The 57,671-nt window shown below is 71.6% G+C and carries 42 protein-coding genes, 1 tRNA gene and 2 pseudogenes (2 of these 45 only partly in view); 21 read left to right on the plus strand and 24 right to left on the minus strand.

Annotated features, from left to right (window positions below; genetic code table 11):
* A pseudogene (locus ACZ4S3_RS18445) lies at positions 1–220 on the plus strand (chitinase); its annotated part reaches 674 nt to the left of the window's first position; the annotation flags it as partial.
* 57 nt (positions 221–277) lie between these two features.
* Here the strand turns inward: ACZ4S3_RS18445 and ACZ4S3_RS18450 are convergent.
* Positions 278–1,207, minus strand: coding sequence for a helix-turn-helix domain-containing protein (locus ACZ4S3_RS18450; protein ID WP_467934906.1), 930 nt, complete (start codon positions 1,205–1,207; stop codon positions 278–280).
* Between the two features lie 123 nt (positions 1,208–1,330).
* Between ACZ4S3_RS18450 and ACZ4S3_RS18455 the strand changes: the two genes are divergently transcribed.
* A complete protein-coding gene (locus ACZ4S3_RS18455; RefSeq protein WP_467934911.1) occupies positions 1,331–1,984 on the plus strand; it encodes an NAD(P)-dependent oxidoreductase in 654 nt (217 codons plus the stop codon).
* Positions 1,985–2,071: 87 nt separating this feature from the next.
* On the opposite strand, the gene ACZ4S3_RS18460 is transcribed toward ACZ4S3_RS18455, so the two are convergent.
* From ACZ4S3_RS18460 to ACZ4S3_RS18475, 4 genes are all read right to left on the minus strand, one after another.
* Positions 2,072–2,147: transfer RNA gene (locus tag ACZ4S3_RS18460), tRNA-His, on the minus strand.
* Positions 2,148–2,253: 106 nt separating this feature from the next.
* Positions 2,254–2,874 (minus strand): oligoribonuclease, encoded by a 621-nt coding sequence (gene orn / locus ACZ4S3_RS18465; RefSeq protein WP_467934915.1) that lies wholly within the window; start codon positions 2,872–2,874, stop codon positions 2,254–2,256.
* Between the two features lie 5 nt (positions 2,875–2,879).
* Complete coding sequence (locus ACZ4S3_RS18470; protein ID WP_467934919.1) at positions 2,880–4,166, minus strand: helix-turn-helix domain-containing protein; 1,287 nt, start codon at positions 4,164–4,166, stop codon at positions 2,880–2,882.
* A 349-nt stretch (positions 4,167–4,515) separates the two neighbouring features.
* Positions 4,516–4,788, minus strand: a complete 273-nt coding sequence (locus ACZ4S3_RS18475) for a hypothetical protein (RefSeq protein ID WP_467934923.1) — start codon at positions 4,786–4,788, stop codon at positions 4,516–4,518.
* A gap of 397 nt (positions 4,789–5,185) precedes the next feature.
* On the opposite strand from ACZ4S3_RS18475, the gene ACZ4S3_RS18480 reads away from it, so the two are divergent.
* Positions 5,186–5,707 (plus strand): universal stress protein, encoded by a 522-nt coding sequence (locus tag ACZ4S3_RS18480; RefSeq protein WP_467934927.1) that lies wholly within the window; start codon positions 5,186–5,188, stop codon positions 5,705–5,707.
* A gap of 349 nt (positions 5,708–6,056) precedes the next feature.
* Here the strand turns inward: ACZ4S3_RS18480 and glmS are convergent, their stop codons facing one another.
* Together glmS and ACZ4S3_RS18490 are read right to left on the minus strand one after the other, a co-directional pair.
* Positions 6,057–7,883, minus strand: a complete 1,827-nt coding sequence (glmS, locus tag ACZ4S3_RS18485) for a glutamine--fructose-6-phosphate transaminase (isomerizing) (RefSeq protein ID WP_467934932.1) — start codon at positions 7,881–7,883, stop codon at positions 6,057–6,059.
* 103 nt (positions 7,884–7,986) lie between these two features.
* Positions 7,987–8,262, minus strand: coding sequence for a hypothetical protein (locus ACZ4S3_RS18490; RefSeq protein ID WP_467934935.1), 276 nt, complete (start codon positions 8,260–8,262; stop codon positions 7,987–7,989).
* A gap of 218 nt (positions 8,263–8,480) precedes the next feature.
* Between ACZ4S3_RS18490 and ACZ4S3_RS18495 the strand changes: the two genes are divergently transcribed.
* Positions 8,481–10,073 carry a beta-N-acetylhexosaminidase gene (locus tag ACZ4S3_RS18495; protein WP_467934940.1) on the plus strand — a complete coding sequence of 531 codons (1,593 nt, stop codon included), beginning with the start codon at positions 8,481–8,483 and terminating at the stop codon, positions 10,071–10,073.
* Between the two features lie 123 nt (positions 10,074–10,196).
* A complete protein-coding gene (locus tag ACZ4S3_RS18500) occupies positions 10,197–10,388 on the plus strand; it encodes a hypothetical protein (RefSeq protein ID WP_467934943.1) in 192 nt (63 codons plus the stop codon).
* On the opposite strand, the gene ACZ4S3_RS18505 is transcribed toward ACZ4S3_RS18500, so the two are convergent.
* The 4 genes from ACZ4S3_RS18505 to ACZ4S3_RS18520 are packed head-to-tail and all read right to left on the minus strand — an operon-like array spanning position 10,385 to position 16,192.
* Complete coding sequence (locus ACZ4S3_RS18505) at positions 10,385–11,551, minus strand: acyl-CoA dehydrogenase family protein (RefSeq protein WP_467934947.1); 1,167 nt, start codon at positions 11,549–11,551, stop codon at positions 10,385–10,387. The two genes, ACZ4S3_RS18500 and ACZ4S3_RS18505, sit on opposite strands and share 4 nt — an antisense overlap.
* 2 nt (positions 11,552–11,553) lie before the next feature.
* Positions 11,554–12,504 (minus strand): hydroxymethylglutaryl-CoA lyase, encoded by a 951-nt coding sequence (locus tag ACZ4S3_RS18510; protein WP_467934951.1) that lies wholly within the window; start codon positions 12,502–12,504, stop codon positions 11,554–11,556.
* Positions 12,501–14,468, minus strand: a complete 1,968-nt coding sequence (locus ACZ4S3_RS18515; protein WP_467934954.1) for an acetyl/propionyl/methylcrotonyl-CoA carboxylase subunit alpha — start codon at positions 14,466–14,468, stop codon at positions 12,501–12,503. The genes ACZ4S3_RS18510 and ACZ4S3_RS18515 overlap by 4 nt, the downstream gene beginning before the upstream one ends.
* Before the next feature lie 56 nt (positions 14,469–14,524).
* On the minus strand, positions 14,525–16,192 hold the full coding sequence (locus tag ACZ4S3_RS18520; RefSeq protein WP_467934956.1) for a carboxyl transferase domain-containing protein: 1,668 nt from the start codon (positions 16,190–16,192) through the stop codon (positions 14,525–14,527).
* A gap of 132 nt (positions 16,193–16,324) precedes the next feature.
* On the opposite strand from ACZ4S3_RS18520, the gene ACZ4S3_RS18525 reads away from it, so the two are divergent.
* The 3 genes from ACZ4S3_RS18525 (at position 16,325) to ACZ4S3_RS18535 (ending at position 19,155) form a co-directional block, all read left to right on the plus strand.
* Positions 16,325–16,966: an SACE_7040 family transcriptional regulator gene (locus tag ACZ4S3_RS18525; protein ID WP_467934959.1), complete on the plus strand. Its 642-nt coding sequence runs from the start codon at positions 16,325–16,327 to the stop codon at positions 16,964–16,966.
* Positions 16,967–17,080: 114 nt separating this feature from the next.
* Positions 17,081–18,238 (plus strand): acyl-CoA dehydrogenase family protein, encoded by a 1,158-nt coding sequence (locus ACZ4S3_RS18530; RefSeq protein ID WP_467934961.1) that lies wholly within the window; start codon positions 17,081–17,083, stop codon positions 18,236–18,238.
* 20 nt (positions 18,239–18,258) lie between these two features.
* Positions 18,259–19,155, plus strand: a complete 897-nt coding sequence (locus ACZ4S3_RS18535) for an acyl-CoA thioesterase (protein ID WP_467934965.1) — start codon at positions 18,259–18,261, stop codon at positions 19,153–19,155.
* Between the two features lie 40 nt (positions 19,156–19,195).
* Here ACZ4S3_RS18535 and ACZ4S3_RS18540 read toward each other — a convergent pair whose 3' ends face one another.
* Complete coding sequence (locus tag ACZ4S3_RS18540) at positions 19,196–19,993, minus strand: phosphatase (RefSeq protein ID WP_467934968.1); 798 nt, start codon at positions 19,991–19,993, stop codon at positions 19,196–19,198.
* A 161-nt stretch (positions 19,994–20,154) separates the two neighbouring features.
* Here ACZ4S3_RS18540 and speB point away from each other — a divergent pair, with 161 nt between their 5' ends.
* Positions 20,155–21,141, plus strand: coding sequence for an agmatinase (gene speB / locus ACZ4S3_RS18545; protein WP_467934971.1), 987 nt, complete (start codon positions 20,155–20,157; stop codon positions 21,139–21,141).
* Positions 21,142–21,284: 143 nt separating this feature from the next.
* Here the strand turns inward: speB and ACZ4S3_RS18550 are convergent, their stop codons facing one another.
* The gene (locus ACZ4S3_RS18550) at positions 21,285–22,862 is read right to left on the minus strand and encodes a PucR family transcriptional regulator (RefSeq protein WP_467934975.1); all 1,578 of its coding nucleotides are present in this window, start codon (positions 22,860–22,862) and stop codon (positions 21,285–21,287) included.
* Between the two features lie 148 nt (positions 22,863–23,010).
* Here ACZ4S3_RS18550 and ACZ4S3_RS18555 point away from each other — a divergent pair, with 148 nt between their 5' ends.
* On the plus strand, positions 23,011–24,522 hold the full coding sequence (locus ACZ4S3_RS18555) for a sodium:solute symporter family protein (protein ID WP_467934979.1): 1,512 nt from the start codon (positions 23,011–23,013) through the stop codon (positions 24,520–24,522).
* Between the two features lie 107 nt (positions 24,523–24,629).
* Positions 24,630–26,297: a thiamine pyrophosphate-binding protein gene (locus ACZ4S3_RS18560; RefSeq protein ID WP_467934981.1), complete on the plus strand. Its 1,668-nt coding sequence runs from the start codon at positions 24,630–24,632 to the stop codon at positions 26,295–26,297.
* A gap of 65 nt (positions 26,298–26,362) precedes the next feature.
* Here the strand turns inward: ACZ4S3_RS18560 and ACZ4S3_RS18565 are convergent, their stop codons facing one another.
* Positions 26,363–28,606, minus strand: coding sequence for a YhgE/Pip family protein (locus ACZ4S3_RS18565; RefSeq protein ID WP_467934986.1), 2,244 nt, complete (start codon positions 28,604–28,606; stop codon positions 26,363–26,365).
* Positions 28,578–29,390, minus strand: a complete 813-nt coding sequence (locus tag ACZ4S3_RS18570; protein WP_467934991.1) for an ATP-binding cassette domain-containing protein — start codon at positions 29,388–29,390, stop codon at positions 28,578–28,580. Before ACZ4S3_RS18570 ends, ACZ4S3_RS18565 begins: the two co-directional genes overlap by 29 nt.
* 315 nt (positions 29,391–29,705) lie before the next feature.
* On the opposite strand from ACZ4S3_RS18570, the gene ACZ4S3_RS18575 reads away from it, so the two are divergent.
* Positions 29,706–32,558 carry a discoidin domain-containing protein gene (locus ACZ4S3_RS18575; protein ID WP_467934995.1) on the plus strand — a complete coding sequence of 951 codons (2,853 nt, stop codon included), beginning with the start codon at positions 29,706–29,708 and terminating at the stop codon, positions 32,556–32,558.
* Positions 32,559–32,560: 2 nt separating this feature from the next.
* Here the strand turns inward: ACZ4S3_RS18575 and ACZ4S3_RS18580 are convergent, their stop codons facing one another.
* Positions 32,561–33,088 (minus strand): hypothetical protein, encoded by a 528-nt coding sequence (locus ACZ4S3_RS18580; protein ID WP_467934999.1) that lies wholly within the window; start codon positions 33,086–33,088, stop codon positions 32,561–32,563.
* Between the two features lie 510 nt (positions 33,089–33,598).
* On the opposite strand from ACZ4S3_RS18580, the gene ACZ4S3_RS18585 reads away from it, so the two are divergent.
* Both ACZ4S3_RS18585 and ACZ4S3_RS18590 read left to right on the plus strand, forming a co-directional pair.
* On the plus strand, positions 33,599–37,591 hold the full coding sequence (locus tag ACZ4S3_RS18585) for an ABC transporter ATP-binding protein (RefSeq protein ID WP_467935571.1): 3,993 nt from the start codon (positions 33,599–33,601) through the stop codon (positions 37,589–37,591).
* Positions 37,592–37,698: 107 nt separating this feature from the next.
* Complete coding sequence (locus tag ACZ4S3_RS18590) at positions 37,699–39,135, plus strand: S28 family serine protease (RefSeq protein ID WP_467935003.1); 1,437 nt, start codon at positions 37,699–37,701, stop codon at positions 39,133–39,135.
* A gap of 123 nt (positions 39,136–39,258) precedes the next feature.
* Here ACZ4S3_RS18590 and ACZ4S3_RS18595 read toward each other — a convergent pair whose 3' ends face one another.
* The 4 genes from ACZ4S3_RS18595 to ACZ4S3_RS18610 all read right to left on the minus strand — a co-directional run bounded on the left by ACZ4S3_RS18595 (position 39,259) and on the right by ACZ4S3_RS18610 (position 44,378).
* Entirely contained in the window at positions 39,259–41,109 is a 1,851-nt protein-coding gene (locus ACZ4S3_RS18595) for a glycoside hydrolase family 3 protein (protein WP_467935008.1), read from the minus strand.
* A 196-nt stretch (positions 41,110–41,305) separates the two neighbouring features.
* Entirely contained in the window at positions 41,306–42,151 is an 846-nt protein-coding gene (locus tag ACZ4S3_RS18600) for a sugar phosphate isomerase/epimerase family protein (protein ID WP_467935012.1), read from the minus strand.
* 37 nt (positions 42,152–42,188) lie between these two features.
* Positions 42,189–43,184: a bifunctional helix-turn-helix transcriptional regulator/GNAT family N-acetyltransferase gene (locus ACZ4S3_RS18605; RefSeq protein WP_467935576.1), complete on the minus strand. Its 996-nt coding sequence runs from the start codon at positions 43,182–43,184 to the stop codon at positions 42,189–42,191.
* Between the two features lie 132 nt (positions 43,185–43,316).
* The gene (locus ACZ4S3_RS18610) at positions 43,317–44,378 is read right to left on the minus strand and encodes a LacI family DNA-binding transcriptional regulator (RefSeq protein WP_467935017.1); all 1,062 of its coding nucleotides are present in this window, start codon (positions 44,376–44,378) and stop codon (positions 43,317–43,319) included.
* Between the two features lie 176 nt (positions 44,379–44,554).
* Between ACZ4S3_RS18610 and ACZ4S3_RS18615 the strand changes: the two genes are divergently transcribed.
* The 5 genes from ACZ4S3_RS18615 (at position 44,555) to ACZ4S3_RS18635 (ending at position 51,560) form a co-directional block, all read left to right on the plus strand.
* Positions 44,555–45,706 carry a Gfo/Idh/MocA family protein gene (locus ACZ4S3_RS18615; protein WP_467935021.1) on the plus strand — a complete coding sequence of 384 codons (1,152 nt, stop codon included), beginning with the start codon at positions 44,555–44,557 and terminating at the stop codon, positions 45,704–45,706.
* On the plus strand, positions 45,703–46,791 hold the full coding sequence (locus ACZ4S3_RS18620) for a dihydrodipicolinate synthase family protein (RefSeq protein WP_467935025.1): 1,089 nt from the start codon (positions 45,703–45,705) through the stop codon (positions 46,789–46,791). The genes ACZ4S3_RS18615 and ACZ4S3_RS18620 overlap by 4 nt, the downstream gene beginning before the upstream one ends.
* Positions 46,788–47,639, plus strand: coding sequence for a sugar phosphate isomerase/epimerase family protein (locus ACZ4S3_RS18625; RefSeq protein WP_467935029.1), 852 nt, complete (start codon positions 46,788–46,790; stop codon positions 47,637–47,639). The genes ACZ4S3_RS18620 and ACZ4S3_RS18625 overlap by 4 nt, the downstream gene beginning before the upstream one ends.
* A gap of 247 nt (positions 47,640–47,886) precedes the next feature.
* Positions 47,887–50,094 (plus strand): SF1B family DNA helicase RecD2, encoded by a 2,208-nt coding sequence (gene recD2, locus ACZ4S3_RS18630; RefSeq protein WP_467935033.1) that lies wholly within the window; start codon positions 47,887–47,889, stop codon positions 50,092–50,094.
* 176 nt (positions 50,095–50,270) lie between these two features.
* On the plus strand, positions 50,271–51,560 hold the full coding sequence (locus ACZ4S3_RS18635) for a citrate synthase (protein WP_467935037.1): 1,290 nt from the start codon (positions 50,271–50,273) through the stop codon (positions 51,558–51,560).
* A 430-nt stretch (positions 51,561–51,990) separates the two neighbouring features.
* Here ACZ4S3_RS18635 and ACZ4S3_RS18640 read toward each other — a convergent pair whose 3' ends face one another.
* Both ACZ4S3_RS18640 and ACZ4S3_RS18645 read right to left on the minus strand, forming a co-directional pair.
* Positions 51,991–54,249, minus strand: a complete 2,259-nt coding sequence (locus ACZ4S3_RS18640) for a heavy metal translocating P-type ATPase (RefSeq protein WP_467935042.1) — start codon at positions 54,247–54,249, stop codon at positions 51,991–51,993.
* Positions 54,250–54,255: 6 nt separating this feature from the next.
* On the minus strand, positions 54,256–54,594 hold the full coding sequence (locus ACZ4S3_RS18645; RefSeq protein WP_467935045.1) for a heavy-metal-associated domain-containing protein: 339 nt from the start codon (positions 54,592–54,594) through the stop codon (positions 54,256–54,258).
* A 266-nt stretch (positions 54,595–54,860) separates the two neighbouring features.
* On the opposite strand from ACZ4S3_RS18645, the gene ACZ4S3_RS18650 reads away from it, so the two are divergent.
* Together ACZ4S3_RS18650 and ACZ4S3_RS18655 are read left to right on the plus strand one after the other, a co-directional pair.
* Positions 54,861–55,556: a DedA family protein gene (locus tag ACZ4S3_RS18650; RefSeq protein WP_467935049.1), complete on the plus strand. Its 696-nt coding sequence runs from the start codon at positions 54,861–54,863 to the stop codon at positions 55,554–55,556.
* Positions 55,557–55,769: 213 nt separating this feature from the next.
* Positions 55,770–56,339 carry a GNAT family N-acetyltransferase gene (locus tag ACZ4S3_RS18655; RefSeq protein WP_467935053.1) on the plus strand — a complete coding sequence of 190 codons (570 nt, stop codon included), beginning with the start codon at positions 55,770–55,772 and terminating at the stop codon, positions 56,337–56,339.
* 76 nt (positions 56,340–56,415) lie between these two features.
* On the opposite strand, the pseudogene ACZ4S3_RS18660 reads toward ACZ4S3_RS18655, so the two are convergent.
* Both ACZ4S3_RS18660 and ACZ4S3_RS18665 read right to left on the minus strand, forming a co-directional pair.
* Positions 56,416–56,957, minus strand: a pseudogene (locus ACZ4S3_RS18660) (TSUP family transporter).
* On the minus strand, positions 56,954–57,671 hold the 3' portion of the coding sequence (locus tag ACZ4S3_RS18665; RefSeq protein ID WP_467935057.1) for a Gfo/Idh/MocA family protein. Its footprint extends 311 nt past the window's final position; only the last 718 of its 1,029 coding nucleotides appear in the window; its start codon lies beyond the right edge, outside the window — the gene reads right to left on this strand; the stop codon is at positions 56,954–56,956. Before ACZ4S3_RS18665 ends, ACZ4S3_RS18660 begins: the two are co-directional and overlap by 4 nt.

Genomic DNA, 57,671 nt, shown 5'->3' on the forward strand with positions numbered 1-57,671 from the left:
GATCGGCGTCAACGACGTCCAGAACGAGGTCTTCAAGACCGATGACGCCACCGAGCTGGTGAAGTTCGCGCAGGACAAGCACCTGGGCTCGCTGTCGATGTGGTCCTCGACCCGCGACAAGGCCTGCACCGGCGGCGGCAACTCCGCGCAGCCCACCTGCAGTTCCATCGACCAGGCCCCGCTGGCCTTCACCAAGGCCTTCGGCGCCTACACAGGCTGACCTCCCCCCGAGGCGGGGCGCAGCGGACTTCCCCCCACCCGCTGCGCCCCGCCGCCTTTATGACTCCGCGGCGCCCGCTGCGCCCCGTACGGCCGCCCGGAACGCGATCGGCGTCGTCCCGGCCCGCCGCTGGAAGAACTTGGTGAAGTTGGTGGCGTCGGCGAAGCCCAGCCGGTCCGCGATCCTGGCGGCCGACTGATCGCCGTGCGCCAGCAGCCGTTTGGCCTCCAGCACCACCCGCCGGTCGATGAACTCCTTCGCCCCGACCCCGGCCCCGGCCTCGGTGGCCCGGGAGAGGGTACGGGGCGCATAGCCGAGCGACCGGGCGTAGTCGGCGACCCGGCGGCTGCGGGTGAAGTCCCGCTCCACCGCGTCCCGGAAGCGCAGATACGTCGCACTCGCCTCGCAGGTCCCGTCCTCGCCGCCCGCCTGCCCGCCCGGGTGCGCGGCCCGCAGCACCAGTACGGCCAGCAGATGCCGCAGCACCTCGAGATGCACCTCCAGCGGCAGCCCGCCCAGCTCGCCGAATTCGTGGTGCAGGGCGCGCATCGCCGCGTCCAGGCCCCGCGCCGCCGCGCCTTCCGGATGGCGTACGGCGGGCCCGTACCAGTCCTCCACCCGGGCGGCCGCCGCGGTGCCCGGGTCCACAAATCCCGCCTCGAAGAGCACCAGCCGCCCCTCGGCGCCGGTCAGGTCACCGAAGTGCTGCACCTGCCCGGGGCGTGACCACAGCAGGTCGCCCGGGGCCAGGACGTGCGCGCGGAAGTCGACGCTGTGCACCAGCCGGCCGCTGTCCAGGAGCAGCAGGTGATGGAAGCCGGGGCGGTGCGGCGTGGACAGCTGACAGGCGTCCGCGCGGTCGCGCAGCTCGTCCAGCGTCAGGACCTCCACCCCGGCGGGCCGCCCGGCCGGCGCGGAGAACGCCACCTCCCGGATCTCCGGTACGGCCTCCTCGCCCTCCTGCCACTCCTGTCGTCTTTTGACCATAGCTGGTCCCCTCGCTACCCCTAAATGCCCCGCTACACCCCCTAGCGTAGAAGACATCAGCCCAACCGCTGACCGAAAACGGAAGTCCGTAGCGCCGGACGCAACCACAGCTGGGAGACCCCCATGTCCACCACGATCGCTCTCTTCGGGGCCAACGGCACCATCGGCAGCCGCATCCTGAACGAGGCCCTGAACCGCGGTCACCAGGTCACCGCGGTCGTCCGCGACCCCGCGAAGATCACCACGACCCACCCGAACCTGACCGTCACCACCGGTGATGTCCTCGACCCGGAGTCGGTGGCCGCCGTGGCCGAGGGACAGGACGTGGTGATCAGCGCGGTCGGCGGCGGGGACGGTCCGGGCCACCTCGCCACGATCAAGCCCGCCGCCGAGTCGCTCGTCGCCGGTCTGCGGACCCTCGGCGCGGCGGCACCCCGCCTGATCTCGGTCGGCGGCGCCGGCTCGCTGCGCACCCCCGACGGCAAGCAGGTCTGGGACAAGGACGGGCTCCCGGAGTTCCTGCTGCAGATCATGCACGCGCACGGCGATGCGCTGGACCACTACCGCACCGTCTCCGACGTCCGCTGGACCAACCTCAGCCCGGCCGCCACCATCGAGCCCGGCGAGCGCACCGGCAGCTACCGGACCGCCACCGAGGACCTGATCACCGACGACGAGGGCAACAGCCGGATCTCCGCCGAGGACTACGCCGTCGCCGTCCTCGACGAGATCGAGCGGCCGCGCCACATCGGCGAGCGCTTCACCGTCGGGTACTGAGCACCGTCGGGTACTGAGCACCGTCGGGTACTGAGCGCGGGCAGGAAACACTCAAGGCCCCCGACCTGAGGTCGGGGGCCTTGACAGTGGGGTGAGTAACGGGACTTGAACCCGCGACATCCTGGACCACAACCAGGTGCTCTACCGGCTGAGCTATACCCACCATGACCGGTGCTGTGTGGTTCTTTTTCCCCACCGGCTGAGGAAAAGTGTACAGGGTCTTGAGGGGTGCTCGCTCCCGGGTTTCGTGGGCCCGGGAGCGAGCTGCGTCACTGCGGCGTGGCCTGCGGATCGGCGGGCAGCACGTGCTTCGCCGCGATCGCCTTGGCGGTGTCGGAATCCGGGCCCGGCTGCGGCACGAAGACCGCCTCCCGGTAGTACCGCAGTTCCGCGATGGATTCGCGGATGTCGGCCAGCGCCCGGTGATTGCCGCTCTTGTCCGGACTGTTGAAGTAGGCCCGCGGATACCAGCGCCGGGCCAGCTCCTTCACGGACGACACATCGACGATCCGGTAGTGCAGATACGTCTCCAGCGTCGGCATGTCGCGCAGCAGAAATCCCCGGTCGGTGCCGACGGAGTTCCCGCACAGCGGGGCCTTCCCCGGCTCCGGCACATGCTGCTTGATGTACGCCAGCACCTGCGCCTCGGCGTCCTCCAGCGTCGTACCGCGGTCCAGCTCCTCCAGCAGCCCGGAGGTGGTGTGCATGGTGCGCACCACCTCCGGCATGGTGGTCAGTGCCTCGGCCGGGGGGCGGATCACCACATCCACCCCGTCGCCCAGCACATTCAGCTCCGAGTCGGTGACCAGCGCGGCCACCTCGATGAGCGCGTCATTCGCCAGCGAGAGACCGGTCATCTCGCAGTCGATCCACACCATGCGATCGTTCATACGTCTCACCCTACGGGGCGTTCCCGCTGGCTGGGCAGCACGGGGCGGCCCGCGCCGCGCGGGACGGGTGCCTCCGGCAGCCGGGCGGCGAACGCGTCCGACTGCGGTTTCCCGCTCTCGCCCGCGTCCGCGGCGGCCAGCGCGGCCGCCGGACCGTGCCCGGCCACCGCGGCGGCGGAGAACCGCTCCGCGCCGCCGGGTCCCATCGGGGAACGCTCGGTCCGCTCGGTCCGCTCCGGCCGCAGCGCGGGCTCGGGCGAGCCGTTCTGCGGCCGGCGCGCGCGGTACGCCGCGCGGTAGGCCGCGGGCGAGGCGCCCAGCTGCCGCCGGAAGTGCCCGCGCAGGGCGACGGGCGAGCGGAATCCGCAGCGCCCGGCGACCTCGTCCACCGAATAGTCGGAGGTCTCCAGCAGCCGCTGGGCCTGGAGGACCCGCTGGGTGATCAGCCACTGGAGCGGAGCGCTCCCGGTAAGGGAACGGAAACGCCGGTCGAAGGTGCGACGGCTCATATACGCGCGGGCGGCCAGGGTCTCCACGTCGAACTGCTCGTGGAGGTGCTCCAGCGCCCAGGCGACGACCTCGGCCAGCGGGTCGGCGCCGATCTCTTCAGGTAACGACCTGTCGAGGTAGCGCTGGTGCCCCATGTCCGAGGCGGTGCGGCGCGGCGGTACGACCAGCCGGCGGGCCAGTGCGTTGGCGGCGTCCGCGCCATGGTCGGTCCGCACGATGTGCAGACACAGGTCGATGCCGGCCGCCGTCCCCGCGGAGGTGAGCACATCGCCGTCGTCGACGAAGAGCTCGCGGGGGTCCACATGGACGGACGGATAACGCTTGGCGAGCGTCGGCGCGTACATCCAGTGGGTGGTGGCCGGACGGCCGTCGAGCAGTCCGGCCGCGGCGAGGACGAACGCCCCCGTGCACAGCCCGACGATTCTGGCCCCTTCTTCATGCGCGCGGCGCAGCGCTTCGAGCGCGGCGGGCGGCGGGGCCTGGGTGATGGAACGCCAGGCCGGTACGACGACCGTCCCGGCACGGGAGATCGCCTCCAGCCCGTAGGGGGCGGATAGTTCGAGCCCCCCGGTCGTGCGCAAAGGCGCATCTTCGCCCGCGCACACAAGTAGCCGGTACCTCGGAACGCCTGCGTCTTGGCGGTCGATGCCGAAGACCGAGAGCGGAATGGAGCTCTCGAAAATGGGGCCGCCACTGAAGAGGAGCACCGCGACTATTTCGCGGCGTCGTCGGGCGGCGAGCTTGCGTGCGGCATCTGGTACGGCAGCGGAGTCCTGGCTCATGGCACTTAAGCCCCCCTCGGTCGTCTCGCCCTCTCGGTCCTGCACAGTTCCCCCGCCATCACTACCAAGATCGAATCTACTGTGTCCCGTGAGGATGGAGTGCCAAGTTCACCACCCGCTGGTATGTCGATATGGGAACTTGGCGCGAAGCATTCGATCACGAAGCGTTCCACTCGTCGGCCCTGCATGGGAAGTACGCGTCTCGGCTCTGCCCGTTTGCAGTAGGGCACAACCATGCCGAGCGGTCCTTTCCGCCCTGGTCACACCCAGGTTGAGGGGTGGTGGAGGCAAGGGTCGGATCCCGGCTAGAAGTTGGCTGAAAACGTTCGCGCGCGGACTTGCGGCGGCCTCAATCGACCGGCGTACGCCGGTCATAGAGCCGGCTGCCGCCGTGCGCCACTACCCCGGTATATCCCGTTCTGTCCCGGTGTCGCCCCGCCTCGCGAACCCGGACCCTGGCCGCGGTCCGTTCGGATTGCCGCAGCAGTGTGCGGCAGGTGCAGGTCACCGCCGCGAGGCCGGCGGCGGTGCCGGCCGCACCGCCGGCCGACGTGCCGCTCGCGATCATCACGAAGGGCACCAGGACGCAGTTGAACGCGCCCCAGCGCACCACATCGCTCACTGAGTCGGGTGATCTCTTGGACGGCGCGGGCATCGCGGGCTCCCTTCCGGCGGGCAGCTACTACAACGCCGTCGGCGATCATGGGTCACCGCGATGGGTACGTACGGGGGCAGGCCGGGGCATTGCCATCCGCGCCACGCTCCGGCATGCTCCGGGGAACGTTCGAGGCCCTGGCCCCCTCGGCGGGCGCCCCGCGTCCACGGCGGGATCTGGGCAGCGCAGGAGTGGCGCCGTACTCTTGGGGTATCTGGTTGGGAAGATGATTCCCAGTCGTATCGTTTCTCTTTGAACTATGGCTCCCGCTCCGCGATCGAGCCAGCTCAGTCAACTGCCGGATCAAGTCAATCGCCGTTCCCCGTTCGCCCCTCCGCAAGAGGACGTCCTCGCCGAGACACCAATGGCCGGTCACGAATATCCCGAACCCGCGGACCGCAAGCAGGTCGCCGATCCGATGGCGGACCTGGAAGCGGCGGAAGACACATGCCGCTCCTGCGACCCCGCCTTCCAGCACGGCGTGGTGGTCGGCTTCGACGGCTCCATGTCGAGCGAACGCGCGTTGGCGTATGCAATCGGTATGGCCCGGCGCTTCGGCTCCGGGCTGATCATCGTCCATGTGGCCAACCGGCTGCCGACGACCGTCTGGGCGGGCTGTGAACCCCCGGTCTTCGTGGACGTCCCGGATCACCGCACCGAGGTGCTGGGCCTGGAGCTCGCCTGCGCCGACCATCTCACCGAGGTCCCCTGGATCCTCGTCGAGCGCGGCGGGGACATCTGCCACGAGCTGGAGGAGGTCGGCCGGGAGTACGAGGCCGACGCGATCGTGGTCGGGTCCACCCATGGCCTCGTCGGCCGGATCTTCGGGTCGGTCGCCGGACGGCTGGCGCGGCGCGCACAGCGCCCGGTGATCGTCATCCCCTGAGCCCCCGTACGGGACCGGGCTCCCGACGCACCGCCAGTTCTCCTTGGTTTGTGCACAGTTGAGGGGGCGTCATGGGGATTGTGGGCAGTTGACGCGTCCGGCCATGCGGAGAAGTGGATTGTGCCCTTGTGACGGGTAAGGGACCGTCACGTGTTCGCGGCACCGCCGTACGGGCCCGGGAGGCCGCGCACGCGCCAGTGACGTGCTGCCCACCGGGAGGTGACGGTCTCCGGGGTGGCGGCATCCTGCCGGCGTATGGGCGACGCCGGCACAGGGGAGGCGGTGGCTTTGTGCGCATGGTGGCGCGCACGAAGCCGCCGCCCGCCCCGGGACCGGGCGCTGCGGGTGACTACTCCACCGTGACCGACTTGGCGAGGTTGCGCGGCTTGTCGATGTCCCGGCCGAGGGCCAGCGCCGTGTGATAGGCGAGGAGTTGGAGCGGGATGCCCATCAGGATCGGGTCCAGCTCCGGCTCGTTCTTCGGGACGATGATGGTGTGGTCGGCCTTCTCCTGCTCCTGGTGCGCGACGGCCAGGATGCGGCCGTGACGGGCCTTGATCTCCTCCAGCGCGGCGCGGTTCTTCTCCAGCAGGTCGTCGTCCGGGACGATCGCGACGGTCGGCATCGCGGGCTCGATGAGCGCCAGCGGGCCGTGCTTGAGCTCGGAGGCCGGGTAGGCCTCGGCGTGGATGTAGGAGACCTCCTTGAGCTTCAAAGAGGCCTCACGCGCCACTGGGTAGCCGCGCACCCGGCCGATGAACATCATCGACTTGGCGTCGGCGTACTGGGCCGCCAGCTTCTTGATCTCCGCCTCGCCCTTGAGGATCTCGTCGATCTGTCCGGGCAGCTGCCGCAGGCCCTCGATGATCCGCTTGCCGTCCGCGACGGACAGGTCGCGGGTGCGGCCCAGGTGCAGGGCGAGCAGCGCGAAGGAGACCACCATGTTGGTGAAGCACTTGGTGGAGACCACGCAGACCTCGGGTCCCGCGTGCACGTAGATGCCGCCGTCGGTCTCCCGGGCGATCGCCGAGCCGACCACGTTCACCAGGCCCAGCACGCGCGCACCCTTGCGCTTGAGCTCCTGGACGGCTGCCAGTACGTCGTAGGTCTCGCCGGACTGGGAGACCGCCACGTACAGGGTGTCGGGGTCCACGACCGGGTTGCGGTAGCGGAACTCGGAGGCCGGCTCGGCGTCCGAGGGGATACGGGCCAGCTCCTCGATCATCTGCGCGCCGATCTGGCCCGCGTGGTACGAGGTGCCGCAGCCCAGGATCTTCACCCGGCGCACGCCGCGCGCCTCGCGGGCGTCGAGGTTCAGGCCGCCCAGGTGCACGGTGGAGAACCGGTCGTCGATCCGCCCGCGCAGCGCGCGGTCCACCGCTTCCGCCTGCTCGGAGATCTCCTTGTGCATGTACGTGTCGTGGGCGCCCATGTCGTACGACTCGGCCGCGTACTCGACGGTCTCCGGAGCGGACGTGGTCCGCGAGCCCTCGGTGGTGTAGGTGCGGTAGTCGTCGGCCTTCAGGGTGGCCATCTCGCCGTCGTCGAGGGTGACGACCTGGCGGGTGTGCGAGACCAGCGCGGCGACGTCCGAGGAGACGAACATCTCGTGCTCGCCGATGCCCAGGACGACCGGGGAGCCGTTGCGGGCGACGACGATGCGGTCGGCGAAGTCGGCGTGCAGGACGGCGATGCCGTACGTGCCCTCGATGTGCCGCAGCGCCTCGCGGACCTTCTCCTCCAGCGTCTCGGCCTTCGAGCGGCCGATCAGGTGGGCCAGCACCTCGGTGTCGGTCTCGGAGGCGAAGTCGACGCCGTCCGCGGTCAGCCGGGCGCGCAGGTCGGAGGCGTTGTCGATGATGCCGTTGTGGACGACCGAGACCTTGCCCTCGGTGTCGAGGTGCGGGTGCGCGTTCTCGTCGGTGGGCGCGCCGTGGGTGGCCCAGCGGGTGTGGGCGATGCCGGTGGTGCCGGCGAACCGCTTCGGCAGCCGGGCCTCCAGCTCGCGTACCCGGCCCTTGGCCTTGGCGGTCTTCAGGCCCGCGGCCTTGCCGGTGCCGCTCGCGTGGATGGCGATGCCCGCCGAGTCATAGCCGCGGTACTCCAGGCGCTGCAGGCCCTCGAGGAGCAGCGGAGCAACATCGCGCTTGCCGATATAGCCGACAATCCCGCACATACAGTGACCTCCGAGTGCATCGTGATGACGAGTGGATCGTGGTGACGGACGTACTTTGCGTTCTTGGTCTGTTCCGGTGTGCCCGGCCGCCCCGCCGGGCGGCTCAGCCGTAGACGAGCCGGCGCAGCTGGCGTATCGAGAGGTCCGGCGGGGACACGGCGCGGTGCGGCAGCTCGTGCGAGATCCGCTCGAAGATCGCCTCGTTCCGCAGCCCCTGGGACTGCAGCTCGCGGTGTCTGCGGCGGACGAACCCCTCGATGGTCTCGTCGAAGTACGCGAGCACGTCCAGGACCACCCGGGCTGCCTCGCCGCGCTGTAGCGGCGTGCTGCGCACCAGGTGGTCGAGAAGGTCCTCGTGGGACGGACGGCGATCGAGCACCCGTTGATACTGCGGGGCGGCGCCGGGATTCGCAAGAAATCTGCCCGATATCGGGCAAGTCCCTGAGATGGCGCTCGGAAAGTGGTCTAAACCTTGACCGCGTACGAGGCTCACGGTACGCATGGTCACCGTTCGGTCGCTCCATGCCATGCAGGACATGCCAGGCAAGGCGTGCCGGAATTCACCTGCCGTGCACGATGCTCGCGAAGGGACCGTCGATGAGACGACGCAGACTCCTCTTTTCGCTGCTGCTGGTCGCGGCGGCGGGGCTGGGAACCGCCGCCGCACCGTCCCAGCCGTCCGCCGCCGCCCCCGCACCCCTCGACCGGGTCATTCCCGCGCCCGCCTCCGTACGGCCCGGCGGGGATCCGTACACGATCGGCGCCGGCACCCGCATCCGGGTGCCCGGCGGATCGGGCGAGGCCGAGCGGATCGCCGGCTATCTGGCGGGCGTGCTGCGCCCGGCCACCGGGTACGGCCTGCCGGTCACCACCAAGGACGGCCGGGACGGCATCGTCCTGCGGCTCGGCGGCGCCGGGACCGAGGGGCTGGGCGCGGAGGGCTACCGCCTCGCCGCCACCGGCCGCGCGGTGACCATCAGCGCCGGACGGCCCGCCGGCCTCTTCCACGGCGTCCAGACGCTGCGCCAGCTGCTTCCCGGGGACCTCGGCAAGCACGCCGGGCAGACGGGCCCCCTGCGGATCGCGGGCGGCACCATCGCCGACTCCCCGCGCTACGCCTACCGCGGCGCGATGCTCGATGTCTCGCGGCACTTCTTCACCGTCGGCCAGGTCAAGCGCTATATCGACCAGCTGGCGATGTACAAGATCAACAAGCTGCATCTGCATCTCTCGGACGACCAGGGCTGGCGCATCGCCCTCGACTCCTGGCCGAGGCTGGCCACCTACGGCGGCTCCACCCAGGTCGGCGGCGGCAAGGGCGGCTACTACACCAAGGACGACTACCGCGAGATCCTGCGGTACGCCGCGAGCCGCTATCTGACCGTGGTCCCCGAGATCGACATGCCGGGCCACACCAACGCCGCGCTGGCCTCGTACGCCGAGCTCAACTGCAACGGCCAGGCGCCGCCGCTCTACACCGGCACCAACGTCGGCTTCAGCTCGCTGTGCGTGCAGAAGAAGGTGACGTACGACTTCATCGACGACGTCATCCGCGAGATCGCGGCGCTCACCCCCGGCCGCTACCTCCACATCGGCGGCGACGAGGCCCACTCCACCAGCCATGAGGACTACGTGGCCTTCATGGACAAGGTGCAGCCGGTGGTCGCCAAGTACGGCAAGACGGCGATCGGCTGGCACCAGCTGACCGGAGCGCACCCGGCCAAGGGCGCCGTCGCCCAGTACTGGGGCTACGACAAGACCAGCGACGCCGAGCGGCAGCAGGTCGCCGATGCCGCCAGGAACGGCACCCCCCTGATCCTCTCGCCCGCCGACCGCGCCTACCTCGACATGCAGTACGACAAGGACACCCCGCTGGGGCTCCACTGGGCCGGTTACGTGGGCGTGCAGCGCTCCTACGACTGGGACCCGGGCACATATCTCAAGGGCGCACCCGGGAACGCGATCCTCGGCGTCGAGGCGCCGCTGTGGTCGGAGACCCTGTCGACGTCCGCGCACATCGAGTACATGGCGTTCCCCCGGCTGCCGGGGATCGCGGAGCTGGGCTGGTCACCCGCGGACACCCACGACTGGTCCTCGTACCGCGAGCGGCTGGCGGCACAGGGGCCCCGCTGGGATGCCATGGGGATGGACTACTACCGTTCTCCGGAGGTGCCCTGGCCCGCGCGGTGAGTCCGCCGGCGCACGCAGGCGGGGCGGTCAGACCGTCCCGCCCCGCGGCCGGGATGAGCGATCGAGCCCGGCAGCTGCCGTTCGCTCCAGACGCCCAGGCCGCCGAAGGCGTGGGAGCCGCCGGTGTTCGGCACGGTCCCCGCGTGGGAGGAGTCGACGGGAGAGAAGGTCGCCGAGGGGATCTGGACGGTACTGGGCGTCAACGACGCCCCGCGCGGGGAACACGACGACCCGGAGCAACTGGCGGGCGCCGCTCCCCGACGTCCTGGCCGGCCCCGGAATGCCGCAGGGCCGGCCGTAGGGGCGTCGGGCTAGGACAGTCCCTGGACCCCCAGCTCCCGCGCGATCAGCATCCGCTGCACCTCGCTCGTGCCCTCGCCGATCTCCAGGATCTTCGCGTCCCGCCACATCCGGGCGACCGGGTACTCGTTCATGAACCCGTAGCCGCCATGGATCTGGGTGGCCTCGCGGGCGTTGTCCACCGCGATCTCGGAGGAGTAGAGCTTGGCGAGCGCGGCCTCCTTCTTGAAGGGCTCGCCGTGGACGAGGCGGGAGGCGGCGTCGCGCCAGGCCAGCCGGGAGGTGTGGGCGCGCATCTCCATGTCGGCGAGCTTGAACTGGATGGCCTGGTTGGCGCCGATCGGGCGGCCGAAGGCCCGGCGCTCCTTGGCGTACGCCACCGATTCATCCACACAGCCCTGGGCCAGGCCGGTGGCCAGCGCCGCGATGGCGATCCGGCCCTCGTCGAGGATGCGCAGGAACTGGGCGTAGCCGCGGCCCTCCTCGCCGAGGAGGTTGGCGGCGGGGACGCGGACGTCGGAGAAGGACAGTTCGCGGGTGTCGGAGGCGTTCCAGCCGACCTTGGAGTACGGGGCGCCGACCGTGAAGCCGGGGGTGCCGGAGGGCACGATGATGGAGGAGATCAGCGGACTGCCGTCGTCCTTGCGGCCGGTGACGGCGGTGACCGTGACCAGGCCGGTGATGTCCGTACCGGAGTTGGTGATGAAGCACTTGCTGCCGTTGATCACCCAGGTTTCGCCGTCCCGCACCGCCGTCGTGCGGGTCGCTCCCGCGTCCGAGCCGCCGTCCGGCTCGGTGAGGCCGAAGGCGCCGAGCATCTCGCCGCCGCACAGCTTGGGCAGCCACTCCCGCTTCTGCTCCTCGGTGCCGAAGCGGTAGACGGGCATGGCGCCGAGGGAGACGCCCGCCTCCAGGGTGATGGCCACCGAGGAGTCGACCCGGGCCAGCTCCTCCAGGGCGATGCCGAGCGCAAGATAGTCGCCGCCCATCCCGCCGTACTCCTCGGGGAACGGCAGGCCGAACAGGCCCATCTCGCCCATCTGGCGGACGATTTCGTACGGGAACTCGTGCCGCTCGTAGTAGTCGCCGATCTTCGGGGCGACGACGTCGTGTGCGAACGCCTCGACCGTGCGCCGGAGTTCTTCCAGCTCGGGGGTCAGACGGTGGTCCAGGGACATGGTCACTCCTGGTGGGAGTCGTGGGAGAGGGCGCGAACGGTGCGGGACGGGCTGGGCCGGCCCAGCACCCCGGCCAGCCACACGCTGGTGGCGGTCAGCCGGCCGAGATCTACGCCGGTATCGATGCCGAGGCCGTGCAGCATCCACACGAGGTCTTCGGTGGCGAGGTTTCCGGTGGCGCTCTTGGCGTACGGGCAGCCGCCGAGGCCGCCCGCCGAGGCGTCGACGGTGGTGACGCCGTGCTGGAGCGCGGCGAGGGTGTTGGCGAGCGCCTGCCCGTAGGTGTCGTGGAAGTGGACGCCCAGGCGGGAGGTGGGCACGCCCGCCTCGTTCAGGGCGGCCAGGAGGTGCTGGACATGGCCGGGGGTGGCGACGCCGATGGTGTCGCCCAGGCTCAGTTCGTCGCAGCCCATGTCGAGCAGCGCCCGGCAGACCCGGACGGTCCGGGCCACGGGCACCGGGCCCTCCCAGGGGTCGCCGAAGCACATCGACAGATAGCCGCGGACGTGCACCTTGTCCTCGCGGGCTCGCGCGACGACCGGCGCGAACATCGCCAGCGCCTCGTCGACCGTGCGGTTGAGGTTGGCCTTGGCGAACGATTCGGTGGCGCTGGCGAACACCGCGATCCGGCGGGCCCCCAGGGCGAGCGCCCGGTCCAGGCCGCGCTCGTTGGGCACCAGGACCGGCAGGCGGTGCGGGTCGAGGTCGCCCAGGAGCGGGAAGAGGGCCTCGGCGTCGGCGAGTTGGGGGACCCACTTGGGGTGGACGAAACTGGTGGCCTCGACCAGCGGCAGGCCCGCCTCGGCCAGGCGGTGGATGAACTCCGCCTTGACGTCGGTGGGCACCACCGCCTTCTCGTTCTGCAGGCCGTCGCGGGCGCCGACCTCGTGGATCGTCACCCGGGCGGGCAGACCCTGGGCGGGTACGGCCATGGGGAGTCCGGCTGCGGTCACGTCGCGTCCTCCGTCTGCTCGTGCGGGGCGACGACGGCCAGGATCTGGTCCATGGCGACCGTGGAGCCCGCGGTGACGTCCAGTTCGGTGACGGTCCCGGCGTGCGGTGCGGCGATGACGTGTTCCATCTTCATCGCCTCCACCACCAACAGGCCCTGGCCGGCGGTCACTTCCTCGCCGACGGCCACCTTGACGACGGTGACCGTGCCGGGCATCGGGGCGGCGAGGGTGTCCACGCCGTGCGCCCCGGCGGCACCGCTCAGCGTCGCCGCCACCGGGTCGTGGTCCTGGACGTGCCAGGAATCGCCGTCGCGGCCGAGCCAGTCGCCGCTGCGGTGGAAGGTGTGCAGGACGCCGTCGACGGTGATCCGTACGAGGTCCGGTTCGACCTGCCGGGAAGCGCCGGGTTGGATGTCGCGGGGGACCGGGTCGTGGCCCGGCACGCGCAGCCAGTGCCGGACCGGTGCGGGCTCGCCGCCCAGCCGGAAGCCGCTCGGAACGGCGAACGGGTCGCGCCAGCCGCCCGTCGGCACCTCCGGCTCCAGGGCCGCCTGCCGCACCGCCGCGGCCGCCGCGTACACCTCCTCCGGCACCGCGCCGTCCACCAGGCCGGCCGCCTCCCGCTCCACCAGCCCGGTGTCCAGCTCGCCGGACACCACATCGGGGTGGGCGAGCAGCCGCCGCAGGAAACCGGCGTTGGTCGTCACGCCGAGGATGACCGTCTGCGCCAGCGCGGCCCGCAGGGTGCGCAGCGCGGCCGCGCGGTCCGGCCCGTACGCGATGACCTTGGACAGCATCGGGTCGTAGAGGCTGCCGACCTCCGTGCCCCGGGACAGGCCGGAGTCCGTACGCATCCCGCCGCCCTGCACCTCGTGCAGCGCCAGGACCGTGCCGCCGGTCGGCAGGAAGTCGCGGCCGGGGTCTTCGGCGCAGATGCGTGCCTCGACGGCGTGCCCGGTGAGGCTGATGTCCTCCTGGCCGAAGGAGAGCCGCTGACCGGCCGCGATCCGCAGCTGCCACTCCACCAGGTCGTATCCGGTGATCAGTTCGGTCACCGGGTGCTCGACCTGGAGACGGGTGTTCATCTCCATGAAGAAGTACGAGGCCGGGTCCTTGCCGGGGACGATGAACTCGACGGTGCCCGCGCCCCGGTAGCCGCAGGAGCGGGCCGCCTGGACGGCCGCCTCGCCCATGGCGGCGCGGGTGGGCTCGTCCAGCAGGACCGAGGGCGCCTCCTCGATGACCTTCTGGTGGCGCCGCTGGAGGGAGCATTCGCGCTCGCCCAGGTGGACGACGTTGCCGTGGCCGTCCGCCAGCACCTGGATCTCGATATGCCGCGGCCGGTCGATCCAGCGCTCGACCAGAAGCGTGTCATCGCCGAAGGAGCCGCGGGCCTCGCGCCGCGCGGCGGCGATCTCGTCGGCGAGCAGCGCCTCGTCCCGGACCAGCCGCATGCCCTTGCCGCCGCCGCCCGCGGACGGCTTGAGCAGCACCGGCATGCCGATCTCCCGTGCGGCGGCGGCCAGTTGGGCATCGTCCAGCCCGCTGCCCAGGGAGCCGGGCACGACCGGGACACCGGCCGTCCGGACCGTCTCCTTGGCCCGGATCTTGTCGCCCATCAGGTCGATGGCCTCGGCCGACGGCCCGATGAAGACCAGCCCGGCTTCCGTGCAGGCGCGGGCGAAGCGGGCGTTCTCGGCGAGGAAGCCGTAGCCGGGGTGCACGGCCTGCGCGCCGGTCCGGGCGGCCGCTTCCAGGAGGCGGTCGATGGCCAGATAGCTCTCGGTGGCCGGCGCGGGGCCGATCCGTACCGCCGTATCGGCCTCGCGGACATGCCGCGCGTCGGCGTCCGCGTCGCTGAAGACGGCGACCGACCGGATGCCGAGGGCGCGCAGTGTGCGGATGACGCGGACGGCGATCTCGCCGCGGTTGGCGACCAGGACCGTGTCGAACATCGACGACATTGACGTAGCCATCCCTCTGGTAGTCATCCCTCTCGTGGACATCCCTTTCATGGAGATCACATCCGGAAGACGCCGTAGCCGGGCGCGGCGCTGTCCCTGGCGGGCAGCGGCGCATTGGCGCAGGCGGTCAGGGCCAGACCGAGCACCTGGCGGGTCTCCAGGGGGTCGATGACGCCGTCGTCCCACAGCCGCGCGGTCGCGTAGTAGGCGTTGCCCTGGGTCTCGTACTGCTCGCGGATGGGCGCCTTGAAGGCGTCCTCTTCCTCGGCGGGCCATTCCTGGCCGTGCGCCTCCAGCTGGTCGCGCTTGACGGTCGCGAGGACGGACGCGGCCTGTTCGCCGCCCATCACCGAGATCTTGGCGTTCGGCCACATCCACAGGAAGCGGGGGGAGTAGGCCCGGCCGCACATGGAGTAGTTGCCCGCGCCGTAGGAACCGCCGATGACGACGGTGAGTTTGGGGACCCTCGTGCACGCCACCGCCGTCACCATCTTCGCGCCGTGCTTGGCGATGCCGCCCGCCTCGTAGTCGCGGCCGACCATGAAGCCGGAGATGTTCTGCAGGAACAGCAGCGGAATGCCGCGCTGGTCGCACAGCTCGATGAAGTGGGCGCCCTTCTGGGCGGATTCGGAGAACAGGATGCCGTTGTTGGCGACGATGCCGACCGGGTGGCCGTGCAGATGCGCGAAGCCGGTGACCAGCGTCGTGCCGTACTCGGCCTTGAACTCCGCGAAGCGGGAGCCGTCGACGAGCCGCGCGATCACCTCCCGTACGTCATAGGGCGTACGGGAATCCGCGGGCACCACGCCGTAGAGACCGGCCGGATCGACCTTGGGCTCCTCGACGGTCCGCACCGACCAGGGGAGCGGGGCGCGCTCGCCGAGGGTGGAGACGATGGTGCGCACGATGCGCAGCGCATGCGCGTCGTCCTCGGCGAGATGGTCGGTGACCCCGGAGGTCCTGGTGTGCACCTCGCCGCCGCCCAGCTCCTCGGCGGTGACGACCTCGCCGGTGGCGGCCTTCACCAGGGGCGGCCCGCCCAGGAAGATCGTGCCCTGATTGCGGACGATCACGGCCTCGTCGCTCATGGCGGGGACATAGGCGCCGCCCGCCGTGCAGGAGCCCAGCACGGCGGCGATCTGCGGGATGCCCGCCCCCGACATCCGCGCCTGGTTGTAGAAGATCCGCCCGAAGTGCTCGCGGTCGGGGAACACCTCGTCCTGCATGGGGAGGAAGGCGCCGCCGGAGTCCACGAGATACAGGCACGGCAGGCGGTTCTCCAGGGCGATCTCCTGCGCCCGCAGATGCTTCTTGACCGTCATCGGGTAGTACGTGCCGCCCTTGACCGTGGCGTCATTGGCGACGATCACCGTCTCGCGGCCGGACACCCGCCCGATGCCGGCGATCACCCCGGCGGCCGGCGCCGCCCCGCCGTACATCCCGTCCGCGGCCAGCGGCGCCAGCTCCAGGAACGGCGAGCCGGGGTCCAGCAGGGCGTCCACCCGGTCGCGGGGCAGCAGCTTGCCGCGCGCGGTGTGCCGCGCCCTGGCCTTCTCGCCGCCGCCCAGCCGGGCCGCCGCGAGTTTGCCGCGCAGCCGGTCGGTCAGCTCGCGGTGGGCGGCCTCGTTGGCCCGCCAGGAGTCGGACGCCGGATCGTCCCCCACGCCCGAATGCGCTCGCGCGGGGGGACCTCCAGCACTCCCCAGCACCGGTGCCTGCTCCATCTTTACGAGCCCCCTTGCTCGGTCACCTGCCCGTCGCCGCGGTCGGCGGCCTGCGGGCATGCGCGTTAATGGGCGTTAACCACACTTCCTTCAGGTTAACGAGCACTAACCCGGCTGTCTACAATTGGCCGCATGAGTAATGCGCATGCACCCGCCGCGACCAGCCGCCGCGAGCAGATCCTCAAGGAGGCGGCCCGGCTCTTCGCCGAGCGCGGCTTCCACGGCGTCGGGGTGGACGAGATAGGGGCCGCCGTGGGCATCTCGGGCCCCGGCCTCTACCGCCACTTCGCGGGCAAGGACGCGATGCTCGCCGAGCTGCTGGTCGGGATCAGCGAGCGGCTGCTGGAGGGCGGCCGGATGCGGGTCGCGGAGGGCGGCGAGAGCCCCGAGGCGGTGCTGGATGCGCTGATCGACGGCCATATCGACTTCGCGCTGGACGACCGGCCGCTGATCACCGTGCACGACCGCGAGCTGGACCGGCTGCGCGAGGCAGACCGCAAGCGGGTCCGTCAGCTCCAGCGGCAGTACGTCGAGCTGTGGGTGGAGGTTGTCCGCCAGGTCCACCCCGGCCCTTCCGAGTCCCAGGCCCGCGCCGCGGTGCACGCCGTCTTCGGCCTGCTCAATTCCACCCCGCACCTGGGCCGGCCCGGCGCGCTGCCCGGCCGCACGGAGATGGCGGAGCTGCTGCACCGGCTGGCGCTGGGGGCGTTCGGGGCGGTGGCGGCCGGGCCGGTGGCGGGGGAGTCCATGGCGGCGGGGGTGCCGGGGGCGTAGCGCGCACCGGGTTTCGTTCACCTCTGGACAGTTCCGGTGACCGGCCGGTAGCTTTCGCCGGGTACAGAAGCTGAGCAAGCGCTTAGCCACACGGGCGGTCAAGGAGGCCAGGGCATGCGCCGTACGGTGTTCAACGAGGACCACGAGGCGTTCCGCGAGACCATACGCGCCTTCATCGAGGCCGAGGTCGTCCCCGTATACGACGAGTGGTACGCCGCCGGCCAGACGCCCCGCGACTTCTACTACAAGCTCGGTGAGCTGGGCGTCTTCGGTATCCGCGTCCCCGAGGAGTACGGCGGCGCCGGCATCGAGTCGCACAAGTTCGAGGCCGTGATGTACGAGGAGACCGCCCGCGCCGGCGTCACCTTCGGCGGCTCCGGCGTGCATGTGCTGCTGGGCCTGCCGTACATCCAGCTGCTCGCCACCGACGAGCAGAAGAAGCGCTACCTGCCGAAGTTCGTCTCCGGCGAGGAGATGTGGGCCCTGGCGATGACCGAGCCGGGTACCGGCTCCGACGTCGCGGGCATGAAGACCACCGCGAAGCTCTCGGACGACGGCACCCACTACGTCCTCAACGGCGCGAAGACCTTCATCACCGGCGGCGTGCACGCCGACCGAGTGATCGTGTGCGCCCGCACCGCCGCGCCGCGCGAGGACGACCGCCGCTTCGGCATCTCCCTGTTCGCCGTGGACACCAAGTCCGCGGGCTACTCCGTCGGCCGCAAGCTGGACAAGCTCGGCCTGAAGGTCTCCGACACCGCCGAGCTGGCATTCGTCGACGTCGAGGTGCCCGCCGAGGACCTGCTCGGCGAGGAGAACAAGGGCTTCTCCTACCTGGGCCGGAACCTGCCCTCCGAGCGCTGGGGCATCGCCTTCGGCGCGTACGCCCAGGCCAAGGCCGCCGTCCGGTTCGCCCAGCAGTACGTGCAGGAGCGCACCGTCTTCGGCAAGCCCGTCGCCGCCTTCCAGAACACCAAGTTCGAGCTGGCCGGCTGCCAGGCCGAGGTGGATGCCGCCGAGGCCGTCGCCGACCGCACCCTGGAGGCCCTCGACGCGGGCGAGCTGACCCCGGCCGAGGCCGCGAGCGCCAAGCTCTTCTGCACCGAAGTCGCGCACCGCGTCATCGACAAGTGCCTCCAGCTGCACGGCGGTTACGGATACATGAACGAGTACCCGATCGCCCGCCTGTACGCCGACAACCGCGTCAACCGCATCTACGGCGGCACCAGCGAAGTCATGAAGTCCATCATCGCCAAGGCCATGGGCCTCTAGGCCGTAAGGGCCAACAGCACGTGAACGACGCCCTGCGGTCCCTCCTCGATCTGCTCGACCTCGAACGGATCGAGGAGGACATCTTCCGCGGCCTGAGCCGCGCCTCGGTCGTGCCCCGCGTCTTCGGCGGCCAGGTCGCCGCCCAGGCGCTGGTCGCGGCCGGGCGCACGGTCCCCGCCGACCGCCCGCCGCACTCCCTGCACGCGTACTTCCTGCGTCCCGGCGACCCCGGCGCGCCCATCGTCTACACCGTCGACCGGATCCGCGACGGCCGGTCCTTCACCACCCGCCGCGTCGTCGCCGTCCAGCACGGCCAGCCGGTCTTCCACCTCTCGGCCTCCTTCCAGGTCCACGAGGACGGCATGGAACACCAGGAGCCGATGCCGAAGGCGCCCGACCCGCTGACGCTGCCCACGGCGGCCGAGATGCTGCCGCGCTACGCGGACCGGTTCGTCGAGCCGGGCGTCACCAAGCGGCTGCTGGAGGCGCGGGCGGCGGTCGATCTGCGGTACGTGGACGAGCCGCCGTTCGGCAGCGTCGGCGAGCCGCGCGAGCCGCGCTCCCAGGTCTGGTTCCGCACGAACGGCTCTTTGGAGGGCCCGGCCCCCATCGCCCGCCCGCTCCTGGACATCTGCCTGGTCACCTACGTATCCGACATGACCCTGCTGGACTCGGTGCTGCTCGCACACGGCCGGGGCGGATGGGCGGTCGGCGATGTGGTCGGCGCGAGCCTGGACCATGCGATGTGGTTCCACCGGCCGCTGCGTGCCGACGACTGGCTGCTCTACGACCAGGAGTCCCCCACCGCCCAGGGCGGCCGGGGTCTGGGCAAGGGCCGCATCTTCACGGCGGACGGGCAGCTGGCGGTGTCGGTGATCCAGGAAGGCGTGATCCGGGTGCCGCGGGAGCGGGAGTAGCCCCGCGGGCGGGTCACACCGGCCCGGCGGCGGCCGGCGGTCACACCAGCCCGGCGGCATCCAGCAGGTAGGCGGTCAGCGGGTCGTAGTAGCGCGGGCTGATGACGTGGTCGTCCAGCGGGACCGTCACCTGGAGCGTGCCCTCGGACTCGCCCAGGAACAGCGCCGGGTCGTTGCAGTCCGCGAAGCCGATGGTGTCGATACCGCGCTGGCCCGCGCAGCCCGCCCAGCCGTGGTCCGCCATGACCAGATCCGGCCGCGCGATACCGTCCCGCTCCAGCCAGTCGAGGATCGCCGCCATCGGCGCGGGGGAGTGGGTGTGCCACAGCGTCGCGCCGCGCTCCAGCATCGCGACATCCGCGAACTGGACGACCAGACCGTCGTCCACCGCCAGCACGCCCGGCACGGACACGATCTCGCACCCCTTGGCGCGCAGCGCATCGGCGGTGGCCCGGTGCACGTCCAGCAGCCCGCCGGGGTGGCCGGTCGCGAACAGCACCCGGTGCCGGCCGGCCGCCGCCTTGCGCAGCACCGCCGCCGCCCGCTCCAGCGCGTCCACCGTCAGCTCGGGGTCGATGGTGTCCTGGCCCTGCCGGTGGTGCGGATCGTCGTTCACCCCGCAGCGCTCCGCCATCACGGCGAGCACATCCTGCTCGTCCGTCCAGCGGTCGCCGAGCTCCAGCCCGAGCCAGTAGTGGCGGTCACCGTTGGCGAGGCTCCGGTAGTGGGAGAGGTTGTTCTCGCGGGGGGTGGCGACATCACCGGCGATCCGGGTGCGCACGAGATGGTCGACAAGCTCGGCGCGCGAGGGGGCAAGGGCTTCAGCGGCTATCGGCATAGCGCCATTGTGCCCGTACCAAGGGCCCGGGGCGGGGGAGTTCCGCACCGCGGACACCGGCCCCGCGCCCGGCCACCCCTGGCCAAAACGTCCAATGCCCCCGGAGTCATCCCCATAAATGTCCATGGGCCCCTTCGGCGGCCGTCCCTAACCTCACCCTCATGACCACCGCAGCCAGCGCACCGAACGAGCCCGTGGGCCCCGTCGACTCCTCCCGCATCCCGCGTTACGCCGGTCCGGCGACCTTCGCCCGCCTGCCCCGCCTCGACGAGGTCGGCGGCCGGGCCGATGTGGCCGTCGTCGGCGTCCCCTTCGACACCGGAGTCTCCTACCGCCCCGGCGCCCGTTTCGGCGGCAACGCCATCCGCGAGGCCTCCCGTCTGCTGCGCCCCTACAACCCGGCCCAGGACGCGTCCCCGTTCGCCCTCGCCCAGGTCGCGGACGCCGGCGACATCGCCGCCAACCCCTTCAACATCAACGAGGCCGTCGAGACGGTCGAGGCCGCGGCCGACGACCTGCTCGGCACCGGCGCCCGGATGATGACCCTCGGCGGCGACCACACCATCGCGCTGCCCCTCCTGCGCTCGGTCGCCAAGAAGCACGGCCCGGTGGCACTGCTCCACTTCGACGCCCACCTGGACACCTGGGACACCTACTTCGGCGCCGAGTACACCCACGGCACGCCCTTCCGCCGCGCCGTCGAGGAGGGCATCCTCGACACCTCCGCCCTCTCCCACGTCGGCACCCGCGGCCCGCTGTACGGCAAGCAGGACCTCACCGACGACGAGAAGATGGGCTTCGGCATCGTCACGTCGGCGGACGTGATGCGCCGCGGCGTCGACGAGATCGCCGACCAGCTCCGCCAGCGCATCGGCGCCCGCCCCCTCTACATCTCCATCGACATCGACGTCCTGGACCCGGCCCACGCCCCCGGCACCGGCACCCCCGAGGCCGGCGGCCTGACCTCCCGCGAACTCCTCGAGATCCTGCGGGGCCTGGCCTCCTGCAACCTGGTCTCCGCCGACGTCGTCGAGGTCGCCCCGGCGTACGACCACGCGGAGATCACCGCCGTCGCCGCCTCCCACACGGCGTACGAGCTGACGACGATCATGTCGCGGCAGATCGCCGCCGCCAGGCAGGGCCGGTAGGCACCGGGCGGCTTCGCGGGGCTGACGGACGGATCGCGGCCTACGGCTGAGGACCGGCTCGCTGCGTTCGGCGCGGCGGGCCGGTCGTCGCGTTTCCCGGTGCGGAGCCACCGCCGACACGGCGTGCCGGGGCGGTCGGGGTGTCAGTCCTGCCCGGCGTCGGTATGCCCGGCGTCGCGATGCCCGGCGTCACGGTCGAGTGTCCGCAGCGCGAACCACAGCTCCATCCGCGCATCCGGGTCCTCCAGGTCGGTGTCCAGGAGGCGGGCGATCCGGGTGATGCGCTGGCGGACGGTGTTGCGGTGGAGGTTGAGGGCGGTCGCCGTGCGGTCCCAATTGCCGTGCAGGGAGAGCCAGTTGTGGAGGGTGGTGAGAAGGGGTGGGGAGTCGGCCAGTGGCGCGAGAAGGGCCTGGGCGTGTTTCCGGGCGTCGGCGGGGGCGACGAGGGCGGTGACGCTGTGGGGGTCGGGGGCACGGTGGCGTACGAGCGGGGCGCGGCGGGCGAGGGCGCGGCGCAGGGCCGAGGCGGCATGCCGGTCGGCGGCCGGCAGCTCCGCCACCGGGACGGGGGCGCTGACGCCCAGCGTCCAGCCGGGGTGCGCGGCGATCTCGCGGTCGGCGGGGACCAGTGCGCGCAGGGCGGCGGGCGGGCCGGTGCGCGCGATGAGGGCGGTGCCCAGGGCGCGCGCGAGGGAGGCGGGGGATTCGGTGGTGTCGCGGCGGGGTTCGGCGTGGACGACGGTCCACAGAGGGTGGCCGAGCAGCGGGGCGACATCCGCCGGGCGTGCGCCGAGGAGCAGGCGGGCCAGCGCGGCGGAGTGGTCGGTGGCGGCCGGATCGCCGCCCGGCACCGGGCCGGTGATCAGCGACAGCAGCACGGCGGCGACGCCCGCGATGGAGTGCGCGGGCGGGTCGTCCGGGCGGGCGGCCACCACCAGGGCGAGGGGCTGATGGCTGGTCAGTGCGTACGCGGTCAGGTGGGTGCCGCCGGCCGGTGAGCCGGGGGCGGCGGGCAGCGTGTCGGTGGCCGAGGACGGGCCGCCGCTGCCGACGACACGGGCGAGCCGGCCGGCCGCGGCCCGGCCGGCGTCACCCGGCTCGACTCCGGCCGAGCCGTGCTCCCTGCCGTCCGGGGCGAGCAGCGCGGCCCAGCCGTGGACATGGCGGGCCAGCGCGCGCAGCACCGCGGGCGCCGGGCCGGGGCGCGCGGCGGCCGCGGCCAGGGCCCGCTGGGCCTGGCTCAGCCGGGTCAGTTCGTGGTGCCGGGCCTGGGTGACGGCCTGCCACACGGCGCTCTCGACGGCGGTGAACGGCGTGCCCGCGGGCACCTCGATCAGCGGCAGGCCGTGCCGGTCGCAGGCCTCCACCAGGGCGCGCGGAACGGTGTCGTGCACCGGCGCGATCCCGAACCCGAGCGCGGCGGCACCGGCGGCGACGGTGCGGGCGGCATAGCCGTCGAGATACGCCTCCAGGGCCGGGCCCGCGGTATCCCCCTCACCCGGCGCCCCCACCGCGTCCGCCAGATGCACCCCGGCCGTCAGCAGCATCTCGCCGCCCAGGAGATACGGCACCGGATCGGCCATCTCCGACGTATGCACCCAGTGGATCGCGATGCCTTCCCGCGGCCCGGCGATCTGCCGCAGGCCCAGGTCCGTACGGGCCAGGAGCGCGGTCAGCGCAACGGGCGGGGTGGACGGCGGCGGAACTGCTGGGGGCGGCATGTGCGAACCCTCCACTTCGGTCCGGGGGAATGGAGGAAACGTACACTTCAGCGTCGCCATGCCGCCTCCTAGGGTCAACCCCCAAGGCGGGCCGCTCGCTCCACCCGCTCTCCCCCTCTCCCCTCGGCGCAGCTGGAAGGGATGGCCCATGGCTGTCGACTACGCGGTGATCGTGCTTTATCTGGCCGGAATGCTCGCCATGGGCTGGTGGGGGATGCGGCGTGCCACCTCCAAGAGCGACTTCCTGGTCGCCGGACGCCGCCTCGGCCCCGCGATGTACTCGGGCACGATGGCGGCGATCGTGCTGGGCGGCGCTTCCACCATCGGCGGCGTGGGGCTCGGCTATCAGTACGGCCTCTCCGGCGCCTGGATGGTCTTCACCATCGGCCTCGGGCTGCTGGCGCTCAGCATCTTCTTCTCGGCCCGGATCGCGCGGCTGAAGGTCTACACCGTCTCCGAGATGCTCGATCTGCGCTACGGCGGCTCCACCGGCGTCATCTCCGGCATCGTCATGTGGGCGTACACGCTGATGCTGGCCGTCACCTCGACCCTCGCCTACGCGACCATCTTCGATGTCCTCTTCGGCCTCGACCGCACACTGGCGATCATCCTCGGCGGGGCGATCGTCGTGGCGTACTCGGCGCTCGGCGGCATGTGGTCGATCACCCTGACCGACATGGTCCAGTTCGTCGTCAAGACGATCGGCGTGCTGCTGCTTCTGCTCCCCATCGCGGTGATCAAGGCGGGCGGCTTCGCCGCAATGAAGGCGCGGCTGCCGCACGACTACTTCGCGCCGCTGGGCATCGGCGGCCAGACCGTCTTCACCTACGTGCTGATCTATTCCTTCGGCATGCTGATCGGGCAGGACATCTGGCAGCGCGTGTTCACCGCCCGCGGCGACAAGGTGGCGCGCCTGGGCGGCACCGCGGCCGGTACGTACTGTCTGCTCTACGCGCTCGCCGGCGCCGTGATCGGCACCGCGGCCCGGGTCCTCTATCCCCACCTGGGCAGCCCGGACGACGCGTTCGCGACGATCGTCAAGGACGCACTGCCGATGGGCGTACGGGGGCTGGTCCTGGCGGCGGCGCTGTCCGCGGTGATGTCCACGTCCTCGGGTGCGCTGATCGCCTGTGCGACGGTCGCCAACAACGACATCTGGGCGCGGGTCAGGCGACGGGCCGCGGACCGCGGGCCGACCGGGGAGGCCTCCGCGGCAGATGCCGCCGGCGGGCACGATGAGGTGCGGGGCAACCGGGTCTTCATCCTGCTGATGGGGCTGGTGGTGATCGTTGTCGCCATCTCGCTCCATGACGTCGTCGAGGCGCTCACCGTCGCGTACAACATCCTCGTCGGCGGCCTGCTGGTCCCCATCCTCGGCGGCCTGCTGTGGAAGCGCGGCACCGGCACCGGGGCGCTCGCCTCGGTCGCGGTCGGCGGGCTGACCGTCATCGGCCTGATGCTCTGGCTCGGCGTTCTGGCCAACGAGCCGATCTACTACGGGCTGCTGGCCTCGCTGGTGGCGTATGTGGTGGTCAGCCTGGCGACCCCGGCCACCGACCCGGCGGTGCTCGCCGCCTGGCGCGGGCGGCTGGCCGGCGGGCCGGACCACGGCGACGACGCCGGCCGGCAGGCGGCGGCGACCGCCTCCGGAAGCGTCTGATTCCGTCCCCGGGCACCTGATCCTCCCGGCGTCCGCTCCACCTCGGCGTCCGCTCCGCCCCGGCTCCACCCGCCCCCATCCCGCCGTACGGAAGGCAGCACCTCCCCATGAGCACCACCACCCCCACGGCGACGCAGCACCGGCGCAACGGCGGTGACCTGGTCGTCGAGTCGCTGGCCGCACTCGGCGCCCGCACCGTCTTCGGGCTGCCGGGCCAGCACGCGCTCGGGGTCTTCGACGCGCTGCGCCGCTCCCCGCTGCGGTACGTCGGACTACGGGTGGAGAACAACGCGGCCTTCGCCGCCGACACGTACGCCAGGGCCACGCACGGGGTCGCGCCGCTGCTGGTCTCCACCGGCCCCGGTGCGCTGATGACGCTCGCCGCGCTCCAGGAAGCGGCCGCCGCCTCGGCCGCGGTGGTGGCCATCGGCAGCCAGGTTCCGCTGGCCGGGATCGGCGGCGGCCGGCACGGCTATCTGCATGAACTCACCGACCAGAGCGCCTCGTTCAGGGGCGTGGTCAAGTCCGTCCACACGGCCCGTACGGCCTCGCAGATCCCGTCCGCGGTGGCCGCCGCCTGGGAGTCGGCGCTGAGCACCCCGCACGGGCCGGTCTGGCTGGAGATTCCGCAGGATGTGCTGCTGGCGGAGGTCGAGGTGCCGCCGGTGACCGCACTCGAGGTCAGGCCGCGGGAGCTGGTGCCGCGGCCCGAGCTGATCGCGGCGGCGGCGGACCGGCTGACACAGGCCGGGCGGCCGGTGATCCTGGCCGGCGGCGGGGTCGTACGGGCCGGGGCCGAGACGGAGCTGCTGGCGCTCGCCGAACGGCTGCGGGCGCCGGTGGCGACCACCTTCGGCGGCAAGGGCGCCTTCCCCTGGGAGCATCCGCTCTCCCTCCGGTCCTGGCTGGAGGACCGCCACACCACCACCTTCCTGGAGGACGCGGACACCCTCCTGGTCGTCGGCTCGGGGCTCGGCGAACTCTCCTCGAACTACCACACCTTCCGGCCGCGCGGCCGCCTCGTACAGATCGAGGCGGACCTCGGCAAGCTGGAGTCCAACCATGCCGCGCTGGGCATCCACGCGGACGCCCGGCTCGCGCTGGGTGCGCTGGTCAAGGCGGTGGACGAGCGGCCGCCCCGCGCGGTACCCGAAGGCGCCGGCCCCGAAGCGGCCGCCGCCGGCCTCCTGGCCCGCGTCCGCGACCGTATCGAGGGACAGCACCTCGACCTCGAGCAGCAGATCCTCGCCTGCGTACGGGAGGCGCTCCCCGACGACGCCGTCAGCTGCTGGGACATGACGATCCTGGCCTACTGGGCCTGGTCCGCCTTCGACCCGCGGCGGACGAACGCGCTGCACTCCGCCCAGGGCGCCGGCGGCCTGGGGTACGGCTTCCCGGCGGCGCTCGGCGCGGCCGTCGCCGACCCCGCCCGGCCGGTGCTCGCCGTCTCCGGTGACGGCGGCGCGATGTACTCCCTCGCCGAACTGGCCACCGCCCGGCAGTACGACCTGCCGGTCACCTGGCTCATCGTGGACGACGGCGGCTACGGCATCCTGCGCGAGTACATGACCGATGCCTTCGGCGAGGCCACCGCCACGGAACTGGCACGGCCCGATTTCGTCGCGCTCGCCGAGTCCTTCGGGGTGCCGGCGGTCCGTACGGCTCCCGAGCGGCTGCGCGCGGATCTCGCGGCGGCGCTGGCCTCGCCGGGCCCGTCCGTCGTCGTCCTCCCGGCCCGGCTGCGGATGTTCGCACCGACGCATACGACGCCCTGAGATCTGACGTCCTGAGACGCCAAGGGGCGGCACCGTGTCCGGTGCCGCCCCTCGGAACGCCGTGGCTACAGGCTGAGCTCCGGATGCAGATCCTTCATCCGTACGACCTGCCGGCCGCGCGCCGTCAGTGACGTGAGCGCCAGCGCGCCCAGGGTGAAGGCCACCAGGACGGCCGAGCCCTGCCAGACGACGCCGAGGTCGCCGCCGGTGATCAGCCGGCGCAGGCCGTCGACGACGTAACTCATCGGCAGGAACGGGTGGATGGCGGCGAAGAACCCGGGGCTGGTCTGCACCGGGTACGTGCCGCCCGCCGAGGTCAGCTGCAGCATCAGCACGACCAGGGTCAGTACCCGGCCCGCCGGGCCGAACTGGGCGCCGAAGAACTGGATGATGGCCGTGAAGGCGGCCGTCGCCAGCAGCAGGAAGCCGATGGTGGCGGCCGAGCGGGCCATCTCCAGGCCGAGACCCCAGTGGAGTACGGCCATCAGGGCCAGCACCTGGACGACGCCGATGGCGAAGGCCGGAAGCCAGGACCCGAGGGCTATGCGCCAGCCCGGGGCGCCCGCGGCCAGCGCGCGCTTGCCCAGCGGCTGGAGCAGCATGAACGCGACCATCGCGCCGACCCAGAGGGAAAGCGGGATGAAGTACGGCGCCAGGCCGGTGCCGTAATTGGGCGCCTTGTGCATCGACTTGGCGGCCAGCTCGACCGGGTCGGCCATCACCTCGGTGCGGGCGTCGCGGTCCTTCTTGTCGTAGTCCGGGATCTTGGCGACACCGTTGTGCAGCCCGCCGGCCAGCTGGTTGGCGCCGTCCTTGAGCTTGAAGAGGCCGCCGCTGAGCTTGTCGGCACCCTCCTTGGCGTCGCCGAGGCCGTTGTGGACCTTGCCGGCGCCGTCGGCCACCTTGCCCGCGCCGTCGGCCACCTTGCCGGCGCCGTCGGACAGCTTGTCCGCGCCGTCGGCCAGCTTGCCGCTGCCCTGGGCGAGCGCGCCGAGGCCGTCGGCGAACTTGCCCGCGCCCTCGGAGACCTTGTGGGCGCCGGTGTTGAGCTGGTTGATCTGGCCGATCGCGGTGTCCGCGCGGCCGGCGATGCCCGGCGCCTGTTCGGCGACCATCACGGCACCCTGGTGCAGGTCACGCAGCTTGGTGCGCAGCTGCCCGAAGTCCGTGCGGGCGATGATGTCGTTGACCTTCTCCGCCGTGTCGGCGGCGAGGGCGGCACCGGCCGCGATCCCCTTCAGCTCGGGGCAGTCGGGGTCGCTGGAGGTGAGCCCGCAGCGCTCCCGGTACAGCTTCGCCGCGTTGTCGGCGTTCTGGCGGGCCTGGGCGGCGGCTCGTGCGGAGTTGTCCGGCAGCTTGCCGAGATCCTCGTCGAGCGCCTGGCTGAGGTCGGCGACGACCTGCGCCTTCTCGCCGATCTCCTTGCCGTGCTCGCGGAGGTAGGGCAGGTCCTTCCGGGCGATGCCCTGGACCTTGTCGGCGAGCTGCTGCGTGCCGTCCGCGACCTGGCCCGCACCCTGGCTGAGCTGCCGGGCCTTCGCCACGGCCGTCGTCGCGCCCTTGTTCAGGTCGCCCGCGCCCTTGCCCAGGTCACCGGCGCCCTTGCTGACGTCACCGGCGCCCTTGCTGACGTCGCCGGCGCCGTCGCTGACCGCGCCCGACCCCTTGCCCAGCTTGCCGAGGCCGTCGGCCAGTTCACCGGTCTTGTCCTTGGCGGTGCCCAGACCGTCGTCGACCTTCCCGGCCCCGTCGGCCGCCTTCGCCGTCTCGTCGTGCAGATCCGAGAACGACACAAAGATCTTGTCGAGGAAGGCCCGCGACGACTTCGCCGAGGTCTTGGCCCGGATCTCGGAGAACACCGTCTTGGAGATGGAGCCGACGATGTAGTTGTTGGCGTCGTTCGTACGGACCTGCAGCGCGCCGGTCTGCGGGGAGTCGCCCGAGCTGGAGGCGATCCGCTCGCTGAAGTTCTTCGGGACGGTCAGCGAGAGGTAGTACGTACCGTTCTCGACGCCCTTGGCGGCGTCCGCGGCGCTGACCTCCTCCCAGTCGAAGGTGTCGCTGTCCTTGACGTTCCTGGCCAGATCGGCGCCCGCGGTGATCTTCTTGCCGTCGGCACTGGCGCCCTGGTCGTCGTTGACGAGCGCCACCGGGATCTTGTCCAGGCGGCTGTAGGGGTCCCAGAAGGAGCAGAGGTACAGGGCCCCGTAGAGCAGGGGGATCAGCATCAGGGCCACCAGGCCCAGCCGGGGCAGCTTTCCCCTGCCGAAGCGCCTGAGCTCAAGCGCGGCCAGTTTCGGCGAACGCATGCGGTGCTTCCTCCTTGTCCTTTTCCGTCGTGTCCGTTTCCGCGTTCCGGTCCGCGGCGGTGGGGGACCGGCCGGCTCCGGTAGTCCGCCCGGTGTCCGCCGGCGCCGTGCGGACGATCAGCGCGTCCGCCGGTGCGTCGCTGCCCGCGGCGACGACGGTGATGCCCTCCAGCGCGAGGTCCCGCAACAGCTGCCAGGCCTCGGCGCGCTCGGGCGGGGAGAGCTTGAGGTCGACGTCATCGACGGCCAGCAGCCGCGGCCCGTGCATCACCGCGAGCGCGATGGACAGCCGCAGCGCCTCGATCCGTTCCAGATCGCGGACGGCCGTACCCAGGCCCTTGGGCAGGGTGCCGGGGTCGAGCCCGACGGCCGCCAGCGCGGCGTCGATCCGGGCCCGGGTGGCTTCCTTGTACCGGCGGCCCCAGGGCAGCGCGCCCTGGACGCTACGGCCCAACAGGGCCTGTTCCTTGAGGTGTTCACCGACCGTGAGGGCCGGTTCGAGGTCGGCGACGCCCGGTACGTGGGCGATCGCCGTACGGCCGCGCACCGTCCCCATCCGCTTGGGCAGCGGAAGCCCGGCGACCGTCGCCTGCCCTTCGGTGATCCGCATCCGCCCGGTGAGCGCGAGCAGCAGGCACGTACGGCCGGATCCCGAGGGGCCCTGGACGGCGATCAGGGCGCCCGGGTCCGCGCTGATGTCGACACCTCTGAAGGCCCATCCCCGTGGGCCCTCCACTCCGATTCCCCTGGCGTTGACCGCCGCCCCCTGACGGGTGGTGTCCACAACCCCTCCTTTGTTCTGACTGGTCAGTCTAAAAGTGTGCCGTAAGTGTGCCCCTATTGACCAATCGGAGCGTTGTGTTCCGGCTCCTCGGTGCGCATTGGTGCGGCCGATCGCGTGACCCGTGCGGCGGCGGGGTTTTAGGGTGCGGTGAGGTTCGTGAGGTCCACGGCGGCCTGTCATCACCGCGTCACGGCGGCGCCCGAGGGCGCCACCGCGCGGGCATCGGGTCCGGGACTTCGCGACGTCCGAGCGGTGTCCCGGGCGTTCGTGCCGCAGCATGGGGTACGGGCTGCCGCGCACGTACGACGGAGAACCATGGATCACTCCCCACCCCCCGTGCACCGTTCCTCGCAGGCACCGGCGCGGCGACGCTCGCCGCGGACCACGGCCCGGCGGACACGCAAACTCGTCGCCCCGCTGCTCGCCGGAGCGGTGGTTGCGGTGCTGGCGCCCGCGTCGGCCTCCGTCCCGGACCGGGACCTGGGCCGGGTCGCGGCCGCGGCTCCGGAGCCGGTCGCGAGGGCCGACGCGTCCAGGTCACCGTCCGGCGGCTGCGCGGGCGCCGGCTGGACGGCCACCGCCACCCGGATCGATCCCCAGGACACCCACCACGCCTTCGTCGGCAACGGCTACCTCGGGCAGCGGGTACCGCCCAACGGCACCGGATACGCGGCCCCCGGCGGCGCGACCGGCTGGCCGCTCAAGACCCCCGCCTACGACGGGTCCTTCGTCTCCGGGCTGTACGCCAAGGGGCCGAAGAACGTCGCCGGCCGCCAGGCCATCGCCGCGATCCCCACCTGGACCACGCTGAACGTGACCACCGGCGGCGCGCACCCCGACACCTTCTCCGCCGCCACCGCCCCCGGCCGGATCTCCCACTACCGCCAGACCCTCTCCCTGCGCTGCGGCTTCGTGCGGACCTCGCTGACCTGGACGGCCGCCGACGGCCGCACCACCGACCTGGTCTACGACGTCCTGGCCGACCGCGATGACGGGCACACCGGCGCCGTCCGGCTGCGGATGACGCCGCACTGGAGCGGCGCGGCCACCGTCACCGACGTCCTCGACGGCCGCGGCGCCCGCCGGATGGCGCCCGCCCACCAGACGGCCGGACACGGCTCCCGAAACGGCGGCACCATGGATGTCGCCTTCCGTACGGACGGCACGCAGACCGACGGCGCGGTGGCATCCACGCTGCGCCCCGGCCGCCCCCTCCACGCGCGGGCCCAGGCGAGCCCCTCGGCCGGCTCGCTCACCAGCCGGCAGAAGATCACCTTCCCCGTACGCAGCGGCCGCCCGTACGAGCTGACCAAGTACGTCGGCGTGGACACCGCCCTGACCTCCCGCTCCCCGCGCGCCGCCGCGAACGCCGCGTCCCGCCGCGCCGCGAGCCGCGGCTGGGACGACCTGTTCGCGCGGCACGCGGCGGCCTGGCGGCGGCTGTGGCGCTCCGACATCGAGGTGAAGGGACAGCGCGACCTGCAGTCCTGGGTGCGGTCCGCGCAGTACGGACTGCTCTCCAGCACCCGTGCCGGAAGCGGCAACAGCATCGGCCCCACCGGCCTGACCAGCGACAACTACGCCGGCGAGATCTTCTGGGACGCAGAGACCTGGATGTACCCCTCCCTTTTGGCCGGCCACCCCGCGCTCGCGAGGTCGATCGTCGACTACCGCTACCGAACCCGGGCCGCCGCCCGCGCCAACGCCAGGAAACTCGGCTACGACGGCCTCTTCTACCCCTGGACCAGCGGCAGCAAGGGCGACCTGTACACCGAGTGCCACAGCTGGGACCCGCCGCACTGCCGGACCCAGAACCACCTCATGGGCGATATCTCCCTCGCCGCCTGGCAGTACTACCTGGCCACCAAGGACACTGCCTGGCTGAGGTCCCGCGGCTGGCCGGTCCTCAAGGGCATCGCCGAATTCTGGGCCTCGCGAGCCACCCGTAACGCCGACGGCAGCTACTCCGTCAAGAACGTCGCCGGACCCGACGAATACAGCAACGGCGTCGACGACGGCGTCTTCACCAACGCGGGCGCCGCCACCGCACTGCGCCACGCCACCCGTGCCGCCGCCCTCCTCGGCAAACACGCCCCGGCCTCCTGGACGGCCATCGCCGACACCCTGCGGATCCCCTACGACGCGAAGAACAGGGTCTTCCAGCAGTACGCCGGCTACCGGGGCACCACCATCAAACAGGCCGACACCGTCCTGCTGATGTACCCGTTGCAATGGCCCATGTCGCAACGGCAGGCGGCGAGCACCCTGGACTACTACGCCGCGCACACCGACCCGGACGGCCCGGCCATGACGGACTCGGTGCACGCCATCGACGCCGCCGGCATCGGCGAACCCGGCTGCGCGACGTACACCTACCTGCTGCGCGCCATCAAACCCTTCGTCCGCGGACCGTTCGCGCAGTTCTCCGAGGCGCGCGGCGACAAGGCGGGCACCGACGACCCGCACGCCGGCCGTCCCGCGCAGGACTTCCTCACCGGCAAGGGCGGCTTCCTGCAGACCTTCACCTACGGGCTGACGGGCCTGCGGCCGGCGGAGGACCACCTGCGCCTGGACCCGACGCTGCCGCCGCAGCTGTCCGACGGCGTCGCCCTGCGCGGCCTGCGCTGGCAGGGACGGACGTACGAGATCGCGATCGGCGCGCACCACACCACCGTGCGGCTGACCGCCGGAGCGCCGATGCGGATCGCGACGCCGGAGGGCGAGAAGGTGGTGAGCCGGGGCCTGCCCGCGGTGCTCAAGACCCGCCGGCCCGACCTGGCCGCCACCACCAACGCCGCCCGCTGCGCCACCGTCAGGGCGACCTCCGAACAGCCCGGCCTGTACGCAGCCGCAGCCGTGGACGGCAATGCCACCACCGCCTGGACCCCCGGCACCCGCAACGCCACCCTCACCGTCGACCTCGGCCGGATCACCACCGTCGGCCAGATCACCCCGCACTGGACCGCAACCCGCCCGAAGTCCTACGTCGCACAGGTCTCGCAGGACGGCAGACACTGGACGGGAACGGGCTACGCGGGGCGGACCCCGGCCCGCTACGTCCGCATCGTGATGCATGGCGACAAGGCCGGATCCGGCGGCGCGACGTCGCACAAGCTCCCGGGAATCTCGGAGCTGACCGTCCGCAGGACTGCCGTGGGCGACCCGTAGGCCTAAAGGCCCCGGCCCACCAGCAGCTGGGCGTATGAGCGGAAGGTGTAGGCGGCGGTCGCGGATATCTCGTTCACGCCCGCGGGCGTGGGCAGACCGAGCCGCTTGTCCAGCAGCTTGCCCAGCGGGCCGCAGCCGTGGGAGCGCGGTGCGGCGAACGAGGAGTCGTGGATCGCGAACGTCAGGAGCGGCGGTTCCTTGGAGACCCACCGAGTGGCGCCGTCCTGGAGGAACCGGAGCTTCACCGGGTCGGTATCGGCACCTATCGTGCAGCGCTCGCCGAGCAGCGGATGCACCAGGCGGAACTTCAGATCGAGTGCGCCTCTGTGCACACCGTCTCCGTAGAAATCGGAGTGGCCCGCGTACTGCGGCTGTATGCGCAGCCGCCCGCCCACCGGCGTCGGCGCGGCGCGCAGCCCGCCGAAGACCTGGCCCCGGCTGCCGTCCGGCAGCGGGCCTTCGGCGTTCGTGGCGGTCATGGGGGCGAGCGAGGGGACGTCCAGCGCGCCGACCGTGAGGCTGCTCTTCATGACGAAGACCTCGCATCGCCACTTCGCGGCGTCGGCGCCGGGCGGCAGCGCGGGGCACTCCCGGAAGTCGAACGGGCCGGATGGCAAGTCGGATGGTGAGCCGGACGGTGAGTGGGACGGTGAGTGGGATGGGCCGGACGGTGATGCGGAGAGAGGGGAGAGGCGCGGGGCGGGCGGCGCGGCGGCCGCGGCGGGCGTGGTCGTCCCGGCGATCAAGGCCACTGCGGCACCACCACCCGCGAGTGCCACCGTGAGACGACTGCGAATCGTTTGCTTCATGTCACTCAGCGTGACCGACGCGAGGTCCCGAGACCATCGGGGATGACCCGCATCCGACCCTGAGGCACCCCTGACGCCGGACCAGGGACATCCCCCATTCCCGGCCCGGATTGTTGCAGCGGGATGAAATCCGCTGCGGGCGCTGTTGGTGAGGGGTGGTACAGGTCGAGATGCGGGAGGCATCGGGTGGCGGGGACGGATGCGGAACAACGGGGCTGGGCGCGGCGGCTGATGCGCGACTGCTGGCAGTACAAAAAGGATGTGCTGCTGGCGCTCGGCGCCTCGCTCGCCGGGATGGCCGTGATGGCGCTGGTCCCGCTCGTCCCGAAGCTGATCATCGACGATGTGATCGTCAAGCACGACCGGTCGCTGATGCCCTGGGCGACGCTGCTCGTCGTCGCCGCGATCGTGGTCTACGTCCTCACCTATATCCGCCGTTTCTACGGCGGCCGCCTCGCCCTCGACGCCCAGCACGATCTGCGGACGAGAATGTTCGCCGCCATCGCACGGCTCGACGGCCGGCGGCAGGACGAGCTCAGCACCGGCCAGGTCGTCGGCCGTGCCACCAGCGACCTTCAGCTGATTCAGGGCCTGCTGTTCATGGTCCCGATGATGATCGGGAACGTCATGCTCTTCCTGATCTCGCTCGTCGTGATGATGATTCTGTCGCCGCTGCTCACCGTCGTCGCGCTGGCCGTCGCCCCGGCCCTTTGGTACATCGCCCAGCGCAGCCGCGTCCGGCTCTTCCCCGCCACCTGGTACGCCCAGGGCCAGGCGGCCGCGGTGGCCGGTGTCGTGGACGGCGCGGTCACCGGCGTCCGCGTGGTGAAGGGCTTCGGCCAGGAGGAGCAGGAGACCGGCAAGCTGCGCGAGGTCAGCCGCAGGCTGTTCGCCGGCCGGCTGCGGACGGTCCGTCTCAACGCGCGCTACACCCCCGCCCTGCAGGCCGTACCGGCGCTCGGCCAGGTCGCGATGCTGGCCCTCGGCGGCTGGATGGCCACCCAGGGGCAGGTCACCCTCGGCACCTTCGTCGCCTTCTCCACCTATCTCGCACAGCTCGTCGGCCCGGTCCGGATGCTGGCGATGATGCTGACCGTCGGCCAGCAGGCACGCGCGGGTGTGGAGCGGGTCTACGAGCTGATCGACACCGAGCCGTCGATCAAGGAGCGCCCACAGGCGCAGGAGCTGCCCGCCGACGCCCCGGCCACCGTCGAATTCGACGCGGTGACGTTCGGCTACGCACCGCCGCACACGGAGAACGCGCCGCCGCACACGGAGAACGCGCTGCCCGCCGAGAACGCGCCACACGCGGAGAACACGGAGAACGCCGAGAACACGGACAGCGGGAGCGACGCCGGCGACGCCACCCCGGACGGGTCGGCCGCCCCCGCCTTCCGGCCCGTCCTCGACGACTTCTCGCTGCGCATCGAAGCCGGTGAGACGGTCGCCGTCGTCGGGACCTCCGGCAGCGGCAAGTCCACCGTCTCCCTGCTGCTTCCCCGCTTCTACGACGTCTCCGCGGGCCGGGTCCTGGTCGGCGGCCATGACGTACGCGATCTGACCCTGGAATCGCTGCGGGCCGCCATCGGCCTCGTCCCCGAGAGCAGCTTCCTCTTCTCCGACTCCGTACGCGACAACATCGCCTACGGTCACCCGGACGCCACCGACGAACAGGTACGCGCCGCCGCCCGCGCCGCCCAGGCCGACGGATTCATCTCCGCCCTGCCCGACGGCTATGACACCAAGGTCGGCGAGCAGGGCCTGACCCTCTCCGGCGGCCAGCGTCAGCGCGTCGCCCTGGCCCGTGCCATCCTCACCGACCCCCGGCTGCTGGTCCTGGACGACGCGACCTCGGCCGTCGACGCCCGCGTGGAGCACGAGATACACGAGGCGCTGCGCGGTGTCATGGCGGGCCGAACCACCCTGCTCATCGCGCACCGCGCCTCCACCCTGGCGCTCGCCGACCGGGTCGCCGTCCTCGACGACGGGCGGCTGGTCGACATCGGCACCCAGGAAGAGCTGGAGCTCCGCTGTCCGCTCTACCGCAGGCTGCTGACCGACCCGGATGAGCTGGGCGACGTCGCGCACGATCCGGCGGGCGAGCTGGCCGGCGCCTTCAACGGCGAGTACGCGGCCACCGGCCTGCTGAAATTCGAAGCGGACGCGCTGGGAGTGGACGAGCTCGAGGCCGACGAAGTCGCGGCGGACCCCGCCGAGCGCGCCACGCCCGACGGCGAGACCGCCCGCACCAGGGCGGCGGCCGGGACCGTCACCCCCGAGCTGTGGGTCCGCCGGGAACGGGACACCGAGGCGGGTACCGCCGGTCCCGCGCCTGCGGCGGCCGCGGCAGGCGGGCCCGGCATCGGTGCCGCGCTGGCCGGAATGCCCGCGACACCGGAACTGCTCGCGAAGGTCGACGCGCTGCCGCCGGCCACCGACCTGCCGGACATCGACGAGGACCTGGCCGTGCGCCCCGAGCGCTCCTACGGTCTGCGCAGGCTGCTGCACGGCTTCGGCGGGCCGCTGCTCATCGCCCTGGCACTGGTCGCGGTCGACGCCCTCGCCGGACTGCTCGTCCCGATCCTGATCCGCCAGGGCATCGACGAGGGCGTCCGCCGCGGCGCGCTGGCCGGCGTCTGGACGGCCGCGGCCATCGCCCTGGTCGTCGTGCTCGCCCAGTGGGCCGCCCAGATCGGCTCCAACCGGATGACCGGACGCACCGGCGAGCGGGTCCTCTACTCCCTCCGCCTCAAGATCTTCGCCCAGCTCCAGCGCCTCGGCCTCGACTACTACGAGCGCGAGCTGACCGGCAAGATCATGACCCGGATGACCACGGACGTGGACGCCCTGTCCACCTTCCTCCAGACCGGCCTGGTCACCGCCGTCGTCTCGCTGCTCACCTTCTTCGGCATACTCGTCGCCCTGCTCGCCATCGACATCCAGCTGGCCCTGGTCGTCTTCGCGACCCTCCCGCCGCTGATCATCGGCACGTACTTCTTCCGCAAGCAGAGCGTGAAGGCCTACGAACTCGCCCGCGAGCGGATCAGCGTCGTCAACGGCGACCTCCAGGAGAGCGTCGCCGGACTGCGCATCGTCCAGGCCTTCCGGCGCGAGGGGCGCGGCGCCGAGCGGTTCGCCGCCCGCAGCGCCGACTACCGCAAGGCCCGGGTCCGCGGCCAGTTCCTGATATCCGTCTACTTCCCGTTCGTCCAGCTGCTGTCGTCCGTGGCCGCGGCCCTGGTGCTGATCGTGGGCGCCGACCGGGTCGGCTCCCACACGCTCACCGCCGGTGCGCTGGTCGCCTACCTGCTCTACATAGACCTGTTCTTCGCCCCCGTACAGCAGCTCTCCCAGGTCTTCGACGGCTACCAGCAGGCCTCCGTCTCGCTCGGCCGCATACAGGAGCTGCTGCGCGAGCCGACCACCACCCCGGCCGCCGAGCGGCCGCGCGAGGTGCCCGCGCTCCGCGGCGACATCGCCTTCGACGGCGTGCACTTCCGCTACGGCACCCACGATGACCAGGCCGAGCCGGCGCTGGCAGGCATAGACCTGACCATTCCCGCAGGCCAGACCGTGGCCTTCGTCGGCGAGACGGGCGCGGGCAAGTCCACCCTCGTCAAACTGGTCGCACGGTTCTACGACCCCTCCTCGGGCGCCGTCCGCGTGGACGGCACCGACCTGCGCGAACTGGACCTGACCGGCTACCGCCGCCGGCTCGGCGTCGTCCCCCAGGAGCCGTACCTCTTCCCCGGTACGGTCCGCGACGCCATCGCCTACGGCCGCCCGGCCGCCACCGACGCCGAGGTGGAGGCCGCCGCCCGTGCCGTCGGCGCGCACGCCATGATCGCCACGCTCGACGGCGGCTACCTCCACGAGGTCGCCGAACGCGGCCGTAACCTCTCCGCCGGCCAGCGCCAGCTGCTCGCCCTGGCCCGCGCCGAACTCGTCGACCCCGACGTGCTGTTGCTGGACGAGGCCACCGCCGCCCTCGACCTCGCCACCGAGGCCGTCGTCAATCAGGCCACCGACCGCCTCGTCGGCCGCCGTACAACACTGGTCGTCGCCCACCGGCTGACCACCGCGGCTCGCGCCGACCGCGTCGTGGTGATGGACCAGGGCCGGGTCGCCGAGGACGGCACGCACGCCCAGCTCCTGGCCCGCGACGGCCGGTATGCCGAGCTGTGGCGCTCCTTCACCGGCGAGGAGGAATCGGTAGCGGTCTGAGCCTCCCCCCTTTGTCCGCTCACCCATGAGCGGACAAAGGGGGCTGGTGGTGGCCCCGTTGCGCCGATAAGTTCAGCCCGACCTTTGCTATCCCAAGGGGAGGGTGCATGCGCAAGGCCTTCAGATGGCTGCTGTCGCTCGTCGTGCTCATAGGCACGGCAGGAGTCGGCGGCGTGACGGCAGGAGCGGCCACCGCCGCCGAGCCGAAGAGCACAACCGTCAACGAGGACAAGGACATCAAGGACCGGATTCTCGCGATTCCGGGGATGAGCCTTATCGAGGAGAAGCCGGTAGACGGCTATCGCTATTTCGTCCTCAATTACACCCAGCCGATCGACCACCGGCACCCCGCCAAGGGGACCTTCCAGCAGCGGCTGACCCTGCTGCACAAATCGGTGGACCGCCCGACGGTCTTCTTCACCTCGGGTTACAACGTCAACACCGCACCGACCCGCAGTGAACCCACTAAAATCATCGACGGCAATCAAGTATCCCTGGAATACCGGTACTTCACGCCGTCGCGGCCCCAGCCCACGGACTGGAAGAAGCTGGACATCCGGCAGGCGGCCACCGACCAGCACCGCATTTTCACCGCACTGCACCGCATCTACCGTAAGAACTGGATCGCCACCGGCGGCAGCAAGGGCGGCATGACCGCCACGTACTACCGCCGCTTTTTCCCGCACGACATGAACGGCACCGTTGCCTATGTCGCGCCCAATGACGTCAAGAACGACGAAGACTCCGCGTACGACCGGTTCTTCACGACCGTCGGCACCGCACAGTGCCGCGCCGACCTCGCCGCCATCGAGCGGGAGGCGCTGGTCCGTCGCGAGGAAATGGTCAAGCGATTCCAGGTCTGGGCGGAGAAGGAGAAGCAGACCTTCAAGACCGTGGGCAGCGCCGACCGGGCCTATGAAGTCATGGTCACGGACCTGGTGTTCGGGTTCTGGCAGTACCAGCCGGCCGAGACCGCCTGCGCCAAGGTGCCCAAGCCCACCGTCTCCACGGACGGGCTGTGGAAGTGGATGGACGAGGTCGGCGGCTTCGCGAGCTACACCGACCAGGGCATGGAGTCGTACACGCCGTACTACTACCAGGCGGGCACCCAGCTCGGGGAGCCCGGCTACGGCTATCCGCAGCTGGAGGGCCTGCTGAAGTACCCGGGCATCAACAATTCCCGGTCGTTCGTGCCGAAGGACATCCCGATGCGTTTCGACAAGCGCGCGATGCCCGACGTCGACCGCTGGGTGCGCCATCACGCGAACCGGATGATGTTCGTCAACGGCCAGTACGACCCATGGAGTTCGGAACACTTCGAGCTCGGCAAGGGCGCCCGGAATTCGTATGTGTTCACCGTGCCCGGCGGCAATCACGGCTCGAATATCGCCAAGCTGAAGGACGCCGACCGGACCAAGGCCACCGCCGAACTGCTCGACTGGGCGGGCGTCCGGGTCCCGGGCGGCAAGCCCACCGCACAGGCCCCGTACGACAAGAAGCTGGACCGGCAGGAAATCCGCCGGATGCCGATGCTGCAGCCGTAAGGCCGTAAGGCCGTAAGGCCGTAAGGCCGTAAGAAGGAAAATCAGCAGGGCAGTCAGCAGGGCATGAAGTGCGAAATGGCGCGCTCCCCGCACGGGAGCGCGCCATTTCCCTGTGTCCGCCCGTCAGTACGTCAGCCCGTGCCCTATCGGGTACAGCGCCGTGTTCGGGGCGTCCGCCCGCATCACCGGAACCGGAAGCCTGCCCGTCGGCTTCCGCCGGCCCGCGATGACCCGCACCGCGGCCCGCAGCTCCACATCCGTCCAGGAATAGCTCGCCAGGCCCGCCTTGATCCCGTCCAGCTGCGCGATGTCGTACGGATTGCGGACGGCCAGCTGCACCACCGGCTTCCCGGTGGCCAGCAGCGCGGCGACCAGCTGCCGCTGCGCCGAGTCCGCGGTGACGTTGTAGGTGGCCACGACGGCCGCGTCCCGTTCACGCAGGGCCGCCACTGCCTGGTCGATCAGCGTCTGCGTCGGCGTCAGGCCCGTGGAGAGCATCGAAGCCGTGAAGCCCAGCTCGCCGAGGGCGGTCGCCAGGACCGTCGTCGGCGGGCCTCCGGTGCCCGACGGTGCGGCCGCGTCCACCCCCACCACCAGCACGTTGCGCTCCCGGCGCCGGGACAGCGGCAGCACCCCGCCCTCATTGCGCAGCAGGGTCGTGGTCCGGTCGGCGATACGGTCCGCGGTGTCCAGATGAGGACGGACGCCGACCACCCGGTCCACCGCCTGGTGCGTGGTGTACGGGTCGGCGAACAGCCCGCGCCGCTCCTTCAGCAGCAGGATGCGCAGCAGCTTGGCGTCGATATCGGGCTCGGCCAGCTCGCCCTCCTGCAGCGCCTTGACGACGGCGGCGTGCGCGACGGCGAGGTCCGGCGGGTTGAGGAGCTGGTCGACACCGGCCTTGAGGGCAAGCACCGGCGCACGGGCGTCGCCGTACTTCACCCGTACGCCCTCCATGCCGAGCGAATCCGTCACCACCACACCGTTGTAGCCCAGACGTTCGCGCAGGATGCCGGTGAGGATCGGGCGCGAGAGCGTGGCCGGGTCCTCACTCGGGTCGAAGGCGGGGACGACGATATGCGCCGTCATGATCGAATCGATGCCCGCGGCGATGGCGGCCTTGAACGGCGGCGCGTCCAGCCGCTCCCACTCCTCGGCGGTGTGATGGATGTACGGCAGCCCGATATGGCTGTCGGTGTCGGTGTCGCCGTGGCCGGGGAAGTGCTTGGCGCAGGCCGCGACGCCGGCGCCCTGATAGCCCGCCACCTCCGCGGCGACCAGCCGTGCCACGGCCTGCGGGTCGGCGCCGAAGGACCGTACGCCGATGACGGGGTTGGCGGCGTTGACATTGACGTCCGCGTCGGGCGCGTAGTCCTGCCGGATACCCATCGCATACAGCTCCTCGCCCGCGATCCGGGCCGCCGTACGGGCGTCGTCGCGCGAGCCCGCCGCGCCGAGCGCCATCGCGCCGGGGAAGAGCGTGGCGGGCGCGCCGATCCGCGCCACTATGCCGTGTTCCTGGTCCGTGGCGATCAGCAGCGGTACGGGGACGCGCTGGGCGGCGCCGGCCTTCTGGATGCCGTTGGAGAGGTCGGCGATCTGGTGCGGCTCGCGGGTGTTGTGCGCCCAGCCGAAGTAGATGATGCCGCCGACGTGGTACTTGGCGATCAGCTCAGCGCCGTTGGCGACGCCGATCTCCTGCTGGTTGGCGGCGGCATCGGCCGGGTCGGGGTCGGTCGCGGAGTGCCCGTAGAAGCGCATCACGAAGAGCTGGCCGACCTTCTCCTCCGGCGTCATACGGGAGATGAGCCGGCGTAGCCGGGCCTGCGCGTCCGGGGTGGGCGCTCCGGAGGCGGGGGAGGACGGCCGGCGCCCGATGGCGGCGCCGGACGCCTGCGCGGGCGCGGCGGCGGTGGCACAGGCGGCGGCCGTGGCGGCCGCGGCGGTGGTCAGGACGGTACGTCTGGAGTGCATGTGCGCTCCTTCCGGAGGGCTTCCTCGGCGAAGTGAAGGAAACTTCCAAGGAGACACGGATAGCCGGAAAACTATTGCCGGTCAATGACTCGGAACGTGGTGGCGCCCAGGGTTTGCGGGGCGGAGGCAGATGTGTGAGGGGTGCGGACGGGGGACGCCCGGACGGGTGAGGGCCGGCCGGGCGCGGGGCGCCGGGTCAGGGAGCCGGGTCGGCGCCGAGGAGGCGCTGAAGGTGGGCGCGGCCCGGGGCGAGGAGGGCGGGGAGCCCGGCCGCCCCGGGGTACCAGCGCTTCTCGTACTCCCAGCAGAGCCAGCCGCCGGCGCCGCCACCGGTGCCGCTCGTGAGCGTGGCCAGGGCCTCCGCGAGCGGCAGGCGCCCGGCACCGAGCGGAAGGGGCGTGGTGTCCTGGGCCGAGGCGACGTCCTTGACCTGGACATAGCCCAGATGCGGCGCGAGCGCGGCATGGGTGTCGGCGGGCCGCTCGCCGCCGAGCCAGCTGTGCAGCACATCCCACAGCGCCCCGGCCCCCGGGTGCCCGACACGCTCCAGAACCCGGGCGGCTGCCGCGCCCGTACGGTGCGAGTCATGGGTCTCCAGCAGGATGCGGACGCCCCGGCCGGCGGCGAGCGGCGCCACCGCCGCCAGCCGGCGCGCGGCATCCGCGTCCGCGACGGCCGCCGGGCGGTCGCCGCCACCGGGAAAGACCCGGACGTACGGCGCCCCCAGATCGGCGGCGAGCAGGACCAGTTCGGTCAGCTCCTGCGCCAGCTCCTCCTCGCCCGCCGCATCACGGGCGGCGGCGACCTTCGGATAGCCCGCGACGGCCAGGATCGCCACCCCGGCGTCCGCGAACTGCCGCCGCACCGCGGCCCGTTCCCGCATCCCCAGCAGCGGGTGCACCGGTTCCTCGGGGTGGGCGCGCAGCTCCACGCCCTGATACCCGGTGGCCGACGCCAGCCGCAGCACCTCGGCCACCGGCATCCCGGGCACCCCGAGCGTCGAGAACGCGAACCGCACCGCACCGCCCGCATCGCTCACCATGCCGCCCCTCGCACCGCCGCCCGCCGCGTCCCCGGCGTCACAGCACCAGACGCCAGTCCTGGCCTATCAGGTCCTGCCCGAAACTGTGGTGTTCCGACTCGCCGACCAGCTCGAATCCGACCCGCTGATAGATGCTCCGGGCCGCACTGAGCACGGAGTTGGTCCACAGCACCATCTCGCCGTACCCGGCCTCGCGGGCGAACCCCACACAGGCGTCGACGAGCCGGCGGCCCACGCCGTGCCCCCGTGCGCCGGGCTCGACCAGCAGCAGCCGCAGCCGGGCCACCCCGGGGCGCCCGTCCCGCACACACATCACGGCGCCCACTCTGCGCCGCTCTTCGTCCGGGGGAACCTCCGCGCCGCCCAGCTCCGCTATCCAGCTGCGGTCCCACCGCGGGTCGAAGCCCTCGGCGTACTCCGCGACGATCCGGGCCACCAGCGCCTCATAGCTCAGATCGAAGCCGTACTCGGCGGCATAGAGGGCGGCGTTGCGCTCCACCATCCAGCCGAGGTCGCCGGGCCGGCTGGTACGCAGCGTGACCTCGGGGGCCGGGCCGGCGGGGGCCGTGGGCGCCGCGGGGTCGTCGAGCAGCGTGCGGATCGTCCGCATCGAGGCGGCCAGGCGCGCCCGGTCCCCCTCGGGGAGCCGCCGCAGCAGCGACCCGGCGGCGTCCTGTGAGCGCTCCTCCAGCAGCCCGGCCGCCTCCTGGCCGCCCTCGGTCAGCGTGATGCGCTGGCGGCGCGGGTCCCGCTCCGACCTGCTCCGCGTGATCAGCTCGCGGTCCTCGAACTTGCCGAGCAGCCGGCTGAGATAGCCCGCATCGAGCGAGAGCGACGAGCGGAGGTCCGCGGCGTCCACCCGCTCGTGGTGGGCGAGCTCGTACAGCACCCGGGCCTCGGTGAGGGTGTACGGGGTGTACAGCGCCCGGCCGTAGTCCAGCGCGCCGATGAGGTTGGTGTAGAAGCGGTTGAATCTGCGCAGCTCACGGACGGCCGGATCGCCCGTCGCCGGCGTTGCCTGCCCGGTCGTCATCGAGTCGGCCGTTCCGGTGCCGGTCGTCGTATCGGTCGCAGTCGTGCCGGCCGCGTTCGTCTCGGCCGTATTCGTCTCGGCCGTGGTCCTGGTCTTGGTCGTCATTGCCAACCCCACCTACCCTTGACTGAGTCAAGGATACGCGACGGAGGTGGATTCGCGCACCATCAATTCGGCACGCAGCGTCGCCAGCCCGCCCGGCGGCCGCGCCTCGCGCCCCATCGCCAGCCGGCCCGCCCGCGCCCCGGCCTCCTGCAGCGGCAGCCGGACGGTCGTGAGCGCGGGCGCCGCGTCCGCGCTGAAGGGGAGATCATCGAAACCGGCGACGGACACGTCCTCCGGGATCCGCCGCCCCCGTTCGCGCAGCGCCGCGCAGACGCCCAGCGCGGCGGTGTCGTTCGCCGCCACGATGGCGGTCAAGCCGGCATCCCGGCGCAGGAGTTCCAGTGCCGCGTCGTAGCCGGAGGCGCGGTCGTAGGCCCCGTGGACGGTGCGCGGCGGCGCGTCCTCGATGCCGTGCGCGGCGAGCGCGGCGCGATGGCCCGCCAGGCGTTCGGCGGTGGTGGTACGGCCGGCCGGACCCGCCACGCAGCCGATACGGCGGTGCCCGAGCCCGATCAGATGCACCGTCAGCTGCCGTGCCCCGCCTCGGTTGTCGAAGGCCAGGGTGGCGAGCGAGGCGGTGTCCGGGACGTCGTGGGCCATCTCCGCCGGGCGGCCGCAGAGCACGATCCGGGTGCCCGCCCCGGCCAGCCGCGTCAGCTTGGCGGCCAGCGCCCGCCTGTGCCCGGCGTCCTGGGAGACGCTGCCGGTCAGGACGACGGCGGCCGCCCGCTGCCGCTGCAGCAGGGTGAGATAGGTCAGTTCGCGCTCGGGGGAGCCGCCCGTGCTGCACACCACGGCCAGCTTCTCGCCACCGGGCCCGGCCGCGCCGCTCAGCTCCGTCTGGACGGCGCCCGCGATGATCCCGAAGAACGGGTCGGCGATGTCGTTCACCACGATGCCCACCAGGTCGGAGCTGGCCGCGGCCAGCGCGCTCGCCGGGCCGTTGGCCACGTACTCCAGCTCCTCGACGGCGCGCAGCACCCGGCCGCGGGTGCTCTCGGCCACCGGGTAATTGCCGCTGAGCACGCGCGAGACGGTCGCCGCCGACACGCGGGCGCGCGCCGCCACATCCGCCAGCGTCACCGCCATCGCCCACTCCTCATTTCCCACCCCTTCGGTCCCGCCCCCTTGTTGGCGTCCTGCCGCGCAGGCTAGCGTCCCTCGCGATAGAAAGCGCTTGCTACGTCATCACGCCTTCACACGATCACGCCATCACGCATCCCACTCCGCCATCCCATCCCGCACCGCGCGAGAGAGGCCGGACCGTGACACGCACGACCGTACGCATCGCCATGAACGGCGTGACCGGACGCATGGGCTACCGCCAGCATCTGGTCCGCTCCCTCCTCGCCCTGCGCGACCAGGGCGGCCTCGCCCTCGCGGACGGGACGGTGATCTGGCCCGAACCGGTGCTCGTCGGCCGCTCCGAGCGCAAGCTGCGGGCCCTGGCCGAACGGCACGGCCTGCAGGAATTCAGCTGCGACCTCGACGCCGTACTCGCCGACGACAGCATCGACATCTACTTCGACGCCCAGGTCACCGCCGCCCGCGAGGAGGCCGTGAAGAAAGCGATTGCTGCCGGAAAGCATCTGTACGTCGAGAAGCCCACCGCCACCGGCCTGTCCGGCGCCCTGGAGCTGGCCCGAGCGGCCCGGGACGCCGGCGTCAAACACGGCGTCGTCCAAGACAAGCTCTTCCTGCCCGGACTGCGCAAGCTGCGCCGCCTGGTGGAGGGCGGCTTCTTCGGCCGCATCCTGTCCGTACGGGGCGAGTTCGGCTACTGGGTCTTCGAGGGCGACTGGCAGCAGGCGCAGCGTCCCTCGTGGAACTACCGCACCGAGGACGGCGGCGGCATCGCGGCCGATATGTTCCCGCACTGGGAGTACGTCCTGCACGAGCTGTTCGGGCCGGTCAGGACCGTGCAGGCGCACATCACCACGCACCTCCCGCGCCGCTGGGACGAGTCGGGCGCCCCCTACGACGCCACCGCCGACGACGCCGCGTACGGCATCTTCGAGCTGGCCAACGGGATCGTCGCCCAGATCAACTCCTCCTGGGCGGTGCGGGTGCACCGCGACGAACTGGTGGAGTTCCAGGTGGACGGCACCGAGGGCTCGGCCGTCGCCGGGCTCCGCGGCTGCCGCATCCAGCACCGCGCCGCAACCCCCAAACCGGTCTGGAATCCGGACATCCCGACGGCCGAACGGTTCCGCGAACAGTGGCAAGAGGTGCCCGACAACGCCGAGTTCGACAACGCCTTCAAGGCCCAGTGGGAGCTGTTCCTGCGGCATGTCGTACGCGACGAGCCCTGGCACTGGGACCTGGCGGCGGGCGCCCGGGGCGTCCAGCTCGCCGAACTCGGCCTGAAGTCGTCGGCCGAGGGACGCCGCCTGAACGTTCCGGAGTTGCCCCGGTGACCGCCGCCCGGCCCCGCTCCCGCACCGTCTTCGCCGCCGCCCACGTCGTCCCCGACCCCCACGCCGACACCACCCCCGACGGCCCCGCCGCCCTCGACTGGGACGCCACCCTCGCCTTCCGCCGCCACCTGTGGTCGCAGGGTCTGGGTGTGGCCGAGGCGATGGACACCGCGCAGCGCGGAATGGGCCTGGACTGGCCGGCCGCCGCCGAGCTGATCCGCCGCTCGGCCGCCGAGGCGCGCGCCGTCGGCGGCCTGCTGGCCTGCGGCGCCGGCACCGACCAACTCCCGCCCCGCGGCGCCTCTTTGGCGGAGGTGCGGGTCGCGTACGAGGAACAGCTCGGGCTCGTCGAGGACGCCGGCGGCCGACCGGTCCTGATGGCGTCCCGGCAGCTCGCCGCGGCCGCCACCGGGCCCGACGACTACCTGGAGCTCTACGGACACCTGCTGCGCCAGGCCACCGGCCCGGTCATCCTCCACTGGCTCGGCCCGATGTTCGACCCGGCACTGGCGGGCTACTGGGGCAGCACGGACCTCGACGCCGCCACGGACACCTTCCTCTCGGTCGTCGCCGGGCATCCCCACAAGGTGGACGGCGTCAAGGTCTCCCTCCTGGACGCCGACCGGGAGGTACGGCTGCGCCGCGGCCTGCCGGAACCCGTGCGCTGCTACACCGGCGACGACTTCCACTACCCGGAGCTGATCGCGGGCGACGACCACGGCTTCAGCGACGCCCTGCTGGGCATCTTCGACCCGCTGGCCCCACTGGCCGCCGAGGCCGTACGCCTCCTGGACAGCGGGGACCGGGCGGGCTTCCGGGCCGTCCTGGACCCGACCGTCGCCCTCTCCCGGCACCTCTTCCAGGCGCCCACCCGCTACTACAAGACCGGCGTGGTCCTGCTCGCCTGGCTCGCCGGGCACCAGACGCACTTCAGCATGGTCGGCGGCCTCCAGTCGGCCCGTTCGCTGCCGCACCTGCGCCGTGCGTACCAACTGGCCGACGGACTGGGCCTGTTCCCCGACCGGGAACGCGCCGCGGCCCGGATGGGCAAACTGCTCGCGGTGTACGGGATGGAGGACGCGTGAGGGACAACGGCCTGCTCTCCCGGCTGAGCCTCAATCAGGAGACCGTCAGACAGTGGTCCCTCCCGGAACTCACGGACGGGTGTGCGCGGGCGGGCGTGCGGGGCGTGGGCCTGTGGCGCGCGCCGGTACAGCAATACGGGGTGGCCGCGGCCGCCCGGCTCGTCCGTGATGCCGGCCTCGAGGTCACCAGCCTGTGCCGGGGTGGGTTCTTCACCGCCGAGGATCCCCGGGAGCGCGCGGCCGCCCTGGAGGACAACCGGGCCGCCATCGAGGAAGCCGCGGCCCTGGGCACCGCCACCCTGGTCCTGGTCTCCGGCGGACTGCCGCCCGGCAGCCGCGACCTGTCCGGCGCCCGGGAGCGGATCGCGGACGCGCTCGCGGAGTTGGCGCCGTACGCCGCCGAGCGGGGCGTACGGCTGGCCCTCGAACCGCTGCACCCGATGTACGCCGCGGACCGCTGCGTGGTCTCCACGCTCGCCCAGGCTCTCGACCTCGCCGAACGCTTCCCCGCCGGCCAGGTGGGGGTGGTGGTGGACACCTACCACCTCTGGTGGGACGACACGGTCGGCGCGGGAATCGCCCGCGCGGGCGGCGCCGGCGGGGGCGGATCACGGATCGCCGCCTTCCAGCTGGCCGACTGGGTCACCCCGTTGCCCGAGGGCGTCCTCCTGGGGCGCGGGCAGCTCGGTGACGGATCGGTGGATCTGCGGTGGTTCCGCGAGCGGGTGGACGCGGCCGGCTACCAGGGGCCCATCGAGGTGGAGATCTTCAGCCCGGCGCTGTGGCAACGGGACGGGGCGGCGGTGCTGGCCGAGATCGTGGACCGTTTCTCGGCGCACGTCGGGTGAGCGCCGGCGTGCGCCGGGGCGGCACGTGCAGTAGCCGAGAAATAACCCAGCGGAAGCGCAACCGTTGACGGCTTACGGAGGTCATAGCAGGCGTCGGTCTCCACGGGGGAGGAATCCGGGGGGAATCCGGAGGCCGGCGAGAAGGGGGGGGGAATCGAGGGGTCCGTCCATCAGGCGGGCCCCTCGATCGCATCGCAGGACCCGCCTTCACCGACGCGCTGTCAGACCCCGGCGGTACGGTCGGGGCATGGTCAACGGGTCGGTGGTGGAAGGGGTCCTCGAGCGGATCACCTACGCCAATGAGGAGAACGGCTACACGGTCGCGCGGGTCGACACCGGCCGTGGCGGGGGCGATCTCCTCACCGTTGTCGGGGCGTTGCTCGGCGCGCAGCCGGGGGAGTCGCTGCGCATGGAGGGGCGGTGGGGCTCCCATCCGCAGTTCGGCAAGCAGTTCCATGTCGACAACTACCAAACCGTCCTTCCGGCCACAATCCAGGGCATCCGCCGCTATCTGGGCTCCGGGCTCATCAAGGGCATCGGCCCGCGGATCGCCGACCGCATCGTCGAGCACTTCGGCACCGACACCCTGGACGTCATCGAGGAGCGGCCCCAGCGCCTGATCGAGGTGCCGGGCCTCGGCCCCAAGCGGACGAAGATGATCGGCGCGGCATGGGAGGAACAGAAGGCCATCAAGGAGGTGATGGTCTTCCTCCAGGGCGTCGGCGTCTCGACGTCCATCGCGGTGCGGATCTACAAGAAGTACGGCGACGCCTCCATCTCCGTCGTCCGCAACCAGCCCTACCGCCTGGCCGCGGATGTGTGGGGCATCGGCTTCCTGACGGCCGACCGGATCGCGCAGGCCGTGGGCATTGCGCAGGACAGCCCGGACCGGGTCAAGGCGGGCCTGCAGTACGCCCTGTCGCAGTCGACGGACCAGGGCCACTGCTTCCTGCCCGAGGAACAGCTCATCGCGGACGCGGTCAAGCTGCTCCAGGTGGACACCGGCCTGGTCATCGACTGCCTGGGGGAGCTGGCCCAGGACCCGGAGGGCGTGGTCCGCGAACAGGTGCCGGGCAAGGACGGCGAGCCGGTCACGGCCGTCTATCTGGTGCCGTTCCACCGCGCCGAGATCTCGCTCGCCGGCCGGCTGACCCGGCTGCTGCGCACTGACGAGGACCGGATGCCCGCGTTCGGGGACGTGGTCTGGGACAAGGCGCTGGCGTGGCTCGCGCGGCGGACGGGCGCCGAGCTGGCGCCGGAGCAGCAGGCGGCGGTGCGCCTCGCGCTGACGCAGAAGGTGGCGGTGCTGACCGGCGGGCCCGGTTGCGGCAAGTCCTTCACGGTGCGCTCGGTGGTGGAGCTGGCCCGCGCCAAGAAGGCCAAGGTGGTGCTGGCGGCGCCCACCGGCCGGGCGGCCAAGCGGCTCTCGGAGCTCACCGGGGCCGAGGCGTCCACCGTCCACCGCCTCCTGGAGCTCAAGCCCGGCGGGGACGCCGCCTATGACGCGGACCGGCCGCTGGACGCCGATCTGGTGGTCGTCGACGAGGCGTCGATGCTGGATCTGCTGCTGGCCAACAAGCTCATCAAGGCGGTACCGCCGGGCGCCCACTTGCTGCTGGTCGGGGATGTCGACCAGCTGCCGTCGGTGGGCGCGGGGGAGGTGCTGCGGGATCTGCTCGCCGAGTCGGGCCCCGTGCCGTCCGTACGGCTGACCAGGATCTTCCGCCAGGCCCAGGAGTCCGGGGTGGTGACCAACGCGCATCGCATCAACTCCGGCGTGCCGCCGCTGACGACCGGCCTGAAGGACTTCTTCCTGTTCGCCGAGGAGGACACCGAGGAGGCCGGGCGGCTCACCGTCGATGTCGCCGCCCGCCGGATCCCGGCGAAGTTCGGCCTCGACCCTCGGCGGGATGTCCAGGTGCTGGCCCCGATGCACCGCGGCCCGGCCGGCGCGGGCGCGCTGAACGGCCTGCTCCAGCAGGCCGTCACCCCGGCCCGCCCCGATCTGCCCGAGCGCCGGTTCGGCGGCCGGGTCTTCCGGGTGGGCGACAAGGTCACCCAGATCAGAAACAACTATGACAAGGGCCGCAACGGCGTCTTCAACGGCACGGTGGGCGTGGTCACGGATCTCAGCACCGACGACCAGCGGCTGACCGTGCGCACCGACGAGGACGAGGAGGTCCCCTATGACTTCGATGAACTGGACGAATTGGCACACGCCTATGCCGTGACGATCCACCGCTCGCAGGGTAGTGAGTATCCAGCGGTGGTGATTCCGGTCACGACCGGAGCCTGGATGATGCTGCAGCGCAATCTGCTGTATACCGCCGTGACCCGGGCAAAACGCTTGGTGGTGCTGGTCGGCTCCCGGAAGGCCCTGGGGCAGGCCGTGCGCACCGTATCCGCCGGTCGGCGGTGTACGGCGCTCGATCACCGGCTCGCTCGTGCGATGTGATGTCACTCCTCTTTCCCAATCGGGGCGAAGGGGAGCAGGATGGACGTCAACGCGGCACTGAGTGCCGCGATAGGGCCCTATGGCCGACCCCGAGTGCACATCCAAGGTCCAAATGGGGGAAGGTATAGGCAGTCAGGGCACCTCGAAGAAGAGGCACAACGTCGGTGAGGGATGACGTGAGCGACAACTCTGTAGTACTGCGTTACGGGGACGGCGAATACAGCTACCCGGTCGTCGACAGCAGTGTCGGCGACAAGGGCTTCGACATCTCGAAGCTGCGCGCCCAGACCGGTCTGGTGACCCTGGATTCCGGTTATGGCAACACCGCGGCATACAAATCCGCGATCACCTATCTCGATGGTGAACAGGGAATTCTTCGTTACCGCGGGTATCCGATCGAGCAGCTCGCAGAGCGCAGCACGTTCGTCGAGACCGCGTATCTCCTGATCAACGGTGAGCTGCCCACCGTTGATGAGCTGGCGACGTTCAAGCAGGACATCACTTACCACACCCTGCTCCACGAGGACGTCAAGCGTTTCTACGACGGCTTCCCCCGGGACGCCCACCCGATGGCCATGCTGTCGTCGGTGGTCAGCGCGCTGTCGACCTTCTACCAGGACAGCCACAACCCGTTCGACGAGCGGCAGCGCCACATCTCCACGATCCGGCTGCTGGCCAAGCTCCCGACGATTGCGGCCTACGCCTACAAGAAGTCGGTCGGCCACCCGGTCGTCTACCCGAGCAATGACCTCGGGTACGTCGAGAACTTCCTGCGGATGACCTTCTCGGTGCCCGCCGCCGCGTACGACCTCGACCCGGTCGTGGTCGGCGCCCTGGACAAGCTGCTGATCCTGCACGCGGACCACGAGCAGAACTGCTCGACCTCCACGGTCCGTCTGGTCGGTTCCTCGCAGGCGAACCTCTTCGCCTCGATCTCGGCCGGTATCAACGCCCTGTGGGGCCCCCTGCACGGCGGCGCCAACCAGTCCGTGCTGGAGATGCTCGAGGGCATCCAGCGTGACGGCGGCGACGTCGACTCCTTCATCCGCAAGGTGAAGAACAAGGAAGACGGCGTGAAGCTCATGGGCTTCGGGCACCGCGTCTACAAGAACTTCGACCCCCGGGCGAAGATCATCAAGGCGGCGGCGCACGACGTCCTCTCGGCGCTGGGCAAGTCCGACGAGCTGCTGGACATCGCCCTCAAGCTGGAGGAGCACGCGCTCTCCGACGACTACTTCGTCGAGCGCAAGCTCTACCCGAACGTCGACTTCTACACCGGCCTGATCTACCGGGCCATGGGCTTCCCGACCGAGATGTTCACGGTGCTCTTCGCGCTCGGCCGGCTGCCCGGCTGGATCGCCCAGTGGCACGAGATGATCAAGGAGCCCGGCTCCCGTATCGGCCGCCCGCGGCAGATCTACACCGGTGTCGTCGAGCGCGACTTCGTGCCGGTCGAGGAGCGCTGACCGCCGCGCCCTGACGGCAGGCCCCGCGCGCGGAAACGAAAGCGCCCCGCCTCCGGATCCCCCCACGGGTCCAGAGCGCGGGGCGCTTCCCATGTCCCGGGTCGGATTCCCCCCACGGGATCCGTCCGGGCGTTCCGGGTAGCACCGCGATCTGCCGGGACGCGCACATTCGGGAGGGCCGCTCAAAGCTCCCCGGGCACGTCGCCCCGGCCACGCGTAGCCGGACAGGATCCCCCAAGATCCGCACGGCTTGTGCGGTGCAAGTCCCCGCCGGGGTGCTTGCACTGCCCGGTTAGACTCACGACCCCCCTCAATGGTTACGTTCCCATGAGTGTGATCTGGGTCTCTTGCCATAAAGGGCGAATGCGGTCAAGGGGTACGAGCTGGAGATCGACGCGTTCGCGTATGGGTGTTGTGTCAGTTGTGTGAGCTATGTGAAAGTTCGTAGCCGCAGACTGTTGGTGACCACGAAGACCGACGAAAAGGCCATCGCGGCGCCCGCGATCATCGGATTCAGCAGGCCGGCCGCCGCCAGCGGCAGCGCGGCCACGTTGTAGCCGAACGCCCAGAACAGATTTCCCTTGATCGTGGCGAGCGTGGCACGGGCCAGCCGGATGGCATCCGCCGCAACCCGCAGATCCCCCCGTACGAGCGTGAGGTCCCCGGCCTCGATGGCCGCATCGGTGCCGGTGCCCATGGCCAGCCCCAGATCGGCGGTGGCCAGCGCCGCCGCGTCATTGACGCCGTCGCCCACCATCGCCACCGTACGGCCCGCCGCACGCAGCCGCCGGACGACCGCCACCTTGTCCTGAGGCAGCACCTCGGCGATCACCTCGCCGATGCCCACCTCGGCCGCAACCGCCTCCGCGACGGCCTTGTTGTCACCGGTCAGCAGGATCGGCGTGAGGCCCAGCGCACGCAGCTCACGCACCGCCTCGGCGCTGCCGGGCTTGACCGCGTCGGCGACCGCCAGAACCCCGCGCGCCCCGCCGTCCCACGCCACCACCACAGCGGTACGGCCCGCGGCCTCGGCCGCCGCCAGCGCCGCCCGCAGCTCCGCCGGAAGTGCCACCCCGGCCCGCTCGGCCAGCCGCGCCCGGCCCGCCAGCACCCGATGGCCGGCCACCACCCCATGCACGCCCAGCCCCGGCACACTCACAAAATCCTCCACGGCGGGCAGCGCGCCCACCCGCTCCGCCGCGCCCTCCGCGATCGCCCGCGCCACCGGGTGCTCCGAGGCGTGCTCCAGCGCCCCGGCCAGCCGCAGCAGCTCGTCCTGGGCGACCCCGTCGGCCGCCACGGCCTCCCGGAGCCGCATCCGCCCGCTGGTGACCGTGCCGGTCTTGTCCAGCACGACGGTGTCCACCCGGCGGGTCGACTCCAGCACTTCCGGGCCCTTGATCAGAATGCCCAGCTGGGCGCCGCGCCCGGTGCCCACCATCAGGGCCGTCGGGGTGGCGAGCCCCAGGGCGCACGGGCAGGCGATGATCAGCACCGCCACCGCGGCGGTGAACGAGGCGGTGGCATCGCCGCCCGCCAGCAGCCGGCCGGCCGGCGTGCCCACCGCGATCAGCAGCACCACCGGGACGAACACCGCCGAGATCCGGTCGGCGAGCCGCTGCACCGCCGCCTTGCCGCTTTGCGCGTCCTGCACCAGCCGCGCCATCCGCGCCAGCTGGGTGTCGCCGCCGACCCGGGTGGCCTCGACCTCCAGGCGGCCCGAGGTGTTCACCGTCGCCCCGGTGACGGCATCCCCCGGGGACACATCCGTCGGCACCGATTCGCCGGTCAGCATGGACGCGTCCACCGCGGAGCTGCCCGCCACCACCCGCCCGTCGGTGGCGACGGTCTCCCCGGGCCGTACGACGAACCGGTCCCCGACCGCCAGCTCACCCACCGGCACGCGCACTTCCCGCCCATCCCGCAGTACGGCCACGTCTTTGGCGCCCAGCTCCAGCAGCGCACGCAGCGCGGCCCCCGCCTTCCGCTTCGAGCGGGCCTCCAGATAGCGGCCCAGCAGCAGAAAGGTGGTCACACCGGCCGCGGCCTCCAGATAGATCTCCGAGGACCCGGCCGTGGAGGCAATGGTGAGGTCGAAACCGTGCCGCATACCGGGCATGCCCGCGTCGCCGAAGAACAGCGCCCACAGCGACCAGCCGAAGGCGGCCAGCGTCCCCAGAGAGATCAGCGTGTCCATCGTGGCGGCGCCGTGCCGCAGATTGGCCCAGGCGGCGCGGTGGAAGGGATAGCCGCCCCAGGCGACCACCGGGGCGGCGAGAGTCAGGGACAGCCACTGCCAGTTGGTGAACTGCAGCGCGGGCACCATCGCCAACACGATCACGGGCACGGACAGCACGGCGCAGACCGACAGCCGCTGCCGGAGCGCCGCCAGATCCGCACCGCCGTCCGCGGCCTCGCCGGACGGCCCGCCCGGCGGCGCCGTGGCCGGCTCGGGCTTCGGGGGCGCGGGCCGCTGTGCCGTATAGCCGGTCTTCTCCACCGTGGCGATCAGGGCCTCGACCGATACCCCGTCCCCGTACGAGATCTTCGCCTTCTCCGTCGCGTAGTTGACGGTGGCGGCGACGCCGTCCATGCGGTTGAGCTTCTTCTCGACGCGCGCGGCGCACGAGGCGCAGGTCATCCCGCCGATGGCGAGCTCGACCTGCGCCTGTGCGAGGGAACCTGACATTGCAGGTCAGGCCCGGCCCACGAGCTCGTAACCGGCCTCGTCCACGGCCGCGCGCACGGCCTCGTCGTCGAGCGGGGCGGCGGAGGTGACGGTCACCAGCCCGGTGGCCGCGACCGCCTGCACCGAGGTCACCCCCGCGATCTCGTCGATCTCGGAGGACACGGCACCTTCGCAGTGGCCGCAGGTCATGCCGGTGACCTTGTACGTGGTGGTCACCTCGCCGGCCTGCGCGGCGCCGCCGCCCGTGTGGCACGAGCCCTCGGCCGTGCAACAGGAGCCGGTCGCCGACGTGGTGGCGGCGTCGGAGGCGGCGGCTGCGTCGGGGGTGGCAGACGTGGCAGTCATGGAATTCTCCTTGTGGTGCCGGTGTGTTCCGTGTGTTCTGTGCGTTCGCTGTGTTCTGGGTGTTCGGTGTGTTTTGGGTGTTCCGTGTGTAACGCGTGGTGCCGAAATGCCGGGGAGGTCGCCGATGACGGCCGGCGTCTCCCAGCGCCTTCACTTTATACCCCTAGGGGGTATCAATCCAACCCGGCACGCCACGCGTTGCCGTGCCTCCCGCCACGCGTCAGCCTTGGGGTACGGACTCGGGGCGGATCCGAGGAGGCGGCCGGATGGACGTATTCGCCTACGGCCTGCTGGTGCTCACCACCCTGCCACCACTGGTCCCCAACTCCGCGCTCCTTGTCACCGCCGGAGTACTCGCCTCCCAGGGCGACGCGTTCCTCCCGCTGATTGTGCTGACCGTCGCGGGCAGTGCACTGCTCGGGGATGTCCTGATGTATCTCGTGGCGCGACGGTTCGGCGCGCCCGTACGGTCCTGGATGCGGCGCAGCGCCCGGCGCCGGGCGCTCCTGGAATGGACCTCCCACCACATCCAGCGCTACGGCCTGCCGTTCCTGATCGGCGTACGGTTCCTGCCCAGCGGGCGGATCGCCGGCGCGCTGGCCTCCGGAGTCCTGCGCTACCCCCTGCGCACCTACGTGATCGGCGCCGCGGCGGCCGAGGCGCTGTGGGCGACCTACTCGGTCGGACTCGGCTACATCGGCAGCGCCGCCGCGGGCGACCCGCTCTACGCCGCGGGCATCGGTATCGGCGTCTCCTGCGCGGTCGCCGCGGCGGGCACGGGCATCCAGTGGGCGGTCCATCGCCGCGCCATGCGGGTGCCGGCGGACAGCGCCTGCGAAGTGCGGCCCGGCCGGGCACCCAAGGGCGCGGGAGAGGGTGAAGAGGGCGGGAGCGGACCGGCCGGGCGCGGGGGGCGCGCCGAAGCCGTGCCTGTCCGGGAGCTCTGGAGCGGGCCCCTGTGACCGCTCGGGGCGGGCCTTGCGGGAACCCCGGGGACGGGAGAGGGACGAGCCGGCGACGGTGGCCGGGTGTTCCGGGCCGGATGCTGGGCCGATGGCCGCGGAAGGGTCGCTGACCAGCGGATTCGCCCCGGCAGGCCGACCGCCTGCGGCCTGCACGTGGCCCGCTGTCCTGAGGGCGGCCGATTGTCAGTGGCGGGTCCTACGGTTGGGTGCATGACGAGGGGAACAGGCGCACCGCGGGTGCGGATCCAGGAGTGGACGGCGGACGACATCGACCTGCTGCGCAGGCTCAACGCACCGGAGATGACCGACCATCTCGGCGGCCCCGAGACCGAGGCGCAGGTGGCCGCGCGGCACGAGCGGTATCTCCGGCTCGACGGCACGGGGCAGATGTTCCGGGTGGTGCTGGCGGCGGGGGATGACGCGCCGGAGGGTGAAACGTCGGACGGCGGGCCGGGGGGCCGTCCAGGGGACGCGGTGGTGGGATCGGTCGGCTTCTGGGAGCTCACCTGGCAGGGCGAGCGGGCCTACGAGACGGGTTGGGGCGTGCTGCCCGCATACCAGGGGCGCGGCATCGCCGCCGCCGCGGCCCGGGAAGTCATAGCGGTGGCGAAGGCCGAGGGGCGGCATCGCTTTCTGCATGCGTTTCCCTCGGTGGAGCACTCCGCGTCCAACGCCGTGTGCCGGAAGGCGGGATTCGGCTTCCACGGGGAGTGCGAGATCGAGTACCCCAAGGGGCATCGGATGCGGGCCAACAACTGGCGGGTGGAGTTGAAGCCCTGAAGCCCTGAAGCCCTGATGGCTTGGTGGTGATGAGGGGTCAGGCGGTCGGGCGACAACGAGGGCATCAACTCCCGTGTCAGAGCAGCAGGTTGAGGCTGGAAAGGGCGGTGAAGGCCAGCACCAGACGTTCGAAGAGGGCCTGGTCGATGCGGTGCACGCACGCTCGCCCGATAAGGGCGCCAACGACTACGGCGAGGGCGAGCGCCGCGTCCAGGGCCAGGGCGTCGGGCGTGATCAGGCCCAGCGCGACGCTGAACGGCAGCTTGAAGAGATTGACGATCAGAAAGAACCAGGCACCGGTGCCCAGGAACCCGAGCACGGAGAAGCCGGAGGTGAGCAGATACAACGACATGGCGGGGCCGCCGGCGTTGGCCACCATGGTGGCGAAACCGGCTACCAGGCCGAAGAGCAGTGCCTGTACGTGCCGTTGACGGCGGGTGGGACATCGCCGACGAGCAGCAGCGGCAGCAGCGCACCGGTGGACTCCTTGGCGGGCAGCACGGCGGCGAACAGCGCCACGCCGATCGCACCCACGCCACTGATGGCGGTCTTGGAGACCCCCACCAGCAGCGCGGCGAGCACCAGCGCGCCCAGGCCTATGACGCCGGGGTCGCTCACGCGCCCGGCGCCGTACCGCCGTCGGCGCGGATGTCTGCGACGGCAACCGGCTCGCCGGTCCGGCGGGAGCGGTCGCACGCCTCGGCGACATAGAGCGCCTCCAGCGCCTCGGCGGGCGAGCACGGGTTCGGCGCCCGTCCCGCGGCGACCTCGGCGAAGACGCCCAGCTCGGTGACGTACGCGTCGTGGAAGCGCTCCATGAACGTGGCGTACGGGGCGGCCGACCGCTGCCACGACAGCCGCGCCTCCGCCGACGGCAGCGGCGCACGGTCGTCCAGACCCACGAATCGGGCGCCCTCGGAGCCGCAGACCTCCAGCCGGACGTCGTGGCCCGCGCCGTTGTAACGCGTCGCGGTGACGGTGGCCAGGGTGTCGTCGTCGAAGCGCAGCAGCGCCGCGCAGGTGTCGACGTCATCACCGTCGGCGAAGAAGGACGCGCCGCGGTTGGCGCCCTGCGCGTAGACCGAGACCACCTCGCGACCGGTCAGCCAGCGCAGGATGTCGAAGTCATGGATGCTGCAGTCCCGGAACAGCCCGCCGGAGGTGGGGATGTAGCCGGACGGTGGCGGCGTCTGATCGCTGGTGCAGGCGCGCAGGGTGTGCAGCCAGCCCAGTTCGCCGGAGCGCAGCGCCTCCCGGGCGGCGCGGTATCCGGCGTCGAACCGCCGCTGGAAACCGATCTGTACGGGTACGGTCCCGGCCTGCGCACGCTCC

The organism is Streptomyces sp. NPDC028368, from assembly GCF_055565615.1.

What these genes read in the sequence shown, in the direction of transcription:
- ACZ4S3_RS18450 (WP_467934906.1), bottom strand. Translation starts at nt 1,207, where the DNA reads ATGGTCAAAAGACGACAGGAGTGGCAGGAGGGCGAGGAGGCCGTACCG.
- ACZ4S3_RS18455 (WP_467934911.1), top strand. Translation starts at nt 1,331, where the DNA reads ATGTCCACCACGATCGCTCTCTTCGGGGCCAACGGCACCATCGGCAGC.
- orn (WP_467934915.1), bottom strand. Translation starts at nt 2,874, where the DNA reads ATGAACGATCGCATGGTGTGGATCGACTGCGAGATGACCGGTCTCTCG.
- ACZ4S3_RS18470 (WP_467934919.1), bottom strand. Translation starts at nt 4,166, where the DNA reads ATGAGCCAGGACTCCGCTGCCGTACCAGATGCCGCACGCAAGCTCGCC.
- ACZ4S3_RS18480 (WP_467934927.1), top strand. Translation starts at nt 5,186, where the DNA reads ATGGCCGGTCACGAATATCCCGAACCCGCGGACCGCAAGCAGGTCGCC.
- glmS (WP_467934932.1), bottom strand. Translation starts at nt 7,883, where the DNA reads ATGTGCGGGATTGTCGGCTATATCGGCAAGCGCGATGTTGCTCCGCTG.
- ACZ4S3_RS18495 (WP_467934940.1), top strand. Translation starts at nt 8,481, where the DNA reads ATGAGACGACGCAGACTCCTCTTTTCGCTGCTGCTGGTCGCGGCGGCG.
- ACZ4S3_RS18505 (WP_467934947.1), bottom strand. Translation starts at nt 11,551, where the DNA reads ATGTCCCTGGACCACCGTCTGACCCCCGAGCTGGAAGAACTCCGGCGC.
- ACZ4S3_RS18515 (WP_467934954.1), bottom strand. Translation starts at nt 14,468, where the DNA reads ATGTCGTCGATGTTCGACACGGTCCTGGTCGCCAACCGCGGCGAGATC.
- ACZ4S3_RS18520 (WP_467934956.1), bottom strand. Translation starts at nt 16,192, where the DNA reads ATGGAGCAGGCACCGGTGCTGGGGAGTGCTGGAGGTCCCCCCGCGCGA.
- ACZ4S3_RS18525 (WP_467934959.1), top strand. Translation starts at nt 16,325, where the DNA reads ATGAGTAATGCGCATGCACCCGCCGCGACCAGCCGCCGCGAGCAGATC.
- ACZ4S3_RS18530 (WP_467934961.1), top strand. Translation starts at nt 17,081, where the DNA reads ATGCGCCGTACGGTGTTCAACGAGGACCACGAGGCGTTCCGCGAGACC.
- ACZ4S3_RS18540 (WP_467934968.1), bottom strand. Translation starts at nt 19,993, where the DNA reads ATGCCGATAGCCGCTGAAGCCCTTGCCCCCTCGCGCGCCGAGCTTGTC.
- speB (WP_467934971.1), top strand. Translation starts at nt 20,155, where the DNA reads ATGACCACCGCAGCCAGCGCACCGAACGAGCCCGTGGGCCCCGTCGAC.
- ACZ4S3_RS18550 (WP_467934975.1), bottom strand. Translation starts at nt 22,862, where the DNA reads ATGCCGCCCCCAGCAGTTCCGCCGCCGTCCACCCCGCCCGTTGCGCTG.
- ACZ4S3_RS18555 (WP_467934979.1), top strand. Translation starts at nt 23,011, where the DNA reads ATGGCTGTCGACTACGCGGTGATCGTGCTTTATCTGGCCGGAATGCTC.
- ACZ4S3_RS18560 (WP_467934981.1), top strand. Translation starts at nt 24,630, where the DNA reads ATGAGCACCACCACCCCCACGGCGACGCAGCACCGGCGCAACGGCGGT.
- ACZ4S3_RS18565 (WP_467934986.1), bottom strand. Translation starts at nt 28,606, where the DNA reads ATGCGTTCGCCGAAACTGGCCGCGCTTGAGCTCAGGCGCTTCGGCAGG.
- ACZ4S3_RS18575 (WP_467934995.1), top strand. Translation starts at nt 29,706, where the DNA reads ATGGATCACTCCCCACCCCCCGTGCACCGTTCCTCGCAGGCACCGGCG.
- ACZ4S3_RS18580 (WP_467934999.1), bottom strand. Translation starts at nt 33,088, where the DNA reads ATGAAGAGCAGCCTCACGGTCGGCGCGCTGGACGTCCCCTCGCTCGCC.
- ACZ4S3_RS18585 (WP_467935571.1), top strand. Translation starts at nt 33,599, where the DNA reads ATGCGCGACTGCTGGCAGTACAAAAAGGATGTGCTGCTGGCGCTCGGC.
- ACZ4S3_RS18590 (WP_467935003.1), top strand. Translation starts at nt 37,699, where the DNA reads ATGCGCAAGGCCTTCAGATGGCTGCTGTCGCTCGTCGTGCTCATAGGC.
- ACZ4S3_RS18595 (WP_467935008.1), bottom strand. Translation starts at nt 41,109, where the DNA reads ATGCACTCCAGACGTACCGTCCTGACCACCGCCGCGGCCGCCACGGCC.
- ACZ4S3_RS18600 (WP_467935012.1), bottom strand. Translation starts at nt 42,151, where the DNA reads ATGGTGAGCGATGCGGGCGGTGCGGTGCGGTTCGCGTTCTCGACGCTC.
- ACZ4S3_RS18605 (WP_467935576.1), bottom strand. Translation starts at nt 43,184, where the DNA reads ATGACGACCGGGCAGGCAACGCCGGCGACGGGCGATCCGGCCGTCCGT.
- ACZ4S3_RS18610 (WP_467935017.1), bottom strand. Translation starts at nt 44,378, where the DNA reads ATGGCGGTGACGCTGGCGGATGTGGCGGCGCGCGCCCGCGTGTCGGCG.
- recD2 (WP_467935033.1), top strand. Translation starts at nt 47,887, where the DNA reads ATGGTCAACGGGTCGGTGGTGGAAGGGGTCCTCGAGCGGATCACCTAC.
- ACZ4S3_RS18640 (WP_467935042.1), bottom strand. Translation starts at nt 54,249, where the DNA reads ATGTCAGGTTCCCTCGCACAGGCGCAGGTCGAGCTCGCCATCGGCGGG.
- ACZ4S3_RS18645 (WP_467935045.1), bottom strand. Translation starts at nt 54,594, where the DNA reads ATGACTGCCACGTCTGCCACCCCCGACGCAGCCGCCGCCTCCGACGCC.
- ACZ4S3_RS18650 (WP_467935049.1), top strand. Translation starts at nt 54,861, where the DNA reads ATGGACGTATTCGCCTACGGCCTGCTGGTGCTCACCACCCTGCCACCA.
- ACZ4S3_RS18655 (WP_467935053.1), top strand. Translation starts at nt 55,770, where the DNA reads ATGACGAGGGGAACAGGCGCACCGCGGGTGCGGATCCAGGAGTGGACG.